This window comes from Kitasatospora sp. NPDC087271 (genome assembly GCF_044744605.1).
Lineage (GTDB): Bacteria > Actinomycetota > Actinomycetes > Streptomycetales > Streptomycetaceae > Kitasatospora.
The window spans coordinates 1-56,148 of the sequence record NZ_JBIUYQ010000025.1; the positions used below are offsets into that span (position 1 = coordinate 1).

Annotated in this window: 52 protein-coding genes and 1 pseudogene (1 of these 53 only partly in view); 29 read left to right on the forward strand and 24 right to left on the reverse strand. The window is 72.5% G+C overall.

From position 1 onward, the window contains the following. Together ACIO9K_RS30960 and ACIO9K_RS30965 are read left to right on the forward strand one after the other, a co-directional pair. A partial coding sequence (locus tag ACIO9K_RS30960) for a cytochrome b N-terminal domain-containing protein (RefSeq protein ID WP_400334862.1) occupies nt 1-903 on the forward strand: 903 nt, incomplete at its 5' end. A 36-nt stretch (nt 904-939) separates the two neighbouring features. Next, complete coding sequence (locus ACIO9K_RS30965; RefSeq protein WP_363585638.1) at nt 940-1,380, forward strand: PPOX class F420-dependent oxidoreductase; 441 nt, start codon at nt 940-942, stop codon at nt 1,378-1,380. Nucleotides 1,381-1,482: 102 nt separating this feature from the next. Here ACIO9K_RS30965 and ACIO9K_RS30970 read toward each other — a convergent pair whose 3' ends face one another. After that, on the reverse strand, nt 1,483-1,686 hold the full coding sequence (locus ACIO9K_RS30970) for a hypothetical protein (RefSeq protein ID WP_363626229.1): 204 nt from the start codon (nt 1,684-1,686) through the stop codon (nt 1,483-1,485). Next, nucleotides 1,683-1,952, reverse strand: a complete 270-nt coding sequence (locus ACIO9K_RS30975; RefSeq protein ID WP_063346968.1) for a DUF1876 domain-containing protein — start codon at nt 1,950-1,952, stop codon at nt 1,683-1,685. The genes ACIO9K_RS30970 and ACIO9K_RS30975 overlap by 4 nt, the downstream gene beginning before the upstream one ends. Nucleotides 1,953-2,107: 155 nt before the next feature. Between ACIO9K_RS30975 and ACIO9K_RS30980 the strand changes: the two genes are divergently transcribed. The 9 genes and pseudogenes from ACIO9K_RS30980 (at nt 2,108) to ACIO9K_RS31020 (ending at nt 9,603) form a co-directional block, all read left to right on the forward strand. Next, nucleotides 2,108-2,950 carry a YndJ family protein gene (locus ACIO9K_RS30980; RefSeq protein WP_363626227.1) on the forward strand — a complete coding sequence of 281 codons (843 nt, stop codon included), beginning with the start codon at nt 2,108-2,110 and terminating at the stop codon, nt 2,948-2,950. After that, the gene (locus ACIO9K_RS30985; protein ID WP_363626225.1) at nt 2,947-3,459 is read left to right on the forward strand and encodes a DUF1990 domain-containing protein; all 513 of its coding nucleotides are present in this window, start codon (nt 2,947-2,949) and stop codon (nt 3,457-3,459) included. Before ACIO9K_RS30980 ends, ACIO9K_RS30985 begins: the two co-directional genes overlap by 4 nt. Before the next feature lie 85 nt (nt 3,460-3,544). Next, the gene (locus tag ACIO9K_RS30990) at nt 3,545-4,267 is read left to right on the forward strand and encodes a hypothetical protein (protein WP_400334865.1); all 723 of its coding nucleotides are present in this window, start codon (nt 3,545-3,547) and stop codon (nt 4,265-4,267) included. A gap of 132 nt (nt 4,268-4,399) precedes the next feature. Next, nucleotides 4,400-4,801, forward strand: a pseudogene (locus ACIO9K_RS30995) (thioredoxin family protein); the annotation flags it as partial. A 146-nt stretch (nt 4,802-4,947) separates the two neighbouring features. Then, entirely contained in the window at nt 4,948-5,673 is a 726-nt protein-coding gene (locus ACIO9K_RS31000) for an alpha/beta fold hydrolase (protein WP_400334867.1), read from the forward strand. 157 nt (nt 5,674-5,830) lie between these two features. Next, nucleotides 5,831-6,061 carry a hypothetical protein gene (locus ACIO9K_RS31005; RefSeq protein WP_363626220.1) on the forward strand — a complete coding sequence of 77 codons (231 nt, stop codon included), beginning with the start codon at nt 5,831-5,833 and terminating at the stop codon, nt 6,059-6,061. Continuing rightward, nucleotides 6,058-7,500 (forward strand): dihydrolipoyl dehydrogenase family protein, encoded by a 1,443-nt coding sequence (locus ACIO9K_RS31010; RefSeq protein WP_400334869.1) that lies wholly within the window; start codon nt 6,058-6,060, stop codon nt 7,498-7,500. Before ACIO9K_RS31005 ends, ACIO9K_RS31010 begins: the two co-directional genes overlap by 4 nt. A gap of 173 nt (nt 7,501-7,673) precedes the next feature. After that, a complete protein-coding gene (locus ACIO9K_RS31015) occupies nt 7,674-8,768 on the forward strand; it encodes a WD40/YVTN/BNR-like repeat-containing protein (RefSeq protein ID WP_400334871.1) in 1,095 nt (364 codons plus the stop codon). Nucleotides 8,769-8,859: 91 nt separating this feature from the next. Further along, complete coding sequence (locus ACIO9K_RS31020) at nt 8,860-9,603, forward strand: GNAT family N-acetyltransferase (protein WP_400334873.1); 744 nt, start codon at nt 8,860-8,862, stop codon at nt 9,601-9,603. 61 nt (nt 9,604-9,664) lie between these two features. Here ACIO9K_RS31020 and ACIO9K_RS31025 read toward each other — a convergent pair whose 3' ends face one another. Further along, a complete protein-coding gene (locus tag ACIO9K_RS31025; RefSeq protein WP_363626212.1) occupies nt 9,665-10,522 on the reverse strand; it encodes a DMT family transporter in 858 nt (285 codons plus the stop codon). Nucleotides 10,523-10,596: 74 nt separating this feature from the next. Between ACIO9K_RS31025 and ACIO9K_RS31030 the strand changes: the two genes are divergently transcribed. Both ACIO9K_RS31030 and ACIO9K_RS31035 read left to right on the forward strand, forming a co-directional pair. Then, nucleotides 10,597-11,463, forward strand: coding sequence for a MurR/RpiR family transcriptional regulator (locus ACIO9K_RS31030; RefSeq protein WP_363626210.1), 867 nt, complete (start codon nt 10,597-10,599; stop codon nt 11,461-11,463). Nucleotides 11,464-11,529: 66 nt separating this feature from the next. Beyond that, nucleotides 11,530-12,576 carry a LacI family DNA-binding transcriptional regulator gene (locus tag ACIO9K_RS31035; RefSeq protein WP_063346980.1) on the forward strand — a complete coding sequence of 349 codons (1,047 nt, stop codon included), beginning with the start codon at nt 11,530-11,532 and terminating at the stop codon, nt 12,574-12,576. A 70-nt stretch (nt 12,577-12,646) separates the two neighbouring features. On the opposite strand, the gene ACIO9K_RS31040 is transcribed toward ACIO9K_RS31035, so the two are convergent. Next, nucleotides 12,647-13,159: a GNAT family protein gene (locus ACIO9K_RS31040; protein WP_363585651.1), complete on the reverse strand. Its 513-nt coding sequence runs from the start codon at nt 13,157-13,159 to the stop codon at nt 12,647-12,649. 158 nt (nt 13,160-13,317) lie between these two features. Then, complete coding sequence (locus tag ACIO9K_RS31045) at nt 13,318-13,770, reverse strand: molybdopterin-dependent oxidoreductase (protein ID WP_063346982.1); 453 nt, start codon at nt 13,768-13,770, stop codon at nt 13,318-13,320. 409 nt (nt 13,771-14,179) lie between these two features. Here ACIO9K_RS31045 and ACIO9K_RS31050 point away from each other — a divergent pair, with 409 nt between their 5' ends. Continuing rightward, nucleotides 14,180-14,467 carry a hypothetical protein gene (locus tag ACIO9K_RS31050; RefSeq protein WP_400334876.1) on the forward strand — a complete coding sequence of 96 codons (288 nt, stop codon included), beginning with the start codon at nt 14,180-14,182 and terminating at the stop codon, nt 14,465-14,467. 84 nt (nt 14,468-14,551) lie between these two features. Here the strand turns inward: ACIO9K_RS31050 and ACIO9K_RS31055 are convergent, their stop codons facing one another. After that, nucleotides 14,552-15,019 carry a MarR family winged helix-turn-helix transcriptional regulator gene (locus ACIO9K_RS31055; RefSeq protein ID WP_063350998.1) on the reverse strand — a complete coding sequence of 156 codons (468 nt, stop codon included), beginning with the start codon at nt 15,017-15,019 and terminating at the stop codon, nt 14,552-14,554. A 129-nt stretch (nt 15,020-15,148) separates the two neighbouring features. Here ACIO9K_RS31055 and ACIO9K_RS31060 point away from each other — a divergent pair, with 129 nt between their 5' ends. After that, the gene (locus ACIO9K_RS31060; protein WP_400334878.1) at nt 15,149-15,931 is read left to right on the forward strand and encodes a dioxygenase; all 783 of its coding nucleotides are present in this window, start codon (nt 15,149-15,151) and stop codon (nt 15,929-15,931) included. 22 nt (nt 15,932-15,953) lie between these two features. Here ACIO9K_RS31060 and ACIO9K_RS31065 read toward each other — a convergent pair whose 3' ends face one another. From ACIO9K_RS31065 to ACIO9K_RS31075, 3 genes are all read right to left on the reverse strand, one after another. After that, nucleotides 15,954-16,601, reverse strand: a complete 648-nt coding sequence (locus tag ACIO9K_RS31065; RefSeq protein ID WP_363626204.1) for an NAD(P)H-binding protein — start codon at nt 16,599-16,601, stop codon at nt 15,954-15,956. A gap of 233 nt (nt 16,602-16,834) precedes the next feature. After that, nucleotides 16,835-17,221 carry a VOC family protein gene (locus tag ACIO9K_RS31070; RefSeq protein ID WP_400334880.1) on the reverse strand — a complete coding sequence of 129 codons (387 nt, stop codon included), beginning with the start codon at nt 17,219-17,221 and terminating at the stop codon, nt 16,835-16,837. Nucleotides 17,222-17,225: 4 nt separating this feature from the next. Beyond that, complete coding sequence (locus ACIO9K_RS31075) at nt 17,226-17,840, reverse strand: GNAT family N-acetyltransferase (RefSeq protein WP_400334882.1); 615 nt, start codon at nt 17,838-17,840, stop codon at nt 17,226-17,228. A 234-nt stretch (nt 17,841-18,074) separates the two neighbouring features. On the opposite strand from ACIO9K_RS31075, the gene ACIO9K_RS31080 reads away from it, so the two are divergent. Beyond that, on the forward strand, nt 18,075-19,613 hold the full coding sequence (locus ACIO9K_RS31080) for an AMP-binding protein (RefSeq protein ID WP_363585658.1): 1,539 nt from the start codon (nt 18,075-18,077) through the stop codon (nt 19,611-19,613). Between the two features lie 48 nt (nt 19,614-19,661). Here ACIO9K_RS31080 and ACIO9K_RS31085 read toward each other — a convergent pair whose 3' ends face one another. Continuing rightward, complete coding sequence (locus tag ACIO9K_RS31085; protein ID WP_400334884.1) at nt 19,662-20,444, reverse strand: LuxR C-terminal-related transcriptional regulator; 783 nt, start codon at nt 20,442-20,444, stop codon at nt 19,662-19,664. A gap of 159 nt (nt 20,445-20,603) precedes the next feature. Here ACIO9K_RS31085 and ACIO9K_RS31090 point away from each other — a divergent pair, with 159 nt between their 5' ends. After that, nucleotides 20,604-21,431, forward strand: coding sequence for a TIGR03084 family metal-binding protein (locus tag ACIO9K_RS31090; RefSeq protein ID WP_400334886.1), 828 nt, complete (start codon nt 20,604-20,606; stop codon nt 21,429-21,431). A gap of 64 nt (nt 21,432-21,495) precedes the next feature. Here ACIO9K_RS31090 and ACIO9K_RS31095 read toward each other — a convergent pair whose 3' ends face one another. After that, nucleotides 21,496-23,499 (reverse strand): error-prone DNA polymerase, encoded by a 2,004-nt coding sequence (locus ACIO9K_RS31095; RefSeq protein WP_400334888.1) that lies wholly within the window; start codon nt 23,497-23,499, stop codon nt 21,496-21,498. Nucleotides 23,500-23,781: 282 nt separating this feature from the next. Here ACIO9K_RS31095 and ACIO9K_RS31100 point away from each other — a divergent pair, with 282 nt between their 5' ends. Then, a complete protein-coding gene (locus tag ACIO9K_RS31100; RefSeq protein WP_400334890.1) occupies nt 23,782-25,329 on the forward strand; it encodes a serine/threonine-protein kinase in 1,548 nt (515 codons plus the stop codon). A 22-nt stretch (nt 25,330-25,351) separates the two neighbouring features. Here the strand turns inward: ACIO9K_RS31100 and ACIO9K_RS31105 are convergent, their stop codons facing one another. Then, nucleotides 25,352-26,464: a DNA polymerase thumb domain-containing protein gene (locus tag ACIO9K_RS31105; RefSeq protein ID WP_400334892.1), complete on the reverse strand. Its 1,113-nt coding sequence runs from the start codon at nt 26,462-26,464 to the stop codon at nt 25,352-25,354. After that, on the reverse strand, nt 26,461-29,889 hold the full coding sequence (locus ACIO9K_RS31110) for a DNA polymerase III subunit alpha (protein ID WP_400334894.1): 3,429 nt from the start codon (nt 29,887-29,889) through the stop codon (nt 26,461-26,463). The genes ACIO9K_RS31105 and ACIO9K_RS31110 overlap by 4 nt, the downstream gene beginning before the upstream one ends. A gap of 380 nt (nt 29,890-30,269) precedes the next feature. Here ACIO9K_RS31110 and ACIO9K_RS31115 point away from each other — a divergent pair, with 380 nt between their 5' ends. The 4 genes from ACIO9K_RS31115 (at nt 30,270) to ACIO9K_RS31130 (ending at nt 34,125) form a co-directional block, all read left to right on the forward strand. After that, the gene (locus ACIO9K_RS31115) at nt 30,270-31,082 is read left to right on the forward strand and encodes a DUF1963 domain-containing protein (protein ID WP_400334896.1); all 813 of its coding nucleotides are present in this window, start codon (nt 30,270-30,272) and stop codon (nt 31,080-31,082) included. Nucleotides 31,083-31,373: 291 nt separating this feature from the next. After that, on the forward strand, nt 31,374-32,540 hold the full coding sequence (locus ACIO9K_RS31120) for an ATP-binding protein (RefSeq protein ID WP_400334898.1): 1,167 nt from the start codon (nt 31,374-31,376) through the stop codon (nt 32,538-32,540). Nucleotides 32,541-32,681: 141 nt separating this feature from the next. After that, complete coding sequence (locus ACIO9K_RS31125; protein ID WP_400334900.1) at nt 32,682-33,461, forward strand: hypothetical protein; 780 nt, start codon at nt 32,682-32,684, stop codon at nt 33,459-33,461. Nucleotides 33,462-33,516: 55 nt separating this feature from the next. Then, nucleotides 33,517-34,125 carry an SMI1/KNR4 family protein gene (locus tag ACIO9K_RS31130; protein ID WP_400334902.1) on the forward strand — a complete coding sequence of 203 codons (609 nt, stop codon included), beginning with the start codon at nt 33,517-33,519 and terminating at the stop codon, nt 34,123-34,125. A gap of 6 nt (nt 34,126-34,131) precedes the next feature. On the opposite strand, the gene ACIO9K_RS31135 is transcribed toward ACIO9K_RS31130, so the two are convergent. Both ACIO9K_RS31135 and ACIO9K_RS31140 read right to left on the reverse strand, forming a co-directional pair. After that, on the reverse strand, nt 34,132-34,596 hold the full coding sequence (locus tag ACIO9K_RS31135) for a hypothetical protein (protein WP_400334904.1): 465 nt from the start codon (nt 34,594-34,596) through the stop codon (nt 34,132-34,134). A gap of 68 nt (nt 34,597-34,664) precedes the next feature. Further along, entirely contained in the window at nt 34,665-35,270 is a 606-nt protein-coding gene (locus ACIO9K_RS31140; protein WP_400334905.1) for a phosphohydrolase, read from the reverse strand. A gap of 368 nt (nt 35,271-35,638) precedes the next feature. Here ACIO9K_RS31140 and ACIO9K_RS31145 point away from each other — a divergent pair, with 368 nt between their 5' ends. Next, the gene (locus ACIO9K_RS31145; RefSeq protein WP_400334907.1) at nt 35,639-37,402 is read left to right on the forward strand and encodes an AAA family ATPase; all 1,764 of its coding nucleotides are present in this window, start codon (nt 35,639-35,641) and stop codon (nt 37,400-37,402) included. Between the two features lie 153 nt (nt 37,403-37,555). On the opposite strand, the gene ACIO9K_RS31150 is transcribed toward ACIO9K_RS31145, so the two are convergent. The 6 genes from ACIO9K_RS31150 to ACIO9K_RS31175 all read right to left on the reverse strand — a co-directional run bounded on the left by ACIO9K_RS31150 (nt 37,556) and on the right by ACIO9K_RS31175 (nt 45,980). Continuing rightward, complete coding sequence (locus tag ACIO9K_RS31150; RefSeq protein ID WP_400334909.1) at nt 37,556-38,233, reverse strand: hypothetical protein; 678 nt, start codon at nt 38,231-38,233, stop codon at nt 37,556-37,558. Continuing rightward, nucleotides 38,230-40,782 (reverse strand): tyrosine-type recombinase/integrase, encoded by a 2,553-nt coding sequence (locus ACIO9K_RS31155; RefSeq protein ID WP_400334911.1) that lies wholly within the window; start codon nt 40,780-40,782, stop codon nt 38,230-38,232. The genes ACIO9K_RS31150 and ACIO9K_RS31155 overlap by 4 nt, the downstream gene beginning before the upstream one ends. Before the next feature lie 77 nt (nt 40,783-40,859). Beyond that, nucleotides 40,860-42,059: a tyrosine-type recombinase/integrase gene (locus ACIO9K_RS31160; protein WP_400334913.1), complete on the reverse strand. Its 1,200-nt coding sequence runs from the start codon at nt 42,057-42,059 to the stop codon at nt 40,860-40,862. Between the two features lie 38 nt (nt 42,060-42,097). Next, nucleotides 42,098-43,456 (reverse strand): PHP domain-containing protein, encoded by a 1,359-nt coding sequence (locus tag ACIO9K_RS31165; protein ID WP_400334915.1) that lies wholly within the window; start codon nt 43,454-43,456, stop codon nt 42,098-42,100. A gap of 82 nt (nt 43,457-43,538) precedes the next feature. Beyond that, nucleotides 43,539-45,242: a DNA polymerase Y family protein gene (locus ACIO9K_RS31170; RefSeq protein ID WP_400334917.1), complete on the reverse strand. Its 1,704-nt coding sequence runs from the start codon at nt 45,240-45,242 to the stop codon at nt 43,539-43,541. Between the two features lie 3 nt (nt 45,243-45,245). Then, nucleotides 45,246-45,980: a hypothetical protein gene (locus tag ACIO9K_RS31175; RefSeq protein ID WP_400334919.1), complete on the reverse strand. Its 735-nt coding sequence runs from the start codon at nt 45,978-45,980 to the stop codon at nt 45,246-45,248. Between the two features lie 200 nt (nt 45,981-46,180). Between ACIO9K_RS31175 and ACIO9K_RS31180 the strand changes: the two genes are divergently transcribed. From ACIO9K_RS31180 to ACIO9K_RS31190, 3 genes are all read left to right on the forward strand, one after another. Continuing rightward, nucleotides 46,181-46,783, forward strand: coding sequence for a DinB family protein (locus tag ACIO9K_RS31180; RefSeq protein WP_400334921.1), 603 nt, complete (start codon nt 46,181-46,183; stop codon nt 46,781-46,783). 195 nt (nt 46,784-46,978) lie between these two features. Next, entirely contained in the window at nt 46,979-48,142 is a 1,164-nt protein-coding gene (locus tag ACIO9K_RS31185; protein ID WP_400334922.1) for an SUKH-4 family immunity protein, read from the forward strand. Between the two features lie 40 nt (nt 48,143-48,182). Next, nucleotides 48,183-48,557, forward strand: a complete 375-nt coding sequence (locus ACIO9K_RS31190; RefSeq protein ID WP_159398386.1) for a hypothetical protein — start codon at nt 48,183-48,185, stop codon at nt 48,555-48,557. Between the two features lie 3 nt (nt 48,558-48,560). Here the strand turns inward: ACIO9K_RS31190 and ACIO9K_RS31195 are convergent, their stop codons facing one another. Continuing rightward, complete coding sequence (locus ACIO9K_RS31195) at nt 48,561-50,033, reverse strand: MFS transporter (protein WP_400334924.1); 1,473 nt, start codon at nt 50,031-50,033, stop codon at nt 48,561-48,563. Between the two features lie 7 nt (nt 50,034-50,040). Then, complete coding sequence (locus ACIO9K_RS31200) at nt 50,041-50,940, reverse strand: DMT family transporter (protein ID WP_363625304.1); 900 nt, start codon at nt 50,938-50,940, stop codon at nt 50,041-50,043. A gap of 222 nt (nt 50,941-51,162) precedes the next feature. On the opposite strand from ACIO9K_RS31200, the gene ACIO9K_RS31205 reads away from it, so the two are divergent. The 3 genes from ACIO9K_RS31205 to ACIO9K_RS31215 all read left to right on the forward strand — a co-directional run bounded on the left by ACIO9K_RS31205 (nt 51,163) and on the right by ACIO9K_RS31215 (nt 54,042). Continuing rightward, the gene (locus ACIO9K_RS31205) at nt 51,163-52,035 is read left to right on the forward strand and encodes a LysR family transcriptional regulator (protein ID WP_400334991.1); all 873 of its coding nucleotides are present in this window, start codon (nt 51,163-51,165) and stop codon (nt 52,033-52,035) included. Between the two features lie 101 nt (nt 52,036-52,136). Continuing rightward, nucleotides 52,137-53,186 carry a DUF2332 domain-containing protein gene (locus tag ACIO9K_RS31210; protein WP_400334926.1) on the forward strand — a complete coding sequence of 350 codons (1,050 nt, stop codon included), beginning with the start codon at nt 52,137-52,139 and terminating at the stop codon, nt 53,184-53,186. An 88-nt stretch (nt 53,187-53,274) separates the two neighbouring features. Then, entirely contained in the window at nt 53,275-54,042 is a 768-nt protein-coding gene (locus ACIO9K_RS31215) for a MerR family transcriptional regulator (protein ID WP_400334928.1), read from the forward strand. A gap of 42 nt (nt 54,043-54,084) precedes the next feature. On the opposite strand, the gene ACIO9K_RS31220 is transcribed toward ACIO9K_RS31215, so the two are convergent. Next, nucleotides 54,085-56,148 carry the 3' portion of an FtsX-like permease family protein gene (locus ACIO9K_RS31220; protein WP_400334930.1) on the reverse strand. Its footprint extends 330 nt past the window's final position, so 2,064 of the gene's 2,394 nt are visible here — the last part of the coding sequence; its start codon lies beyond the right edge, outside the window; the stop codon is at nt 54,085-54,087.

Sequence of the window (56,148 nt, forward strand, 5' to 3'; positions counted from 1 at the left end):
CAGTGGGCGGGCCCGGGCAAGACCGAGAAGAACGTCGTCGGCATGCCGCTGATGCCGGTCTACATGGCCAAGGCCGGTGGCTTCTTCTTCCTGGTATTCGGTCTGATCGCCGCCATCTCGGCGATCGCCACCATCAACCCGATCTGGGCGTACGGCCCCTACCGCCCCGACCAGGTATCCACCGACGCCCAGCCCGACTGGTACATGGGCTTCTCCGAAGGCCTGATCCGGGTGATGCCCGGCTGGGAGGTCGGGCTCTGGGGGCACACCCTCAACCTCGGCGTGCTGATCCCGTTCACGCTGTTCCCGGTGATCCTCGGCGCGATCGCGATCCACCCGTTCATCGAGAGCTGGGTGACCGACGGCAAGCGCGAACACCACCTGCTGGACCGGCCGCGCAACGCGCCCGTCCGCACCGCGCTCGGCGCCGCCTGGATCAGCCTCTACCTGGTGATGCTGGCCGGCGGCGGCAACGACCTCATCGCCACCCATCTGCACCTGTCGCTCGACACCATCACCTACGCGGTGCGGATCGGCTTCTTCGCCGTCCCGGTGGCCGTCTTCGTCATCACCAAGCGCTGGTGCCTCGGCCTCCAGCGCCGCGACCGCGACAAGGTGCTGCACGGACGCGAGACCGGCGTCGTCGAGCGCCTGCCGCACGGCGAGTTCACCGAGGTGCACGCCGGGCTCGCGCCCGCCGAACTGCACCGGCTCACGGCACACGGGCAGCCCCGCCCCCTCGAACTGCCGGCCCCCTTCGACGAGAATGGAGTCGCCCGGAGCGCGGGCGTGCTCACCCGCACCCGCGCCCGGCTGTCCCGCGGATTCCACGGCGAACACGCCCGGATCGCCAAGCCCACCGCCGAGGAGTACCGCGAGATCACCGAGGGCCACGGGCGCTGACCCACGACCCCGGTCCCCACGCCAGAGGGAGGACAGATGCACGACCGATCCGACCAGCTCGCCGACAACAGATACCTCCTGCTCACCACCTTCGGCGAGGACGGCACCCGCCAGGACTCGCAGATCTGGGTGGTGCCCGACGGCACGGCGCTCGGCGTCTGGACCCCGGCCCACTCCGGCGAGGCCGAACGGATCCGGCGCCACCCCCGGGTACTGGTCGGCCCGTGCGACTCCCACGGGCGCCCGACCGGGCGGCCGGTGCCGGCCCGCGCACGGCTCTGCGACCCGGACGACACCGCCCGCTACCGCACCTCGCTGATCAACAAGTACGGCCTGACGGCGCTGATCGCGCTGGCCCGCAGCCGGTTCCGGGTCGGGCTGGCCGGGACGGTCGGCATCCGGATCACGCTCAACGAGCTGGAGCAGCGGCTGGTCGGGCCCGAGTGGCAGCTGCCGACGACGTACTGCGTCAACTGACCCCGTCGGGCGGCCCGGTGGCGCCGGGGGCCGGGCACGGACGTGCCCGGCCCCCGGCGCCGTTCGCGTGGTGAAGCGTTCGCGTGTTGCCGGGGAGCGCTGTCAGGGCCCGTCGTCCGGCGCCTTCGCCAGGTCCCCGGGTTCGCACGCCTCCCGGCCCGTCGCCAGGTGCACGACCCTGACCGCCCGGTCGGGGCCGCCGGGCACGACCCGCTGTTCGTGCCCGCAGCGCGGGCAGATCAGCGGGATGCGCGGACGGTGCTCCCGGCCGCCGGCGTGGCCGCCGTCCGGGTGCGGGGCGCTCACGTCAACGGGTGGGTCGGGACCGGGCTGACCTCCTGGATCTCGCCGTGGGCCTTGGTGAGCAGCTGCGAGGCCAGGTCGTTGAGGGCTCTGGCCCCCGCGATCTCCTCGCCGACCCGAAGCTGTTCCGGGTCCGAGGGGTGGCGGCTGCTGTAGCCGTGGGCCCGTAGTTCCCTGCCGTCGCGCAGCCGCAGCATGGCCGCGGCGGTCGTGCGCGGGCCGTCCTCGCGGAACTCCATCTCGATGTGCCAACCGACCAGAGTCTGCATGGCGGATCACCTCCATCGGTTACTCCTCCAGAGTGCGCCGCACCCACCGTGAACACCAGGGCAGGCGGACCGGGGGCAAGTTGAACGCGTTCAACTCTGCGGCGTAGAGTCGTCGACGACCAAGATTTGAACGCGTTCAAGGAGGTGCTTCCGGCATGGGCAAGGGCACGACGGAGCTGGTGAACCTGCTGGTCCTGCTCGGTATGGGCGCCGTCGTCCCGCTCGGCCTCGCCCTGATCGGCGAACCCGGCCTCGCCCGCGTCCGCCGGCTCTGGCCGCTCGCCGCCGTCCCCGGCGCGCTCTCGCTCTGGCTCCCGCGCGGCGGCCTCGCCACCGGCAGCGCCGCCCTCTACGCGCTCGGCACCCTGGCCGTCGCCCTCCACGCGCCGCTGCGGCTGCGCCGGACCCGCTCGCTCGCGCCCGCCGAACTCGCCGTCCTCACCGCGCTCGCCGCCCCGGCGGTGGCCGGCACCGCCCTGGTCGCCGAGCGCTCCGGCTACCCGCTGTTCGGCTTCGAACCGCACGTCCTGGCGCTGACCGTCCCGCACTTCCACTACGCCGGCTTCACCGCCGCCCTCGTCGCCGGGCTGGTCTGCCGCAGCGCCCGGACGGGTTCCGGCGCCGCCCGCTGCGCCGCGCTCAGCGTGCCGGCCGGGACGCTGCTGGTGCTCGCCGGGTACTTCCTCGGCACCTGGGTCCAGTTCGCCGGGGCCTGCGTGCTCACCACCGGGATGTGGCTGGTCGGCCTGGTCACCTGGCGCGACCTGCGGCCGCGCGCCGCCGACCCGGTCACCGCCCGGCTGCTCACCGCCTCCTCGGCCGTCCTCGCCCTCACCATGCTGCTCGCCCTGTGGTGGGCCCTCGGACAGGCGTCCGGGCTCCCCCACCCCACCCTGGCCTGGATGGCCGCCACCCACGGCGTCGGCAACGCGCTCGGCTTCGCGCTCTGCTCGCTGCTCGCCTGGCGCCGGATCACCACCACGGAGGACCACCGATGACCGACCTCAGCTACCCGGAGCAGGGCGCCAGCGCCACCGGCCACCTGCCCGGCGGGTACCGCCACCTGCGCCACCGGGCGCTCGTCGGCCGGGGCCGCCCCGCCCTGGAGGTGGCCGGGGCCGCCCTGCTCGGCTGGCGGATGCACCGGCTGGCCGGCGTGCGGATCGACGCCGACGCGGACCGGGCCGCCCCCGGCGTCGCGGTGCACTGCGCGATCGGCGTCGGCCCGCTCCGGGCCGGCGCCCCCAACCGGGTGCTGGCCACCGTCGACGGCCCGGACCGGTACGGCTTCACCTACGGCACCCGGGCCGGCCATCTGGCCCGCGGCGAGGAGACGTTCCTGGTCGAGCTGGAGGCGGACGGGGCGGTCTGGTTCAGCGTGACCGCCTTCAGCCGCCCGGTCGCCTGGTACGCCCGGCTGGCGGGGCCGCTGCTGCCGCTCGCGCAGCGGGCCTTCGCCCGGCGCTGCGGCCGGGTCCTGGCCCGGATCGCGGCGGACGCGGGGTAATGCCTTGGCCCGCCGGGCGGGCCGTCCGGCATGATCACCCGGTGATGCGCACCCAGCCGGCCCCCGACGTCACCGCGGGGCAGCCGTGACCAGCTTCCTGACCCACCGGGCCCGGGTGCACGACGAGCGGCTGCCGGCGCGCCGGCGGTTCAACGCCCTGCGGACCTGCCTGACCTGCTTCGCGCCGTACGGCTTCCGGGCCACCTACCACCACCTCACGCTCAGCGCCCGGATGCCCCGGCTGCTGGAGGCCGACCCGGACTCGCTGGTGCGGGCCGTGGAGGAACTGCACGAGGCACGGGTCCTGTGGCTGGCCGGGGCGCAGGAGTACGCGGCGCGGCGCCGGGCGGAGAAGCGGGCCGGGCGGCGGCAACCGCCCGAGCCGGTGTGGTGGAACCGCCCCTGGTGGGGCGCACCGGACGCGGCCTGGCGGGCGGACCCCTTCCTCCACCCGCCGCTGCGGCTGCCCGACTACGTCCGGCGGCAGAACGCGCTGCTGGACGGCGCCGAACTGCCCGGCTGCCCGGCCTGCGGGGACGAGGAGCCGGTGCTGTCGCGCTCGACCGGCCACGGCCTGGCCGAACTCTGCCGGACCTGCGCCTGGGTGCGGCAGCCGTGCCCGTGCGGGCGGTGGCACAGCTTCGAGCCCGCCCTGCGGGTCGGCTGGAACGGCATCTGGCGACGGGAGCACCTGATCGGCGACGGCACGCCGAACCCGCGCTGGCCCGGCGTGCAGGGGCCGGCCCGGATCGAGCGGCTGGCGGCGTACGAGGTCTCCCACCCGTGGGGTTTCCGCTCCACGCCGTGAGCGGCGCCCGGGCGCTGAACCGGCGCGGGCAGCTGCCGGCAGAGGCGGCCACCGGCGCGCGGCTCCGGAATACCCCGTCGGGGCGCACGGTTGTCGCGAGCACGTGATCGGTAGCGCCGCCTCCGGAAGGGAAGGAATCGCGAGATGAGCAACACGGTCGAGCTGACCAAGGAGAACTTCGACGACATCGTCCCGGGTCCGGACGGCCAGGACTTCGTCTTCATCGACTTCTGGGCCGGGTGGTGCGGGCCGTGCCGCCAGTTCGCCCCGGTGTACGAGAAGGCGGCCGAGCGCCACACGGACCTCGTCTTCGCCAAGGTGGACACCGAGGCGCAGCAGGAGCTGGCCGCCGCGTTCGGGATCCAGTCGATCCCCACACTGGCGATCATCCGTGAGGGCGTGCTCGTCTTCTCGCAGGCCGGTGCGCTGCCGGAGTCGGTGTTCGAGGACCTGATCGGCCAGGCCAGGGACCTGGACATGGCCGAGGTGAAGCGCAAGGTGGCGCAGGAGCAGGCGGCCGGGGGCCAGGCCTGACGCGTCCGGGCGTCCGTTCGTCCGAGGGCCCGGGGAGTCGCGCTCCCCGGGCCCGGTCGCTCGGAAAACCGGGCGAAGTCCGGCCGGGGTCGGTCCTGGAGTCGTCCGCGACGGAGATCCCGCCCGACCGCGAGGAGCGACCCACCATGAGCACGTTCGTACTGGTCCCCGGTTTCTGGCTCGGCGCCTGGGCCTGGGACGAGGTCGCCGCGCCGCTGCGTGCCGCCGGGCACCCCGTGACCCTGCCCGGGCTGGCGGAGCGCGCGGGCGAGGCCGAGCCGATCGGGCTGGCGGAGCACATCGCCGCGCTGGCCGACCTGCTGGTCCGCGAGGACCTGTGGGAGGTGGTGCTGGTCGCGCACAGCGGTGCCTGCGCCCCGGCCGGCGGTATCGCGGACCGGATGCCGGAGCGGATCCGCCGGGTGGTCTACCTGGACAGCGGCCCGATGACCGACGGCGGTTCGCTGTACGACCTCTGGCAGCCCGACCACCGCACGGCGGCTGATGCCTCGGTGGTCGACGGCCGTCTCCCGATGCCCTCCTGGGCCGACCTCGCCGCCGACGGCGCCGACGTGGAGGGCCTGGACGAGGCCGCGCTCGCCCGGATCCGCGAGCGGGCCACCCCGCACCCGGCCGGGGCGTACCGGGACCGGCTGCGGCTGACGGGCGCCTCGGCGGCGCTGCCGCAGGCGCTGGTGACCTGTTCCTTCCCGCTCGCCCAGGTGCAGGCGATGATCACGGCCGGGCACCCGTGGTTCGCCGGGCTCGCCGGGCCGAACCGGGAGCTGCGCGAACTGCCCACCGGGCACTGGCCGATGTTCTCCCGCCCGGCCGACACGGCGGCGGTGCTGGCCGAGCTCGCGGCGCTCTGAACCGCCCTCGGCTCCCACCCGCCCTCGGCTCGGGCCCGTCGGCGGGTTCGACTGCGCGAAGCCCCGCCGGCGTCGCAGGATGGGCACGGCGCCGGGCACGCGGCCCGGCGCCCGTCCGGCCGGGAGCCGGATCCCACGGGAAGGCGGGCCCCTGCGGATGCACGCGGAGCGCGAGAAGTGGCCGCCGGAGGCCGTTCGGGTCAGGCTCGGGTACGAGACGAACGGCAGCCGCGGGCCGACCTCCCGGAAGGTCGCCCTCACCGGCGCCCTCACCGCCGCGCCGGCCGACGCCCGGCGCGCCCGGCTGCTCGACGTCCGCGACCACACGCCCGTCACCCTCGCCCTGCGGGCCGGGGTGGCCATCGACACCACGGAGGACCGGGTATGACCAGCAGCGCCGAGGAGTACGACGTCATCGTCCTGGGGGGCGGCCCGACCGGCGAGAACGTCGCCGACCGGACGGCCTCCGCCGGGCTGCGCACGGTGGTCGTGGAGGCCGAACTGGTCGGCGGCGAGTGCTCGTACTGGGCCTGCATGCCGAGCAAGGCGCTGCTGCGCCCGGTGGCCGCGCTGGCCGACGCCCGCGCGGTGGCCGGCTCCCGGGAGGCGGTCGGCGGCCGGCGGCTGGACCCGGCCGCGGTGCTGGCCCGGCGGGACTCCTTCACCTCGCACTGGAACGACGACGGCCAGGTGCAGTGGCTGCGGGACAACGGCATCGAGCTGGTGCGCGGCCACGGCCGGCTGGCGGGCGTACGGACCGTCACCGTGGAGGCCGAGGACGGCACCGAACGGGTGCTCACCGCCCGGCACGCCGTCGCCGTGTGCACCGGCAGCCGTCCGGTGCTGCCCACGGGCGTGCCGGGGCTGGCGGAGGCCCACCCGTGGACCAACCGGGAGGCGACCGCCGCTCCGGCCGTGCCCGGGCGGCTGGCGGTGGTCGGCGGCGGCGTGGTCGGGGTGGAGCTCGCGACCGCCTGGCAGGCGCTCGGCACCGAGGTGGTGCTGCTGGTGCGCGGCGACCACCTGCTGCCGCGGATGGAACCGTTCGCGGGCGAGCTGGTCGCGGAGGGCCTGCGCGAGGCCGGGGTGGACCTCCGGTTCGGGACGGAGGCCACCGCGCTGGAGCGGGCGGACGGCGCCGGGCCGGCGGTCCTGACGCTCGGTGGCGGCGAGCGGCTGACCGTGGACGAGGTGCTGTACGCGACCGGACGGGCCCCGCGCACCGCCGACGTCGGGCTGGAGCAGGTCGGGCTGAAGCCGGGCGGCTGGCTGGAGGTGGACGACAGCTGCACCGTGCTCGGCGTCGACGGCGAGTGGCTGTACGCCGCCGGGGACGTCAACCACCGGGCGCTGCTCACCCACCAGGGCAAGTACCAGGCCCGGATCACGGGCGCGGCGATCGTGGCCCGCGCCCAGGGGCGTGCGCTGGACACCTCCCGCTGGGGCGCGCACGCCGCGTCGGCCGACAGCGCGGGCGCGCCGCAGGTCGTGTTCACCCATCCGGAGGTCGCCGCCGTCGGGCTGACCCTGGCGGCGGCCGAGGGGGCCGGTCTGCGGGTCAAGGCCGTCGACCACGACTTCGGCGCCGTCGCCGGGGCCTCGCTGTACGGCGACCACTACCGCGGCCGGGCCCGGGTGGTCTTCGACCTGGACCGCGAGGTGCTGGTCGGCGCCTGCCTGGTCGGCCCCGGGGTCGCCGAACTGCTGCACTCGGCGACCGTCGCCGTGGTCGGCGAGGTGCCGATCGACCGGCTCTGGCACGCCGTGCCCTCCTACCCGACGATCAGCGAGGTGTGGCTGCGGCTGCTGGAGGGCTGCCGGGGGTGAGCCGGACGGACGGGTGAGCCGGACGGACGGGCCTTCCGGGTGAGCGGGCCTTCCGGGTGAGCGGGCCTTTCGGGTGATCGGGCGCGGCGAGATGTGGCCGCCGGTGGACGGCGGGACACTGGGCGCCGGGGGCCGTCCCGGGGGGCCGTACTCGTCACCAGGTGGTGTGGGGCATGACCGAAGTGCTGTTGGCCGTCGGAACCGAGAAGGGCCTCTTTCTCGGCCGCAGCCGCGACCGGCTGGACTGGGAGTTCAGCGGGCCGCACTTCCGGATGAACGCGGTCTACTCCGTCTCCATCGACCGCCGCGACGGCCGCACCCGGCTGCTGGTCGGCGCCGACAGCAGCCACTGGGGGCCTTCCGTCTGGCGCTCCGACGACCTCGGCGCCACCTGGTACGAGCCGCCGCAGCCGGCGATCCGCTTCCCCGAAGCCACCGGCGCCTCACTCACCCGGGTCTGGCAGCTCCAGCCGGCCGGCCCGGAGGCCCCCGGCGTCGTCTACGCGGGCACCGAGCCCGCAGCGCTGTTCCGCTCCGAGGACGGCGGCGAGACCTTCCGCCTGGTCGAGTCGCTCTGGAACCACCCGCACCGGACCGACTGGGGCGCCGGCTACGGCGGCCAGGGCCTGCACACCGTCGTCACCGACCCCCGCGACCCGCAGCGGCTGCTGGTCGCCGTCTCCACCGGCGGCGTCTACCGCAGCAAGGACGGCGGCGACAGCTGGGAGCCCGCCAACACCGGCCTGCGCGCCGAGTTCCTCCCGGAGGAGGGCCAGTACCCCGAGTTCGGCCAGTGCGTGCACAAGATCGCCCCCGACCCCGTCGACCCCGACCGGCTGTACCTGCAGAACCACGGCGGTGTCTACCGCAGCGACGACTGGGGCGCGAGCTGGCACTCCGTCGCCGACGGGCTGCCCGCCGCGTTCGGCTTCGCCGTCGCCGCCCACCCGCGCCGGGGCGACACCGCCTACCTGTTCCCGCTCGGCGGCGGGGACGACCGCATCCCGCCCGACCGCCGTTGCCGGGTCTTCCGCACCACCGACGGCGGCACCAGCTGGCAGCCGCTCGCCGACGGCCTGCCCGGCGAGGACCACTACGGCATCGTGCTGCGCGACGCGCTGCGCACCGACGACGCCGAACCGGCCGGGATCTACTTCGGCAACCGGACCGGCGACGTCTACGGCAGCCACGACGAGGGCGAGAGCTGGTCGTTGCTGACTTCCCACCTGCCGGACGTGCTCTGTGTCCGGGCCGCGGTGGTGGCCTGACAATTCAGTTGCCTCCGGGAGCGCTCTCGTCGACCATGACGGCGGACGAACGACCGTACGAATGGGGCTTGGTGTGACCGAGGCGGATTTGATGATCGGGCGTAACGGCGAGGGCGTACCGGTGGTGCGCTACCTCCCGGGCGAGCGGGAGGGTCGGCCCTGGGCCGACCTGCTGGAGGTGGTGGACGAGACCGGCGGCATCGACCCGGTGGAGTTCGTGCGCACCGAGATGGCCGGGTGGGTGGTCTCCGGGACGCCCGAGTTCGGCCTCGCCCTGCTGGAGCACGGCGCCACCGTGCTCCGGCACGCCCACGCCATGCGGCGCGACCTGGTCGCCGACCCGCCGCCCGCCGACTGGGCCGGGGCCCCGCTGCGCGGCGGCCTGCGGGCCGTGCCCTGCGACCGCGCACCCGAGGACCTGTTCGAGGCCTGGCGGGCCGCGTTCGCCCCGGGGCACCCGGACCACTTCGCGGGCGACGACCGGCAGGCGCTGGCGGAGCGGATCGCCCCGCTGCTCGCCGGCGAGGTCATCGGGCCGGTGCTGCCGTCCAGCCTGCTCGCCGTGGACGCGCAGGACCGGGTGGTGGCCGGGATCGTCCTCACCGACCGCGGCGGCCTGCCGTGGATCGCCGACGTCTTCCGGCACCCGGAGCTCGGCTACCGGGGCCTCGGCGCGGACCTGCTGCGCCGCGCCCTCGCCGACGCCACCGAACGCGGGCTCGTCGAGGTGCAGTTGGCCGTCACCGACGGCAACCCGGCCCGCCGGCTCTACGAGTCCCTGGGCTTCGAGCTGCTGAGCACCGCGCTGACCGTGATCGTGCCGGAGAAGGGCTGACGGCCACCGCGCCCTGTCCGGCCGGTCTCGGGGGATCGGCCCGCGATCGGCCGGACAGGGCCTACGGCCGGGCCAGCTCCAGGACGGCTATCCCGGCCAACACGGTGAGGCTGGCGCTCAGCCGCAGACGGCCGAGCCGCTCGCGGAACACCACGGTGGCGATCAGGGCGGCGATCACGATGCTCGTCTCGCGCAGCGCCGCGATCGTCGCCAAGTCCCCCCTGGACTGCGCCCACACCACCAGGCCGTAGGCCGTCAGCGAGAGCACGCCTCCCGCGATCCCCACCGGCACCACCTTGCCGACCCCGGTCAGCAGCGAACGGCCGCGCCGGGCCCAGGCGATCAGCGCGAGCGTCGGCCCCTGCAACAGGAACAGCCAGGCCACATAGCCGCCGACCGTCCCGGCGTGCCGGACGCCGCTGCCGTCCAGCACCGTGTAGACGGCGATCATCACGCCCGTCCCGGCGGCGGCCCCGAGCGCGGGCAGTTGCGCCCGCCCCGGGACGCCCTTGGCGAAGGCCAGCCCGATCAGGCCGCAGGAGATCACCACCACGCCCAGCAGCTCGCCCGCGCCCGGGTGCTGACCGAGCACGGTGGCCGACAGCAGGGCCACCAGCAACGGCGCCGAGCCGCGCGCGATCGGGTACATCTGCCCGAAGTCGCCCAGCTGGTAGGCGCGTAGCAGCAGGACCGTCGACGTCGTCTGGACGGCGACCGAGGCCAGCAGGTACGGCCAGGACGAGGCCGCCGGCAGCGGGTTGAGCAGCACCAGGACGAGCGCGCACGCGGTGTAGGTCAGGTTGATCAGCGCGAAGCCGACCAGCTTGTCCGCGATCCGGTGGGCCAGGCCGTTCCAGACGGCGTGCAGCACGGCCGCGGCGAGCACGGCCACCGGCACGGCCGGCACGATCTCGGGCATGGCGAAGCTCCCCTCCGACGGCCTTCCGGCGACCCGGCACGGCCTGGAACCGAATTCCACGCTACCCTAGCGCCATGGAAGGACATTCCGACATGACGCCCCTGGAGTCCCAGCTCGCCGCGCGGATCCGGGCCCGGCTCGGCGACCTGCGCGGCGCCGAGGCGCGGGTGGCCGAGGTGGTGCTCGACCGGGGCGCCGGCCTGGTGCACCTGAGCGTCAGCGACGTCGCCGCGCTGGCCGGCACCGCCCCCTCCTCCGTGGTCCGGGCCTGCCAGCGGCTCGGCTTCCGCGGCTACCAGGAGCTGAAGATCGCCGCCGCCCGGCACTCCCCCGCCACGGCCCCGGCCCCCGCCGACGACACGCGCGACCCGGCCGCCCGGGCCCTCGCCGACACCCTGCGGGCCGCCCGCGCGGCCCTGGACGGGATCACCGCCACGCTCAGCGCCGACGACCTGCGGGCGGCCGCCGAGGTGCTGGCCGGCGCCGGCCAGGTGGTACTGGTCGGCTCCGGACTGTCCGGCGCGGTGGTGCTCGACCTCGCCTACCGGCTGCGCGCGCTCGGCCTGCGCGTCGACGCCCCCGCCGACCCGCTCACCGCCCAGCTGGCCGCCGCCCAGCTCCCGCCCGGCGGCGTCTGCTTCGCGGTCAGCCACGGCGGCGCCACCCCGCTGGTGATCGACGCCGCGCGCCGGGCCAGGGCGGCCGGGGCGGCCGTGGTCGCGCTCACCAGCTACGCCCGCTCACCGCTCACCGAGACGGCCACCCACACCCTGGTCGCGGGCGGGCAGGACCTGGTCTTCGGCCTGGAGACCACGGCCAGCCGGCTCGCCCACCTGGCCGCCGTCGACGCGCTGGCCCAGACCCTGCTGGCGCTGCGCGGGCGACCCGCCGAACAGGCCCTCGGCCTCTCGGCGGACATCACCGCGGACCACACGTACTGACCGCGGCGGGCGTCCGGCGGCGACGGCAGCCCGGAGCCGTCGGAGGCGCTGTGTAGGCTCGCGGGCATGGCGAGGGTGACACGGGACGATGTGGCGCGGGTGGCGGGGACGTCCACGGCGGTCGTGAGTTATGTGATCAACGACGGGCCGCGGCCGGTGGCGCCCGCGACCCGGGCGCGGGTGCTCGCGGCGGTCGAGGAGCTCGGCTACCGCCCCAACCGGGTCGCCCAGGCGATGGCACGGCGGCGGACCAACCTGCTCGGCATGGTCGTGCCGGACGCCCGCCAGCCGTTCTTCGCCGGGCTCGCGCACGCCGTCGAGCAGGCCGCCGCCGACCACGGCCGGCTCCTGCTGATCGGCAACTCCGACTACGTGGACGAGCGCGAGGCGCACTACATCCGCGCGTTCCTCGGCATGCAGGTCGACGGGCTGATCCTGGTCACCCAGGACCCGGCCACCCCCGGGCTCACCGGCTTCGACGTGGGCGACGGCACCTCGGTCGTGCTGCTGCACCACCGGGCGGAGACCGCCGACGGCGTCGCGGTGGTGGCGGACGACGAGGGCGGCGCCCGCGAGGTGGTCCGGCACCTGCTCGGGCACGGCCACGCCGAGGTGCACTGCTTCGGCGGCACCCTCGCGCTCAGCCCGCACGACCCGGTCACCGGGCGGACGGCCGGCTGGGCCGCCGCGCTGGCCGAGGCCGGGCTGGCGACCGAGGGGCGGCTGGTGCCGGCGCCGTTCGACCGCGTCCGGGCGCACGCCGAGGCGCTCGCCCTGCTGGCCCGGCCCGACCGGCCGTCCGCCGTGTTCTGCACGACCGACGACCAGGCGATCGGCCTGCTGCGGGCCGCCGACGACCTGGGCATCCGGGTGCCGGAGCAGCTCGCGGTGGCCGGTTTCGACGACATCGCCGAGGCGGTGATCGCCGGCCCGGCGCTGACCACCGTCGCGACCGCGCAGGACGAGATGGCCCGCGCCGCGGTGGACCTGGTCCTCGGCGGGGCCGAGCGGCGCTCCACCGGCGCGCGGACCTTCCCGGCCCGGCTGGTGCTGCGACGCACCTGCGGGTGCCCGGCGCCGGAGCGGGCGACCGCGGGCGCAGCCGCGATCTGACTCCGCGTCACGCGCGCTCCGGTTCGGTCGAGCCGCTGCCGGGCCGCCCACCACCGCGCGGGCGCACCGGTCAGCGGAGTTCGTCCGCGAGGAGGTCCATCAGCAGGTTGTCGTGCCAGGTGCCGTCCGGGCCGCGCTCGTACTGGCGCATGGTGCCGACGGAGCGGAAGCCGACCTTCGCGTAGCAGCGGATCGCGGCCGTGTTGTCGGCCGCCGGGTCGATGATCAGCCGGTGGTAGTGGTGGTGGTCGACGAGGTGGCGGGCCAGCGTGCGGACGGCGTCGGTGCCGAGGCCGACGCCGTGGACCTCCGGGTCGAGGTAGATGTCGATGCCGGCGTGCCGGTACTCGTCGTCGTTGTTGGCGTACCACTGGATGGCGCCGACGATCTTCCCGCCCACCTCGACGGCGAGGGTCTCGGTGTCGGGCTCCTCCAGGTCGCTGGCGACGGCGTCGGCGAGGTCGTCACCGCCCCGCCAGCGGGCGAACACCTCGGGCGTGCCGCGGATGGCCGCGAGCGCCGGGATGTCGTCGGTGTCGGCGGTGCGGAGGGTCACCAGGGTGCCGTGCAGAATCGTCCCCATATGGGGCATGTTGGCACGGAAACAGGCATCCGGCGAGCTGTTTTCCGGCATTCCCCGCGATCGCCCGCACCCCCTCCGAGCAGCGACGATGCTCCACCGCGGAGCACTCGGCGGCAGCGGGCCCCGGGGCGGGGACAAGGCCCGCCCGCGGCCGGGGCTCAGGCCGCCGGTTCACCCAGCGGGCCGAGCCACACGGCCGTGACCCCGCTGACGTAGCGGGCGCCGCAGTGGTCGTCGGGGACGACGAGCTGCGGGCCGGCGGCGTCCAGCGGGGCGCCGTCCATGCTGGTGGCCAGCAGGATCCGCTGGCCGCCGAAGTCGGGGTCGATCTCGGCCCAGGAGACGACGGCCCGGTGGCCGTCCGCGCCGCTGACCGACAGCAGGAAGCGCAGCCGCTGCTTGCGGCCGGAGAAGTCGATCCGGGGCCGGGCCGCGCACAGCACGTCCCAGAGCGCGGGCCCCTCGTAGTCGTGCCGCTGCTCGCCCTCGGCCAGGCAGTCGAAGCTGACCTCGACGCGGTGCGCGGGGAGGGCGCGCAGTTGGTCGACCGACAGCTCGGCGGGCCGGTCGAAGTGGCCGTGCAACCGGACGGTGGGGCTCGACGGGGTCATGGTGCTCCCTCCTCCCGGGCCGCGCCGCCGCGACCCGGGAGGGGGTTACCCGAGGGAGGGCCCGGGCATTCGCAGCTGCGGCACCGAAAGGATGATTTCAGCGGTATCTGCGATGCATGGAGCTGCTTTCCGCCAGCAGCTGCGAGGTCATGGGCGGGCATGCCCTCGACGTGCCCCGCACCGGCGGAGGCCGATCGAAGCCGGCGGAAACCGATGGAAGCAGCACCGCAATCGGGCGGACGACTGGTTCCGCACACCCGCCGAGGGGCCCGCGCCGGATGATCCGACAAGAAGAATCACTGCCGCATGACTTGCATTTACGATGCCCATGAGCACCTGGGCCTTGCACTTACGATGCACGGCCGGGCGCGGCGCACACGAGCGAGAGCGAGAGCGAGATGAGCGAGAGATGATCGTCGGCGACCTGCTGCACCTCGACGACCTGGACATCCGCCTGGCCTGGGGCACCCCGGACCTGCTCGACCGCCCGGTCACCGGGCTCAGCTCCACCGACCTCCAGGACCCGGCCCGCTACCTCCAGCCCGGCGCACTCGCCCTCACCGGCCTGGCCTGGTGGCAGCCCGCCGACGCCTCCGGCGCGCTGCGCTTCGCCACCGCCCTGCTCTGCGCCCCGCAGCCGGCCCGGGCCCGGGCCCGGGCCCGGGCTCAGGCTCCGGCTCCGGCTCCGGCTCGGTAGATCGCCGAACGGGAGCGGCAGTTGCTGTTGCGGGGAGCGGCGCGGGGGGACTGACCGAGGGGCTCGGGGCCGGGATTCAGGGCTTCAGGGTGTGTCGTCGAGGCGCAGCCGGGCACTGACCTCGCCGAGGCTTTCGGCGAGCACGGCCAACTGCTCGCGGGTGAGCACGTCGATCAGCAGCTCGCGGACCAGGGCGACGTGCCCGGGTGCGGCCTGCCGCAGCGACTCCCGCCCCTGGTCGGTGAGTTCGGCGATGACGCCGCGCACGTCGCTGGGACAGGAGCGGCGGGCGACCAGGCCCATCCGCTCCAGCTGGGTGACCTGGTAGGTGAGGCCGCTCTTGGAGGTGACCAGCTTGTCGGCGAGCTCGGTCATCCGCAGCGCGTGGGCCGGGGCGGCGGACAGGTGCACCAGGATCTCGTACTGCTGGTGCGAGAGGCCGGAGTCCTCCTTGAGCTGGCGCTCCAGTCGGCGGTTGAGCAGGTTGCTCGCGACGACGAAGCCCCGCCAGGCAGCCATCTCGTCCTGGTCCAGCCAGCGGGGTTCGTTCAGTGTGGACATGTGGTGAAGCCTACTCCTGTTGTTCAAATTCGAACGAAGGTGTACGGTCGGCGAGTAGAGGTTCAAATTTGAACTACTCTTCTGAGCCACCCGTTCCGTTCGACCCAGGAGGAGGACGCCATGAGCACCGCGGCCCCCGAGCGTATGCCCGCCCTGTACCTCTCGCACGGCGCGCCGCCGCTCGCCGACGACCCGGTCTGGCCCGGCGAACTGGCCGCCTGGTCCGCCGACCTGCCCCGCCCCAAGGCCGTCCTGATGGTCTCCGCCCACTGGGAGGAGGCACCGCTCGCCCTCGGCGCCGTCACCACCGTGCCGCTGGTGTACGACTTCTGGGGCTTCCCCGAGCACTACTACCAGGTCCAGTACGCCGCTCCCGGCGCACCGGCGCTCGCCGACCGCGTCCGCAAGCTGCTGCGCGCCCCCGGCACGCCCGTCCAGGACATCCCCGACCGCGGCCTCGACCACGGCGCGTACGTCCCGCTGGTGGAGATGTTCCCGGAGGCCGACGTCCCCGTCCTCCAGATCTCCATGCCCACGCTCGACCCGCAGCGACTGCTGGAGATCGGCCGCCGGCTCGCCCCGCTGCGCGACGAGGGCGTGCTGATCGTCGGCAGCGGCTTCTTCACCCACAACCTGCGGGCGCTCAGCAACGACGGCCGGATCAGCTCGGTGATGGCCGAGTTCGACGACTGGGGCCGGCGCGCCCTGGACGCCCACGACCTGGACGCGCTGCTCGACTTCGAGCGCAAGGCCCCCGCCGGGCGGCTCGCCCACCCGCGCACCGAGCACTTCGCCCCGCTCTTCGTCACCCTCGGCGCCGGCGAGGCCGACCTCGGCAGCCAGCGCAGCGTCATCGACGGGTTCTGGATGGGGCTCGCCAAGCGGTCGATCCAGCTGGGCTGACCGGGCTCGCCGTAACCGAGAGTCACAGCGCGCAGCAGGTGAAGCGCTCGCCGATGTGCTCGGGCTGCTCGGCCTCGTCGACCAGGGCGACCGCGTAGTCCGGCACCGAGATCCGGCTGCGCCCGGCAGCATCCGTGAGCAGCTGCTCCAGGCCCGTCCGGTAGCGGCCGGTCCGCTCCCCCGGGCCGATCTCGGCGGCCGGGCTGAGCACCGTCCAGCGGACGTCGGAGACCGCCCGGTAGTAGTCCAGCGCCGCGCCGTGCGCGTGCATGATCTCCAGCACCGGCTCCGGCAGTCCCGGCGCGTCCCAGACCCGCACCCCTGGCGCGGTCTCCAGGCTGCCCGCGCCACCGACCGCGATCAGCCGGGGTGCGGCGTCGCCGAGCGAGCGCAGGCCCTCCACCAGCGACCGGGCGGCCGGCTCGATCAGCGCCAGGTGGCCCGGGCCGTCGCCGCCGCCGACCGCGCTCACCAGGACGTCCTGGCCGGCCGCCACCCGGGCCACCTGGGCCCGATCCAGGACGTCCGCGCGTTCGACGAAGGCCGCCTCACCCCGGTAGCGGTCCGGGTCGCGGACCACCGCGGTGACTTCGTGCCCGCGCGCGGCCGCCTCCGCGACGACGGCGCTGCCGATGGTGCCGTTGGCGCCGATCACGGCGATCCTGGCCATGGGGTACCTGCCTGTCTCTCGGGTGGCGGGGTCGGGGAAAATCGCCGCGACGTGGCATCAGCCAGGTTCGATTATCGGACGGTTCTACTGCGACGGCCCGAGACATCGGCCTGTCGTGTGACGGGTGCACCTGGCGGGGCGAACCGAACGGCCACCGGGTCCTCGTGGACTCGGCGGCCGGTCGTTCAGGCGTTGGCCCAGGCGTTGGCCCAAACGTTGGCTCAGGCGTTGGCTCAGGCGTTGCTGGTGGCGATGCGCTCGGCCTGGCTGCGCTCGACGCACAGCTCGTTGCCCTCGGGGTCGCCCAGGGTGACCCAGCCGTTGCCGTCCGGGGTGCGGTGGTCGCCGAGCACCGTCGCGCCCAGCGCGACCAGGCGCTCCACCTCTTCGTCCCGGCTGCGGTCCTGCGGCTGGAGGTCGAGGTGGACCCGGTTCTTCACCGACTTGCCGTCGGGCACCCGGATGAACAGCAGCGAGGCACCGGCGGACTGCACCACCGCCTCCTCGTCGCCCGGGTTGTCGTCCTCGGCCAGGGTGCCGTCCAGCGCCTGGGCCCAGAACTGCGCGAGGCCGTACGGGTCGGCGCAGTCGATCGTCACGTGTCGTACCAGAGATCCCATCCGACTACTCTGACCTGCCGTGTTCGGTTCCGTCCAGCCTTTTCCTGGAGTGCCGGTGACCGTCCGACGGGAACTCCGGCGGCAAGGCCGTCAGCACCTCCTGGAAGACGTAGCCGCTCTTCTCCGCGACCCGGCAGGAGGCCGGGTTGTCCACCTGGTGCAGCAGGTCGATCCGGACCAGGCCGTCGTCGGCGAGCACGTCGAAGGCCCAGGCGGTGAGCGCCACCACCGCGCGCGGGGCTACCCCCCGGCCGCGGGCGGCGGCCGCCGTCCAGTAGCCCACCTCGGCCGCCTCCCCGCCCGGGGTGCCCCGCTTGAGCGCGACGTTGCCGAGCAGTTCGCCCGTGCCGGGCTCCAGCACCGCGAAGCTGTACCGGCGGCCCTCCGCCCGGCCCCGGTACTGCAGCCCGAGCCAGTGCGCGGCCTCCTCGGCGTTCCCCACCGGGACGCGGGTGAAGCGGCGCAGCGTCTCGTCCCGGTACGCCGCTATCAGGGCCGGTGCGTCCGCGTCCTCGAAGGGGCGCAGCAGCAGGCCCTCGGCCCGCGGGTGCGCGGTGGCGGGGGTGGTCACCGCAGTCCCCCGGCCTCGTGGAGGGTGCCCGGCTCGTCGGTCGCTCATGGTGCTTCTCCCCGTGGGTGTGTGGCCGTTCGCTGCGATCTTCCCAGCAGGAGGCCGGCCAGCCCACCACATCGGCCACCCGTCTGTTCGCGACGGGCTCAGCAGACGGAATCCGCCCCTTCCGCCCGACTTTCGCTCTCCTTCCGCCCGACTTTCACTCTCCTTCCGCCCTTCCGCAGGTGACACCCCCGATCGGGGGTGTCCGGCGGGCGGCCGGGAGAGGACAGTGGGCGCATGCAGATTCCACTCTCCGTGATGGACTTCCTCGACCGGGCCGAGCTGGTCTACGGCGACCGGGTCGGCATCGTCGACGAGCCGGTGCAGCCGGCCGAATCCTGGGGCGAGCTGAGCTACCGCCGGGTCGCCGAACTGGCCCGGGCGCAGGCGGCCGGGCTGGACCGGCTGGGTGTCGGGCCGGGCGAGCGGGTCGCCGTCGTGTCGCACAACTCGGCCCGGCTGCTGACCTCCCTGTTCGGGGTGAGCGGGCACGGGCGGGTGCTGGTCCCGGTGAACTTCCGGCTGAAGGCCGAGGAGGTGGCGTACATCGTCGAGCAGAGCGGCGCGTCCGTCCTGCTGGTCGACCCCGAACTCGCCGACGCGCTGGACGGGGTGGCGGCCAAGCACAAGTTCGTGCTCGGCGCGGACAGCGACGCGCTGCTGCACGACTTCGACAACTCCCCCCGGCGGTACGAGATCGCCGAGAACGACACCGCCACGATCAACTACACCAGCGGAACCACCGCCCGCCCCAAGGGCGTTCAGCTCACCCACCGCAACATCTGGCTGAACGCGGTACTGATGGGCCTGCACTACGGCGTCGGCGACCGGGACGTCTACCTGCACACCCTGCCGATGTTCCACGCCAACGGCTGGGGCCTGCCGTTCGCCCTCACCGGGCTCGGCGCCCGGCACATCGTGCTGCGCAAGGTGGACGGCGCGGAGATCCTGCGCCGGGTCGAGCGGCACGGGGTGACCTTCCTCAGCGGGGCGCCCGCCGTGGTCCAGATGGTGCTGGACGCGGCCGCCGAGTGGGACGGCCCGGTGCCGGGCCGGGACCGGGTGCGGATCGTGGTGGCCGGCGCGCCGCCGCCGACCTCGGTGGTGCAGCAGGTCGAGTCCGAGCTGGGCTGGGAGTTCATGCAGCTCTACGGCCTGACCGAGACCTCCCCGGCGGTCACGGTCAACCGCTCGCGCGCCGAGTGGGACGCCCTGCCCGCCGCCGAACGGGCCGAGAAGCTGGTGCAGGCGGGCGCCCCGGCGCTCGGCACCCGACTGCGGGTCGACGCCTCCGGCGAGGTCCTGGTGCGCTCCAACACCGTGCTGGACGGCTACTGGCAGCAGCCCGCGGCCACCGCCGACGCCCTGCGGGACGGCTGGTTCCACACCGGCGACGGCGGCGTCCTCGGCCAGGACGGCCAACTGACCATCTCGGACCGGAAGAAGGACGTCATCATCAGCGGCGGGGAGAACGTCTCCTCGATCGAGGTGGAGGACTGCCTGTACGGCCACCCGGCGGTCGCCGAGGCCGCGGTGATCGGAGTGCCGCACGAGAAGTGGGGCGAGACCGTCAAGGCGCTGGTGGTCCTCCGAGAGGGCCAGGAGGCCGTCACCGAGGCCGAGTTGATCGCGCACTGCAAGCAGCGGCTGGCCGGCTACAAGTCGCCCACCTCGGTGGAGTTCCGGGCGGCCCTGCCGCGGACCGCCACCGGGAAGCTACAGAAGTTCCGGCTGCGCGAGCCGTACTGGACGGGGCGGGATCGGCAGGTCGGCTGAGGCCCGCCACCGGCCGACCGGGCGCGCCCACCGGCCGACCGGGCGCGCTCACCGGTCGACCAGGCCGGACTCGCGCGCCGCCAGGGCGAGTTCGGTGCGGTTGCGAACACCGAGCTTGTGCATCGCGGACTTCAGGTAGCCCGTCACGGTGTTGCAGGTGAGGCCCAGCCGGGCGGCGATCTCCGGGTTGGTCCGGCCGGTCGCCGCCCAGCGCAGCACCTCGTGCTCGCGCGGGGTCAACGGCCTTACGGGGGCGGCCCGTCGGGGCGGCGCGGACCGCCAGGCGGCCGCCCCCGCGAGGGCCCGGGTCGCGGTCGCGGCCAGTTCGCCGACGGCGGCGATCCGCACGTCCCCGAACGGGACGACGGCGCGCAGCGACGCGTACACCACGCCGTACACGGTGTCGCCGTGCAGCAGCGGCACGGTGAGCATCGCGTACAGGTCCTCGGCGCTGACGGCGGCGTCGTGGTCGTGCGAGATCGTGGTGGCGGCACGGTAGTCGGGCACCCAGCTGGGCGCCCGCTCGGCCAGTGCCCGCCCGCCCAGGCCGGTGCCGGTCGGGACGGCCCGGTCGTGCAGCAGGTCGGCCCGGGTGCCGGCCCAGTGGCGCAGCACCATGCCCGCATCGCTCTCCCGGGGCCCGGACGACGGCTGCGGCACGCCGACCAGTCCGACGTCGGCCCCGCACTCGGCCACCACCCGCCGCGCGAGGTCGCCGAGCACGGCGTCCCGCACCAACTCGGCGGCGCGGGCGGCGAGCCCGGGATCGTCCGGGTGCGCCGGGGTGGTGAGGGTGTCCGCGGCCCCGGGGCCCGTCTTCGCCCTTGTCATCGCGAGATTGTCACACGCGGCACGGCCGCTGGCGAGAGTGCTGACGTGGGTGTTCCCCGCGTCTTCGACGGAGTGGCGGGCGCGGCGGCCGGTCCGGGCGTAGGGTGCGGCCGTGGCTTACCGGCGGGTAACGCGCCGGACCCGGAAGGAGGGAAACCGATGACGGACCCGAACGCCCCGACGACGCCCGCGGCGGACGTCCTGACCGCGCTGCTGGACGACCTGCGGGCCGAGAGCGCGGCGCTGGACGCCCTGGTGGCCGGGCTGGACCCGACCGGCTGGGCGCGCCCGACGCCCGCCGAGGGCTGGACGATCGCGCACCAGATCGCCCACCTCGCCTGGACCGACGACTGGACGGCGCTGGCCGCGCGCGACGCGGACGGCTTCGCCGCCGCGCGCGACGAGCGTTTCGGCACGCTGCCGGCCGCCGGCGTCGACCCGGTGGACGAGGGCGCGGCCGGCGGCGCGGCCGGCGCACCCGCGGACCTGCTCGCCCGCTGGCGCGCCGGCCGGGAGGAGGTGTCGGCCGCACTGGCCGCCACCCCGGCCGGCACCCGGCTGCCGTGGTTCGGCCCGCCGATGAAGCCCGCCTCGATGGCCACCGCCCGGCTGATGGAGACCTGGGCGCACGGCCAGGACGTCGCCGACGCGCTCGGCGCCGCCCGCGAGCCCACCGCCCGGCTGCGGCACATCGCCCACCTGGGGCTGCGCACCCTCGGCTTCGCGTTCACCCTGCACGGGCTGCCCGCCCCCGAGTCGCCCGTCCGGCTCGAACTGACCGCGCCCGACGGCGGCCTGTGGACCTTCGGGCCGGACGGCGCCACGGACCGGGTGACGGGCCCGGCCCTGGACTTCTGCCTCCTGGTGACCCAGCGCCGCCACCGCGACGACCTCGCCCTCACCGCCACCGGCCCCACCGCGACCGCCTGGCTCCCCATCGCCCAGGTCTTCGCCGGCGCCCCGGGCAAGGGGCGGACGCCCGCCTGAGCTGACCGGGTCGCCATCTGCGGCGGTGCGGACGGCAGGCCTGGAGGCCACCCCCCTGCCCCGCTCAGAGTCCGATCCGCAGCGGGGTGAGCCGGGTGGCGATCAGGTTGGTGGCGCCGCGGTCGCGCTCGATGCGGCCGTGGACCAGCAGGCCGGCCCGGTCGAGGGCCGTGCGGCGCTGGGACTCCCAGACCGGGCGGTTGCAGACCACGTTGATCAGGCCGGTCTCGTCCTCCAGGCTGAGGAAGAGCACCCCGCCGGCCGTCGGCGGCCGCTGCCGGTGGGTGACCAGGCCGCCGACCACCACCTCCGATCCCGGTGCCGCGTCCGGGAGTTCGGCGGCGGACAGGGCGCCGCCGCGCTCCAGGCGGGCGCGCAGGTGCTGGAGCGGGTGGCTGGTGGCGGAGGTTCCGGTGGCCCACAGGTCGGCGATGGTCTCCTCGACCGGGCTCATGCCGGGCAGCGGCGGCGCCTCCGTCCCGGGGGTGGTCCCCGGGATCAGTGCGGCCGAGATACCGGCGAACGCACCGGCGGTCCACAGTGCCTGACGCCTCGTCAGTCCGAAGCAGCCGAAGGCGCCCGCCGTCGCCAGCGCCTCCAGCGCCGGCGCGGGCAGACCGGTACGGCGCGCGAAGTCCTCCAGGTCGGCGTACGGTTGACCGGCCGCGATCGCCGCGGCCTGCGGGGCGCCGATGCCGCGCACCGTCTCCAGGCCCAGCCGGATCGCCGGCTGCGGGCGGCCCGCGGTCAGCGGCGGCTCCGGCGTCGGCCCCCGGTACGGCTCCAGGGTGGGGCGCGGCGCGCTGGCGTTGACGTCCACCCCGCGCACCCGCACGCCGTGCCGCCGGGCGTCCGCGACCAGGCTCAGCGGCGAGTAGAAGCCCATCGGCTGGTTGGCCAGCAGGGCGCAGGTGAAGGCCGCCGGGAAGTGGTACTTGAGCCAGGCGCTGGCGTACACCAGGTAGGCGAAGCTGATCGCGTGGCTCTCCGGGAAGCCGTAGTTGGAGAACGCCTCGATCTTGCCGTAGACGTCCTCGGCGACCTCCTCGGGGATGCCGCGCTCGGCCATCCCGCCGAGCAGCCGCTCGCGCAGCCGGGCGACCCGCTCGTGCGAGCGCTTGGCGCCCATCGCCTGCCGCAGCCGGTCCGCCTCGGCGGGCGTGAACCCGGCGCAGTCGATGGCGAGTTGCATCATCTGCTCCTGGAACAGCGGCACCCCGAGGGTCTTGCCGAGCGCGTTCTCCATCAACGGGTGCGGGCAGCCGGCCGGTTCGGCGCCCGCCCGGCGGCGCAGGTACGGGTGGACGGAGCCGCCCTGGATCGGGCCGGGCCGGATCAGCGCGACCTCGACCACCAGGTCGTAGAAGTGGTCCGGCTTGAGCCGGGGCAGCGTCGCCATCTGGGCCCGCGACTCGACCTGGAACACGCCGACGGTGTCCGCCCGGCGCAGCATCGCGTACACGCCCGCGTCGCCGTCCGGGATGGTGGCCAGGTCGTAGCGCAGGCCGTGGTGCTCGGCGACCAGGTCGCAGGCGTCGTGCAGCGCGGCGAGCATGCCGAGGCCGAGCAGGTCGATCTTCACCAGCCCGGCGCCGGCCGTGGACTCCTTGTCCCACTGCAGCACCGAGCGCCCGGGCATCCGGGCCCACTCGGTCGGGCAGATCTCGCCGATCGGCTCCCTGGTGAGCACCATGCCGCCCGAGTGGATGCCCAGGTGGCGCGGCAGGCCGTGGAGTTGGCCGGCGAGCGAGAGCACGTCGGCGGGGATCACGGCGTCCGCGCCGGGCGCGGAGCGGAAGTCGGTCTGCCGGCTGAACGCGTCCACCTGGCCCTGCGGGTAGCCGAGCACCCTGGCCGCGTCGCGGATCGCCAGCCGGGGCCGGTAGGTGATCACGTTGGCGACCTGCGCGGCGTGCTCGCGGCCGTAGCAGCGGTAGACGTACTGGATGACCTCCTCGCGGCGGCGGTTCTCGATGTCCAGGTCGATGTCGGGCGGCCCGTCCCGGGCGGTGGACAGGAAGCGCTGTTTACCGAGTGCGGGATTGTCCGTATCGGCTCTGAACTGCACTGATGCGTCGCGTAGGTGTCCGCAACGCAGCGGTCGTGGCGCCGAGGGGGTGCAGTCGGGCCCGCGGCAGTGCATGGGTTCACGCCGAGCCGCCCGAGTTCAGCAGAACGGAGCGGCAGGGGTCGGTGGCCGTCCGCGGCAGTGGCGCCCGGAGCGAAGGTCCACTCAAGCGCCGCAGGGCACCCGAGGAGTATTTGTTGCGCCGACGACAACCAATAGTGCTATTGTTGCCAGTGTGACAACCATTTATCGGAGGTGCCTGTTATGACTCGTCTGGGTGGAGTGAGTGAGGTTGCGGATCTGCTGGGTGTCAGTCGGCAGCGGCTGGCGGCCCTGCGCAACGGCGGGAGCTTCCCCGACCCGGTAGCAGAGATCGCAGTCGGTCCGATCTGGGATCTCGATGAGATTCAGGACTGGCTCGGCTCCGGGCTGCGGAGGTCATCGGCGGGCCGGCCGACCGCGGCGGAGGCCCGGCGCATCCTGGGTGACCGGTTCATCTTGGAGGAGCCGAAGCTCGACAGCGGCGGGTTCGCCGACGTTTATCGGGCGGCTGACCGCAAGACGGGCAAACTTGTCGCGGTCAAGGTGCTCCGGGATGTGACCAACATCGAGCAAGAGGCGGCTGTCCGGTTCCGCCGCGAACTGACATTCCTTACCGAGAAGCTGACCCACCCCAACGTCATCCCGGTCATCGCGCATGGCGATGGGAGCGACTCGGATGAGATTTGGTACGCCATGCCGCTGGCCCGAGGAAACCTCCACGATGTCGCCGGGCAGTTCACGGGCAACCTTCCGGCGATCGCCGACGTGATGCGCCAGATCAGCGCCGGTCTGCAGTACGTTCACGAAGCCGGGGTTCTCCATCGCGATCTTAAGCCCGCCAACATCCTTCGGACCGCCGAAGGCGGTTGGGCGATCAGTGACTTCGGCCTCGCCCGGGAGACCGAGCGCAAGAGCGAAGCACTCACCTCGACGCTCGCCCAGGGGCTCGGCACCTACGTGTACGCCGCGCCCGAGCAGTGGATCAAACCGAAGGATGCCGACGAGCGGGCCGACGTCTTCTCGCTCGGCAAGATCCTCCAGCACCTTGTCACCGGCGAACTTCCTCTGTCCGACGACAGTATCCCCAACGGTCCGCTCCGGCCGGTGATCCTGCGAGCAACTGCGAAGCATGCGAACCGCTACCGCACCGCAGCCGAACTCATGAACGCCATCGAGACGGCGTTGGAGGCCGACAAGATCACATGGAAGGCGCCGAGCGACATCGCCGACATCCTCGCCCCTCGATTGAAGGCGAAGGATGCCGACCCGATCGCCATCGAGGAGTTCCTGAGTTGGGCTCAGCGCATCGACCGTGATGACGTCCTGGCCCAGCAGCAGGTGGAGCGGGTCCTCACGAGCATGTCCACGGAGGGCATCGAGCTGTGCTGGCAGACGGACAGCGCAGCATTCGTGACGATCTACGAGAACTTCTGCTTCTGTGTGAGCGTCTCCTCGTTCCCCTTCTCACACTGTGACGTGATCGCCGACTTCGCCAAGCGCGCGGTCCAGGTCACCAACGAGATCGAGATCCTTCGGCTGACCGTCAACACCCTCCCCGAGCTCGGCCGGTCTCACAACCGCTGGCACGTCCGGGATGTTCTGACTGACCTCCTGCAACCCATCCGGGACGCCGCAACCGCGTTGGTGGCGCTGGAAGCACTCCAGGCGGCTGACCCCAACGACGTCGCCTGGTCGATCAACGACTTCGTCCAGCGATCCCTCCACCCTCTCCTCCGGGACGGAATCAAGGAGATCAAGAAAGCCGACCCTCTGACCGCCGCATCCTGAAACGTCTGAGCGCCGAGCTCCCTCAGAGCCTGGCGCGCGGACGTTCAGGGGGGTCTGTGCAGTGAGCGAGGGACGCAGGACTGTCCCCTGATCCGCGGAACAGCGGACGACCTGAAACGGCGTCTGAAGGACTCGGACGCCGTCTCGGTGCCAGGAGTGCGGCTGGGCGTACGGCGCCGGTGCCGAAGCGTCGGCTGGTCCGGTCGATGACAGGTTCCAGGGTGCGGGCGTCTTCGATGGACCGGTCGAAGGTCAGCTGCTCGGCGGTCCCGGCCCCGTCGGTCAGCTCGCCGACCCGGGCGATCACCACCCGTACGCGCGCCCGCTGCAAGCCGAGTGCGGAGAACAGTCCGTACAGCGTCTGTTGGAGGGCAGGGGTGTGGGCGGTGGGCTCGCGCAGGGTGCGCGAGCGGGTGGTGGCCGAGCGGTCGGCGTAGGTGACCTGCAGCTCGACCGTGCGGGCGACCTGTCCGGCAACCCGCAGCCGGGCCCCGAGGTCGGCTGCGGCGGCGAGCAGGGCGCGGCGCACTTCGGCGGGGTCGAGGACGTCGCGGTCGAAGCGCTGAGCACTGGTGATGGTGGCGGGCGGTCCGGCTGGGCTGACGGTACGCCGGTCGGTGCCGTGGGCGCGCTCGTGCAGGAGACGGCCGGTGGAGGCACCAGCGATACGTTGCACGGTGGCCAGCGGGAGATCGGCCAGGCCACCGATCGTCTCGATCCCGTACCGGACCAGGGAGCGCTCCAGGGCAGGCCCGACCCCGGGCAGTGCCCGCACCTGACGGCTCCTCAGGAAGTGCTCCAGCTCAGCCGGGTCGTCAGGCAGCATCCGGACGGTACCGGGTGCGGCGGTGTCGACGGCCAGGGTGGCCAGCATGCGGCTCGGCCCGACCCCGCCCGTGCTGATCAGCCCGTATCGGGCGGCGAGCCGGGTCTGGAGCCGGTCCGCAAGCTCCGCCGGGGACTGCCCGAAGTACCGCGTGGCACCAGCCAGGTTTAGGAGCGCGCCGTCCGGAGGGAGTGCCTGGACGATGGGGGTGATGTCGCCGAGCACCGTGAACAGTTCGCGGTAGGTCTCAAAGCTGGCGCAGTGGAAGCGCAGGTGAAGAATCGTCACCGTGCTGTTGGTATTGGTCATCCGGCGCTCCCCTGACTGGCGTGCCACAGCCTCCCGGCGCCACCACCGGCTCGCCCACCAGGGTCCGGCCGGGCTGCCGGGACCGCATCGTCGCCGCTGTCGGCGGCGGAGTGTGGCGTGGGTTCGGTGGCGAGCAGGGCCCGGACGGCGGCGGTACCGCCGGCGCGATGGGTGTCGGCTACCTCCTGCAGGTTCCAGGCCCGGGCGCCGACGACGGTGACCGACTTGCCGCGGCGCGAGACGGTGCCGCGCGCCAGCAGCAGGAAGTGGTGGAAGAGCGGGTAGGCGGCCTGTTCGTGGGAGTCGTCGAAGAACGCGAGGTCGACCTGGCCACCTTGGCCGCCGTCGTCCAGTGACACGAAGATGGTGCGGCGGCCGGAGCGCATCGGCGGGGTTTGGATAGCGACTTTCGCGCCGGCCACCAGCACGGTCTCGCCGGTTGGCTGGTCCTTCAGCCGGTGGGAGGGGGTGACGCCGAGCTCGTCCAGCAGCGGGTGGAGCGGCTCCATGAGGTGCCGGGAGGCGTCCATGCCGATGACCTCCAGCTCGGCCTGCAGCTCCTCGCCGACCGTCATCGCGGGCAGACCGCTGCCTCCGGCTGTCGGTGCGGTGGCAGGGGTGAGGACGAGCTGGTCCGGGATGGCGTTGGTGCGGTGCTGGCGGTGGAGTTCGTCGATCTGCAGGAGTAGGTCGCGGCGGCCCGCGCCCGGGGCGAGGGTGGCAAACGCGCCGATCCGGGCCAGGCGGTCGGCGATCGGCTGAGAGGGCCGGGCGCGGGCCCAGAAGTCGGCGAGGTCGTGGAAGAGCTGACCCTCTTGGATGCGCGCGGCCTGTTCGGCGGTAATGCCGCGGACGTCGGCCAGCGACATCCGCAGGCCCAGGCGGCCGTCCGGTAGTTGCTCGGTTCGGTAGTGGGCGGCGGAGTGCTGGACGTCGAGCGGGAGGATGGGCACGCCGCGGCGGCGGGCGTCGGCCAGGACGAGCCGCTTGGGGTACATGCCGGGGTCGTGTTCGAGCAGCCCGGCGTAGAACGGCGCCGCGTAGTGCGCCTTGAGCCAGGCGGACTGCAGGGTGGGTAGGGCGAACGCCACACCGTGAGAGCGGGCGAAGCCGTAGCTGCCCATGTTCTCCAGCATCCGCCAGACCTCATCAATCACCTTCTGCTCGTAGCCGGCCTCGGCGGCCCGCTGCCGGTACCAGGCCTGAAGCTTGGGCAGGCGCTCGGGCTTGGCGAGGGCGCGCCGGGCCTCCTCGCCCATCGCCAGGTCAGTGCGGGTCATCACCGAGAACAAGCCGATGACCTGCTCGTTGAAGATGACCACGCCGTAGGTGGAGCGCAGCCATGGCTCCAGGTCGGGGTGGGGGTAGATGGCGGACTTCTTGCCGTGCCGGCCGAGAAGGAACGGGCGGATCATGTCGGCCTGGACAGGACCCGGGCGGAACAGCGAGATCTCGGCGACCAGGTCGGCGAAGGTCTCCGGCTGGAGCCGGCCGAGCAGGTCCTTCTGCCCGGGGGACTCCAGCTGGAAGACGCCCAGCGACTCGCCCTCGCGCAGCAGCTCGTAGGCGGCCGGGTCGGTCAGCGGCACCTGGGTGGGGTCGTCCAGGTCGATCCGCTTGCCGGTGGTGCGCTCGATCTCACGCACCGCGTACGCCATCGAGCTCTGCATACGCACTCCCAGGACATCGAGTTTCAGGAGCCCGAGGCCGTCGCCTTCGACATCCTCCTTGTCGAAGACCGTGGCAGGGAAGCCCTCGGTGGCGGTGGGGACGACGGGCGTGCGCTGCAGCAGAGTGGCGTCGGAGAGAATGACGCCGCATGGGTGCATGGCGGTACCTCGAGGCAGCGCGTCCAGTCCCTCCACCAGGTCCCACAGTCGCCCGTACCGGTCAGCGTGGGCGGCGACCTGCCGCAGCTCCGGCAGCTCGCGCATCGCCGTGCGGGCCGAGCGGGCAGTGATGTGTGGGAAGGCCTTGGCAAGGCGTCCGACCTCGTCCGGGGGCAGGCCGAGGGCGAGGCCGGCGTCGCGAATCGCCCACCGCACCCGGTAGGTCTCCGGCATCGACAGGGTGCAGACCCGGTCAGTGCCGAACCGGTCCATGATGCGGCGGTAGACCTCCAGGCGGCGAGCGGACTCCACATCGATGTCGATATCCGGCAGGGACCGGCGGCGTAGGTTCACGAACCTTTCCATGATCAGCTCATGGTCGAGCGGGTTGGCGAAGGAAATGCCGAGCAGGTGCACAACCAGGCTGCCCGCACCGGATCCTCTCGCTTGCACCCGGATCCCGAGTTCCTTTACATCGTCGACGACCTGAGCGACCGTCAGGAAGTACGTCGGCCAGCCCAGGGTTTGGATGACCCGCAGCTCCTCTTCCAGGCGGGCGCGCATCGTGGCGGAAAGGTCGTAGCCGTGGCGGACCATCGCGGCCTCGCATCGCTGGCGCAGGGTCCGGGCCGAGGTGCCGGGGGCCGCGCCGATGACGTGCTCCTCGGGGAAGTGCACGCGGCCGATCCCCAAGTCGGCCTGCGGGTCGAGGCGGCAGTCCGAGGCTGTGCGGGCGGTGGTTGCCAGCAGGTACGCGGCCCCGCCATGCTCCTGGCCTGCCGCGTGGACCACCTCCTCAGCAAGCTCGGCCATCTCGGCGGCGCCCTTCAGCCACCGCTCCCCGTTGCAGGTCCGGCCAGACTGGATCGGGGTGAGCAGGCGCGCGGAGTCGAGGACGTCGGCGATCGGCGCCTGCCCGGGGTCCGCGTAGCGGACTGCGTTGGTGATGACGGCGAGCATGTCCAGCTCAGCCGCGAGGCCAACGGTGCGGGCGGCCAGGCGAAGGGAACCGGGCCCGGTGCCGGTACGACGATGGTGCACGGCTTCCAACCGGAGATGTTGCCCGTAGACCTCGCGCCAGGGGGCCAGCAGTCGGGCGGCCTGGTCCTGGCGGCCAGCGGCGAGGGCCAGCATCGGTTCGGACGCCGGGCCGAGCAGCGCGGTCAGGCCCTCAGCGTGCTGCTGGATCGCGGCCCAGGGGGTGATCGGCTGACCGCCGCCAGCCTGCTCGCGGGCGGCCCAGGCGGCGGTGATCAGCGCGCACAGGTTGGCCCAGCCAGTACGGTCCTGGGCCAGCAGTGTGATCCGGGGCGCGGTGTCGGCGACGAAGACGCCGCCCCGGGCGGGTGTCCGCCCTTTCTGCAGAGCGGGCTCGGCTGGACGCAGGAACGGGACCGCGAGGTCGGCGCCGAACACCGGCCGGACTCCAGCCCTGGCGCAGGCCTGCGCGAACCGGACCGCTCCGGCCACGGTGTCGCGATCGGTGAGAGCCAGCGCCGTAAGGCCCCGCTCAGCCGCCCGTTCGACCAGCCGACCGGGCAGCGAGGCGCCGTAGCTCACCGAGTAGCCGGAGGCGACATGCAGGTGCGCGAACACACGGCACCACCTCCAGCTCCTGCGGTCAGCCCCCTTCGTTGTCGTCCGGCTCCCCTCCGGCCCTTCTAGCGTAGACCGTATTCGATAACTTGTTCGAATCACGAGTCAAGGCATTACCCCAGGTAGAGCAGCCACATGCAACCGGTCGAGACGGATGCCACTTGATCAACGGCAGTTGTCACCCTGGCCGACGTGCAAGTGGAGCACGCCACCACCATCGCCCTCCGGCCAGGTCAGCCTCGGCACAGGCGCCGGGGCAGTGCCGGCGGGGCGGATCCGGCGACGCACGAAAGTGCAGCAGATTAGTTCTTAGCGGACGTTGTTCGATCACCGGCGGATCTCTGGTGCGTCCGTGCCGCAGTCGCATGTACGGTCCGCAGGTGACCCGTCGAACTCCACCGCGCCCCTTGAACGTCGAGGAGCTGTTCCCCGAGATCGCCCCGCTCGGCAGGGAGGCTGTGCGGCTGCACCCGCGTGCGGGTGAGCCGACGTGCCGCGACAGCTCGGTGGGCGGCCCGCTGCGGTGGCCGGCGCGGGAGCCCTGGCCGGAGTGCCCAGAGCACCCGGGATCGCCGATGATCCCGGTCGTCCAGATCTACCGCTCTGACCTGCCGGGCCTCGTGCCCTTCCCGGACGGGTGCGACCTGCTCCAGTTGCCCTGGTGCCCGCGACGCCATGACGGCCAGTGGGTCGTGCCGCTGGTCCGCTGGCGGTCTGCGGCGGCGGTCGGGCAGGTCCGGCAGCCTCCGCCCGTCCCGGCGGAGGCCGGATACGGAAAGGTGCCGCGGCCGTGCGTCGTGTACCCGGAGCTGGTGACGGAGTACCCGAGCTGGGACCTGCCGCAAGAGCTCTGGGACGCGCTGGAGGCCCGCTTCGAACAGGTGGAGCAGGAGACGGGCTGGGACTACCAGTACCACCTCTCCACCGCGCCGGGCATCAAGCTCGGCGGCTACCCCGGCTGGTGCCAGGACCCGCGGTGGCCCGCCTGCCCGGACTGCGGGGCACTGATGGACCACCTGCTGACCGTGGAAAGCACCGAGGAGTCCGACTCGCGGCAGGCGTGGACCCCGGTCGAGGACCGCGACGGCCGGATCGAAGGGCCGGGCCTGCGCCTGGGCGACCTGGGTGGGGTCTACCTCTTCGAGTGCCGCGCATGCCCTGGGCGCCCGTTCACCCATCGCTTCGACTCGTGAGTGTCCCGTCGACACCGCGGCGCTGGAAATCTCCGTTGCCCTGGAGGCGTTCCGAGACAGCGTGCGAAGCACCGAAATTGGGGACCTCGGGGCCGTCGGGAATGGCATCGTACGCGGCTTGGGCGAGCCCGCAGCCGTACTCCCGCGGCAGTTCGTGACCCCATTGCCGACCACCTCCGGACAGGCACTCACACGCCCGCCCACGCCTTCGGCAAACGTGTCCTGACCTGGTGTTTTCCCGGGATTCGCCTAGGCTAGGGAGTTCTGCCGGGCACCTTCGGAGGGGACATCGTGAGTGAGGAAGCCATCAGGTACGACGCCAGCCACATCCAGGTACTGGAGGGGTGGGAGGCCGTTCGAAAGCGGCCCGGGATGTACGTCGGCTCGACCGGTGAACGCGGCCTGCGGCAGCTGGTGTTCGAGGTCGCCGACCGGGCGGTGAACGAGGTCTTGGCCGACCGCGCCAGCCGCGTCGACGTCACTCTCACGCCCGACGGCGGCGTGTGTGTCGCCGACGACGGGCCGGGCGTTCCCATTGACGAGGCAGAGGGCACCGGCGGTCCCAACCTCGAAGCCCTGCTGACCCGCATGCAGGCCGCAGTGAGGCCCGGTGACCGTCACGAGGTGACGCTCGGCCTCTGCGGCATCGGGCCCTCCGTCACCAACGCCCTGTCGCGCCGGATGACGTCCGAGGTGCGGCGCGAGGGAGTCCGCTGGATCCAGGAGTACGCGCGCGGCATTGCGGTCGCCCCGCCCACTCAGGCGGGTCCGGCGACCGGAAGCGGGATCACCATCGTGTTCTGGCCCGACGCCGACATCTTCGGAACCGCGGAGTGCTCCTTCGACGGGCTGGCGGATCGCTTCAGGGAACTTGCCTTCCTGAACCGGGACCTGGACATCTCGCTCACCGACGAGCGCTGCCCGGTCGAGCCCCGGTCGGTGCGATTCCGGTTCCCAGGCGGGGCGAGGGACTTCGTCGCCTTCCTCGACGAGCAGGAGGGGGCACCCGTTCACCCGGACATCATCGACTTCGAGCGGGAAGACCTGCGGATGGCGGGGACAGTGGAGGTTGCCCTCCGCTGGTCCGGCTCTCGCGAGGAGCAGGTCCGCAGTTTCGCCAACAGTCGGCCCACCACCGGTGGCGGCTCGCACGTAGTGGGCTTCCGCGACGGGGTGGCGGCCGCGCTCAACGCGTACGCGCGGGAGCGGTTGCTGCTGACCGCGACGGACCCCGATCTCAGCGCCGACCAGATCGGTGAGGGCCTGACGGCGGTCGTGTCGGTGAAGCTGGACGATCCCGAGTTCCAGGGCGCCATCCGCGACGTGCTGGGCAACACCGCAGTGCGAGCCTGCGTCGGACAGGCCGTCCAGGAACACCTGGGCAGGTGGCTGGAGGAGCACCCGGAGCGGGCCGCAGCCGTCCTCGACCGGATCGTCGAGGCTGCCCGCCGGGACTGACCGGCAACGGACCGCCCTGCCGGTTCCCGGAAACGGGACCAGCGGGGCGGTCGACAGCTTTGGCCGCCCGCCCGCACCTCCTCGGCCAGCCGATCCTGGCGAAAATGACGCCGCTGATGCGCTTCTGGCTAGGCTGCGGGCATGACGGAGCACCTTGGATTCGGCGCGATGCTGGCGTGGTTGCTGGACCACAGAGAGCTCAGCGTAGAGGCGCTGGCCGACCGAGTTGGGTTGGCTGCGGACGACATCCGCGCGGTGCTCGTGGGGGAGGCCCCCAGCGAGGGGCTGCTCCGGCGGCTCGCGCCTGCGTTGGGTTTCCACGCCCTCGATCTGTTCATCCTCGCAGAGCTGGAAGTCCCGGACGACTTGGCACCGTTGGACGCTGCGGCCGAGCGATGGGTGCGGTACGTCGTGGCGGATGCGGTGCACCTGCCAGTGGCGGGACGGCATGACGTGCTGCAGCTCATCCGCTCGCTGCCGCAGGAGGAACGGCCTTCCGGCTTCGCCCCGAAGCGGCTTGAACACCTCGCCAATGATCCGGGCGCTTGGATCATCCGCATGCTCCGGTACCGCAACTTGAGCTGGACGGGCATGGCACACACCATGGCGGTCGTGACGCCCACATATCTGTCGGCGGCCACCTACGGCGTGATCGGCACCGGTCGCAAGAACCTGACACCCCGCTTGGTGACGGACTTCGCCGCCCTACTGGGCATCAACGCCCACGAACTGGCTGCGCTGACGGGCGTCGTTCTGCCTGAGATGCCACGGCCTCCGGTCCCTGAGGCTGTGGACGCCGCGGCACTGCTGTGGGAGGCACGCCGCCTGTCTGCCGCCCAGGTACGACACGTCTCTGAGCTGGCGCGCTCTATGCGCGGGGACTCCCCTGACGGCAACCGCATCAACCTGCGTGGCTCATGACAGCTGCTGAACCGGCTGCAGGGGACTGTCGCTGTCTGAGGGCAGACTGTCGGCCATGAAATCGATTGATCACCGTGTACAGGAATCTTGGGACCGGATCGCCACCTGGCTCGGGGCGCACGTCCGGAAGGCTCCGGTCCGGCTGGCGGCGGACGAGGCCCGCCTCGACGCGGTGGAGAGGGAGCTAGGTCTGATGCTGCCGGAGGACGTAAGGGAATGGTGGGCTCTGGCGGACGTCAGTGCCGACTACTGGGCCCCTGGATCGTTCGCTCCCGAGCACTTGGATGAAGCACTGGAGACCCGGCAGACTTGGCTCCTGGTCGCCGAGCAGGAGGGCCCATCGCTCACCGAGAGTCGGGAGCTCGAACCGAGGTTTCTGCCGGAGTTCATGCCGATCGCGATGAGCCCCGGCGGCGACGGCCTGATCGTCGACCTGCGTCCCGGCGAGTCTCACGGCGCTGTCTTCCTGTGGGACCACGAGAACTGGGGTCTCGGAGTGCCGCTGTGGAGTTCGGTGGGCGCCATGCTCGAGGACACCGCCGCCGCTCTCGAATCGCGGACGCCTGCCCTACTTTGGCACGCTGCTCTTGGCGGGGCCGAAGAGCCCTGCGTCGCCATGATCGACGAATCGGGCGACCTGGTCTGGGAAGCAACAGCGGGTTGAGGTCCGTCAATCGCGATCCGTAGAGGCAACCGGGCTTGTCACCTCCAGATCCCCCTCCCAGGTGTCCGACAGCCGGCTCGCCGTCACGACGAGGTCATCGGCAAGCGCCAGGATCCGGACATCTCCGGTGGCGAAGCCCGCCACGATGCCGACAGACGTATCGAGGGACAACTGCCGCACGTGACGGACCGTGAGGATCTCGTGCCCGACGAAGGGGGCGAGGGGGAAGTCATCGGGGGCATCGCCCACCGTGACGTGCCCATACTCACCCATGTCGTAAGAGCCATGGGGCTCATCGATCCGCAAGTCGAGGATGTGGTCGATCGTGTGGAACAAGACCGGCCCGAGGCCGTCCAGCAGCAGCCACATGTGCACCAGTTCGGGTTCGGGCTCGTCACCATCCGTGGAGTGGAACCACGAGCAGACCACACGCAGTGCTCGTCGGCCGCAAAGATCGTCAGCACAGATCACCAAGCGATGCTGTCACTCGCGCCGTCCAGCCTCAACAGACTTCAGCGGGCCCCCGCCCTGCACGAAACTCACGAAGGCCAGCCGTGCACCGGATATGACGACTGGAAGGCCAGCCGCTGGTCGGCACCATCGCCGATGCGCCCGAGCAGGTCATCAAGCGCCATGAACTCCTCCCAAGCAGATCGGCCGCTCGCTACAGCCAGCTGCGTCACCACGAGATCTTCCAGGTCCGGAACGCGCTTGTTCTTCCAGATCTTGTCGGCCAGGCTCACCAAGAGGTCTTCGATGGCGATGCCCGGTGCGCTCCACGACCCGTGGGTGCCGGCAAAGCGGGCCAACTGGGGGCTGACCCCGTGGGCCAGCAGCAGTGCACGTCCAGCTTCCTCATGTGCCGAGCCGGCCTCGGACAGTTCGGCGATGTGCACCGTCTTACCCACATCGTGCGTGGCCGCTCCGAAGAGCACAGCCCTGCGCTCGAAATCCAGCGCTGGGTGGTACTGCCCTGTCCAGTCGACGAGTTGGTGCGCGACGTCATGCACGGCTCGCAGGTGGGCCGCGAGGCGCGGCGGAGAGTCCAGGCTCTCCAGAAGCTCCGCTACTTGGACCGGTAGCGGGCAGAGAGGTGGGTCCCCGATGTCGTGGAGAGCTTGCAGTAGAGGAGAGGAGGTCGTCACGACGCCAGGGTACTGAGCGTGAACCGGCCGACTGACTCCAGCTGTCCAAAGTTGTGGAGCGATCAGCGTAAGCGCCAAGGCTATGTCTTATGAGATATATGACTCACGGAGAAGACTGCCATGCGGTGGTGTTCACCATGCCCACCCTGCGGCGTGGGCCAGTGCCCGCGATCGTCGACTCGCAGGACTGACAGCTTGCCATCGTTCGAGGCCTGGTCTGCTCCACATGGGCTGTCTAAAAATGGTCGGAACCCATGCCAAAACATCAGCTGAGCACTACCGTGGCTCCTGAGACTCGACTACAGCTGCCCGCCGAGCACAGCACACTTGGCACCCAAGAGGGAGAGCGAATGCCTAGAGTAAAATCAATGACGGTTCGAGACTTTCGCGGAATCGCCAGAGAAGTAACACTCGACCTGATGTCAAGTGACAACAAGCCGGGCTCTGCCCTAATTCTTGGAGACAATGGGACGGGAAAGTCTTCACTTGCCGATGCGTTCGAGTTCTGCCTTCGGGGAAAGGTGAGTCGACGGGGCAATGCGGGAGCTAAAACTCGCCGCGAGGCGCAAAACCTACTAACCCGAAAAGCGCCGTTTGTCCAGGTGGAACTAGAAGATAGTCAACAGTACATCCGCGGCGGCCCAGAGCATGGGGCATTTGGCGTGCGACTTGGAGGGGACGATTTCGCCCCAGGATTCTCCTTGTGCCCAACAGTGCTGAGTCGGTCAGATATTGAAGTCTTCTGGAAAATCGACCCTGCCGAGCGGATGAGATTCTTCTTTGACTACCTGCGGGAAACGGTTAAACATACCGGATATGCTGCACTAGAGATCGAACGTAGAAAAGTTGAGCTTCAAGGAGCTCGCACCGCTCTCCTTGAAGCTCAGATCCACATCTCAGGCCTAACTGGACTTCCCGTTGCATCTATCCCAATTACCAGCAGGGAGGAGTTTGCAAAATGGCGGAATAAGAAGTTTCCGGCTGCAGGCGGCGTCAGGAATGGAACGCAAGGAAGGAAGCGCTATCCATCGGGCGGGAAGCGCTTCATTTCGCCTGAAGTCAGGGCGGCCATCTTGAATTTGGAGAACCGAATTGAGGAAAGCCTCAAGGCTGCTCGACATATTGCATCCCAGAAAAAGCTGGCAGGATTTCAGACTGACACGCCTCCAGTCCTCTCCGCTGACCTGCCGAGAATTCTACAAGGGATCGCCGAGCAGGTTTCTACCGACTTTGCCGCGATCGCAAGGCTCGATCATATCCGAGAGATCAGAATCAAGCCATCCGAAGGAGGTGCTGGTCTTGAGATCGACAGCATCCTCTCTTCTGGACATAGGGTCGACCCCACACAAGTTCTGAGCGAAAGTTCCCTTGACTTGCTGGCCCTTCTGGTCATGCTCGGGGTGGCAGCTGCCTGCTCCGATCGAGGGCAGAATAGGTTCCTCATTCTCGATGATGTCTGGCAAAGCGTCGACGCCGTCCATCGCAATTCGATCCTGGACTATCTCTTCGGCCAGCGTTTCAAGAAGTGGCAGCTGCTGATTACAGTGCACGATCGTCTCTGGGCTCGCCTAATTGAGGAGAAGGCTCGGAAGAATAATTTCCCGCTCAAAATTCTGGAGGTGACTCGTTGGTCGGCAGAGAGTGGGCCTAGCTTGACCCGGACGAAACTTGCCACGGTTGAGCAACTGTCCGAACTGATGGCAAATGCCGCCCCTGAGCCTCTCTGCGCATATTCAGGAAGAGCGCTTGAGGAACTAGCCGATAGATTGTCGATGACCATGCGAGTCTCGGTCGGGCGGGCGCCAGGAGACCGATACACGCTGGAGGACTTGTGGCCTGGGGTGTTTAAGGCAATCAATAAGGCGAGCGTGTCAAGCTCGCTCAAAGACACGGCGAAAGAGGTGAACGAAATCTATGCGCTCCGGAATATCTATGGCGCCCACTATTCAACGTGGGCGGAATCCATGTCGCGCTCCGAGATCGGTCATTTCGCTATGCTCGTTGTCGCCATGTGGGAAAAGACCCATTGCACGACCTGCGGAGCTCCGCTTTCACTCGTCAATATCAAGAAAGAGAGAATTGTTGATTTTCCCTGTACTCACCAGCAGTTGGAAGATGCGAGCGAGGTGTAGTGGAATCAAGCCCGCCCTGATTCCGGACCGCCTGGCTGCTTCTCATTCACGTCGGCCGCGTGCAAGTGGTGGAGATGATTGAGGAGAGCAAGCGCTGAACGGACAGGGATTCGTTCAGAGGGTGGCGGTTGGTGGGATGAATTGGCTCGCATGTCACGATGTTTCCTTGTCGTTGCTCGGAGCACTGGTGGCTGGAGCGCTCGCCTTGCGGGCAGGAAAGACTGCGGGAGTGACCAGAAGTGTCTGGCGAGAGCTGGCGTCGGCCGAGCCCAGGGCCAGCCGTAGGTCCAAGACCTCGGCTTCGAGGTCGGCAACGCGTTTATCGGCGAAGCGCAGGTTGGAGCGGGATCCCTCAAGGCGCTCCTGCAACAGGCGGTGCTCCCGGCTGAGTTGCTGGACCCTGTGTTTGAGGGTGGTGTTCTCGGAGGCGAGGGCCTGGACCGACTCGCCGGGAACCATCTGGTCGAAGTCGCGTAGCTGCCCCATGAGTTCACCGATCCGCTGCCTCTGGGTGAAGATCTCCTTCTGGCTCCGGGCGAGTTCGGCCTCAGCATTGAGTGCCCGCTCGCGCCAAGTTGCCTCGATCTGCTCATGCGCCTGAGTGGTGATCTGATCGTGGCGGCTCTTGCTAGTGGCGATGGTGGCTTGGACGCGAGCCCGAGCGTCTGGATTCTCGTATAGGAAGGTAACGGAGACGGCGGCCCGCGCTGCGATTGCCCGCACCGTCGGACGTCCGCGTTCGCGGCGGAGTTGGGCCAGGGCCACGTCGAGCCGAGCCAGCTTCTCTGAGGTCTGCTGCCGGCGGGCGGCCAGGGCCGCGTCGGTGCTCACGGTTCCTCCCGCTCTTCCTCGCTCCGGGCGAGTTCCTGGGCCCGGAAGGCGGTGCTCCAGACGCGGCCGAAGTAGTCCTGCGGTCGGCGCAGGTCCACCGCGAGGGCCTCGTCGAGCAGGTCGACAGCGGCCAACGCATTCTCCAGGCCGTCAATGGCGCGGGCGGTCGGCTCGAACACCTGGTGCAGGTAGTCGGCTGTGGCGCTGTCCGGGGCGCGTTCGGCGAGCATCCGCCACTGCTCGCGCTTGCGGTGCCAGTAGACCAGGTCGGCGCCGGACAGCACGAAGTCACCGCAGGAGTGGCAGTTCAGCTTCCACGGGCAGGCACCACCGTCCACGACGGGCTGAAAGGTGCAGAACCCTCCCTCGGCCGGGGTGGACCTGCGGGTCAGATCCAGGGCCAGGGCCTCGGCCTCCTCCCTGGTCATCGGCTCCCCGCCGGAGAGCACGACACCCGGCTCGGCGGAGCCGGGGCCGGCCACCCAGACGGCATTCAACGCCTCCTGCAGCCTGGGGTCGTCGTGCGCCAGGTGCACGTAGTGCTCGGCCATCTCCTTCGAGATCTGACCCAGGTACCTCTTGACGTGGACCAGGTCGGCGCCGTTCTTCAGCAGGTTCGTCGCCAGGGAGTGACGCGCCTGGTGCAACACGCCGTGGCCGACCTCCAAGGTGGCCAGCCACTTTTGGAACAGGTCCTGGAACCAGGTGTAGCTGACGCCGTTGACCAGGGCAGGGTTGCGGATCTTGCTCGGGAACAGTGCCAGGTCCTTGCGCTCCGCCGCCGTCGGGGGTCGTCCGTAGCGCTCCCGGAACCGGGCGACGGTCGCGGCCTGGCGCTGTTCGAGGCGCGCGAAGAGCCGTTCCGGGATGCGGATGGCCTGGTCGTAGTTGCCGACCTTGGTCTGGTCGTGCCAGAAGAGGGCGAGTCCGTTGAGCCGGGTGATGCACTCGAACCGGACCTGAAGGACCTCGTTCGCGCGCCGTCCGGTCAGGACCAGGGCTTCCCAGGCGTCGCGCAGGCCGAGGTTACTGGGGTCATAGTCCTCCATCCGGCGCAGATTGCCCGGATCGGCCAGCGCGCGGGCGAGGTCGTCCGGGAACGGGGACCGGCGCCTGAGTGGGGGACGGTAGGACGGGATAGCCACGATGAAGCCGCGGTCCAGGCCGATCCGGTCGGTGACCCCCTCGTGCAGGGCATCGCGCAGGATGCGCCGGCAGCCGCCCAGGACGTGCCCCAGGATGATCGGTGTGACGGTCGCGGGCTGGCCGGTTCGCCGGTCCCCCCGCCCGCGGCGCTGCAGGCCAAGGGACGGCAGGCGGTGCTCGGCCCGGTGGCGCTGGTCAGCGGCGAAGTCGACGGCCAGCGACCTGGTCAGCACACGCGGGTCATGACCGCCGCCAGGGGCGCGCGCCTCGAGAAAGGCACTCAGCTCCACACAGGCACGGCGGTTCTGGTCCAGTGTGGCCCCCGAGCGGGGAGGCTTCGTCTCCAGCCGGTGAGCCATCGAATCCCACAGCAGGTCACGCAGCCAGCGCTGCGACACACCGGTCAGGTCCCAGTGCGACATCCGGTGCGGGAAGCGGACGCCGAAGTGCTCCGTCTCGATGAACCCCGCGTCCCTGCTGTCCTCCCGGGTGAAGTAGACCAGCCGCAGGTACCGCAGCATGACCCTGCCGATGGAGTAGTGGTCAGGAACGTTCCCCTTCGCGCTCGACGGCATGTCGAGGTCGACCAGCGAGCCCACCCCCGACCGTCGGCATTCCTCGACGAGGGTCTGCACCCTGGCCATCTGCCAGACCGGGCCGCCCGGGTGAGGAACCTGGGTGTGATGGAACATCGCCCACTGGATCTCCGCCTTCACCAGCGGCCGCAGCCCCAGCAAGGACACTTTCGCGTACGCGTGGTGCACAGTCCCGGTCCCCCGACACCACTGCCGAAACGCCGCCTCGTCCTCATAGGTGACGACCGGCGTGCGGTTCCATTCCGTGAGCATCCGGCCCCAGTTCTTCGGGGCGGTGGCGCCGCCGGGCCGCTCCTCCTTCTGGTAGAGCAGGAAGTGCCGTCGGCACAGCCCCAGCAGATGCACCGCCTCCTCCGGGCACACGAACACGCGGCACGGCCCGAAGGACGGGAGGGGCTTCATCTCTCCCAGCCACTCCTGGAAGTCCAGCTCCCGCTTCCGCCCATGACGCCATTCCCAGCGATCGTGGGTCAGGCGGTAGTTGTGCAGGTAGCAGAGCTGGTTCGCACTCCACGCCGGCACGTCGACGCAGATCAGGCACGGGGGCGGACTGGGAACCGAGCGCGCCTTCAGCGGCCGGGCGCTCTCCAGGAAGGCCGTCAACGTCGCATCATCGCCGCCGTCCCGGCGCAGGCTCCGCCACTCGCTGTAGTGCTCGGTGCAGAACTCGGCGCCGTCGACCTTCACCCGCTCGCACTCCGCCACACCGCACTGCCAGGCGAACGTGGGATGGTCCGGAGGCACCACGATCACGTCGGCTCGGAACAAGGGGTCGAAGGACGGCGCGGCGATCAGGGCGTTGAGCACCTCCAGCCGGTCCGCGGCCGTGCGGCTCGGGGCGACGCTTACGTCCGTGATCGGCAGCAGCCGACGGACCTGCTCGCTCACTCTGCCTCACCCCACACCGTTTGCAGGGCCGCCTGGAACTTCGGGTCGTGCAGGTCGGGGTGCCCGTACACGTCCTCGACCATCCGTGCCGAAGCCCAGTTGCCTGCGACTTTGGCGACCATCGGGTCGTTCCCCGACGCGTCCAGGATCTGCGAGGTCGTCGTGTGCCGGAACGCATGGGGTTTGATCCGCCCCGGAAGGCCGGCCCGCCGCCCCGCCCGCCGCAGCATGCCCCGGGCTCCGTCCGTGCTCCACGCCTCCCCGCGGCGGGAGCCCTCGAGCTGGATCAGCAGCATGCCGTGCCCGGCGGCGTGCTGGGCGTACTCCGTCGTCATGTACGCGAAGTAGGAGCTGATCATCGCGGGGCTGGCCAGGAAGATCTCGCCGCCCGTGATCGTCCCGTCGGCCGACCGCCAGTCCGGCTTCGTCTTCGCCGCCGCGCGGTTCGGGTTGCCCCAGCGGTGACACACGTGGACGTGGGCCGGCCTGCACTCGCCGCACGCCGCGTCCTGCCGCAGATGCAGATCGACCAGGTGCAGGCCGCACAAGGCGCCGATGCGCATGCTCGTGTCCGCCAGCCAGGTCACCACCATCGCGTCCCTCGCGGTGTTCAGCACCCGCAGCAACTCCGGCCGGGCGCCGTCCGGCAGCATCTTCGGATGCCGCCGACGGGTGCCTCCCCGCGGTGCCAGCGGGTTCGCCGCCATCGAGGACTTCACGTGCCCGAGCAGGGCCCGGTCACGGTCCGCCCGGGTGGGAAGCCGCTGCGCCTCCAACGCGGCGCGCACCTCGTCGTTCACCCCACGCTCGGCACACTGGTGCAGGTAGAAGCCCTTCAGACAGGCCGCGGCGACCTGCAGTGCGGACGTCCCGTACGGACGCTTCGGGGGCACCCGCCACGGCTGTCCGTACGGCATCGGGACCTTCGCCCCCACCGCGCCCATGTACCGGTGCAGGTCACGCATCGTCACGGACTCCGTCGTGAGCCCCTCCCGGATCCGCCACCTCAGGTGATCCACGAGGTAGTACGCGTAAGTCTTCTGCGTCCCCTTGCCCTCGAAGAGCTGCAGGAAGCCCTCGGACTCCTGCTCCACCGACCCGTCGGGCCACAGCACCGCGTACGACCTGCCGCCACCGGCCCGCGGCATCTCCTGCACCCGCAGGTCCCCCAGCACCATCCCGCTCCGCACTTCCACCGCTCCCCTCAGTTCCCTCCCGTACAGAGCGCACTCAACTACCGCGCTAGGTAAAGGCGTACGGGAAGGCCCACGGAGTCACCCGAACGAGTGTCACGAAGGCGAAGAAGGCGGTCGGTAAAGCGTTCGAACAGCAGCTTGTAGTGGACCGGGTCGACGGCGGTGATCCCCAGGGCGTAGCAGACCGCCGAGTTGGCGGCCGAGCCGCGGCCCTGGCACCAGATGTCCTGGCTCCGGCAGAAGTCGACGATGTCGTGCACGATCAGGAAGTAGCCGGCCAGGTCGAGGTCCTCGATGACGTCCAGCTCCAGGGCCAGCTGGCGTCGGGCGGCGGCGTTGCCGGGCCCGAAGCGGGCCGGGCCGTCGGCGGCGACCAGGGCGCGCAGGTGGCTGATCTCGCTCTCGCCCTCCGGGACGGGGAAGCCCGGGAGCTCCGGGTCCAGCCTGGTGAAGTCGAAGGCGCAGGAACAGCCGAGTTCGGCGGTGGCCCGCCGCACCCCCGGGAAGCGGGCCAGCCGGGCGGCCATCTCCCGGCCGGAGCGCAGGTGCGCGGTGCCCGCGGCCCGCGTCCAGCCGACCGCGTCCTGGAGGGTGCGGCGCCCGCGCAGCGCGGCCAGGCTCTGTGCCAGCCGGCCCTGGGCCGGGCCGGCGTGGTGGGCGTTGGTGGAGGCGACCACCGGGAGGCCCTGCTCGGCGGCGAGCGCGGCGAGGGCGTCATTGCGCCGGTCGTCGCCGGGAAGCCACTGGTCGATCAGCTCCACGTGGACGTTGTCGCGGCCGAACGCCTCGGTCAGGGTGCGGAGTTGGTGCCCGGCCGTGCCGTCATCGAGTTTTGCCGGGACGCGGCCGAGGCGGCAGCCGGTGAGCACCGCCCAGTGCCCGTCGTGCGCCCCGGCCAGTGCCGCGAGGTCGTACGCCGGGCGGCCCTTCGCGCCGCCGGCCAGCTGGGCGGCGGCGATCGCGGCGGACAGCCGGCGGTAGCCGGCCGGGTCGCGGGCCAGCACCAGCAAGTGTTCCACCTCTGCACTGCTGTGACGGATCGTCAGTTCAGCTCCGAACGCGGTGGCCACGCCCGTCCCCCGGGCCGCCTCGGCCAGCCGGACCGCGCCGTACAGGCCGTCGTGGTCGGTGATCGCCAGCGTCTCCACGCCCAGCCGGGCCGCCTCGGCGACCAGGTCCTCCGGGTCGCTGGCGCCGTCCAGGAAGCTGAAGGCGGAGTGGACGTGCAGTTCGGCCCAGGGCTCGCCGCCGTCGCCGGGGGCGGGGGCGGGGGCTCCGGGGGCGGGCTCCTCCTGGGCGGGGCGGCGCAGGGGGACGACCGTACGGTCCGGCGCGGCGCCGGTCAGGCGGCGGTGCAGCTCGCTCCAGGGGAGGGTGGGGTGGCTGGTGAAGCCCATCGGGGGTCGCCTTCGTTCTCGCGGTTCGTCACCTCTCCCCCCTCGGATCCCCCCCTCGGATCCCCCCTCGGGCCGGCGGCCGTCAGTCGTAGCCGGCCTCCAGGTACCACGCGCCCCCCTCCACCGTGAGCAGCAGCGCCCGGCCACCGCCCAGCACGACCTGGAACCGGGCCCGGCGGCGGGCGAGCGACTGGTCCCACCAGTACTCGACCGCCGGCCAGGGGCCGGTCCAGCCGTCCACCCGCTCCTGTCGCCCCTGCTGCCCCTGCCCCTCCCGGCCCGACGGACCCTCCTGGAACACCACCAGGGCCGGCCGGGCCGACACCCCCGCCCGGCCGTCCACCGTGACCGGCAGCCCGGCCTCGTCCAGCACCCGCACCGGCACCGGTTCCCGCAGCACCACCGCCGGCCACACGTCCGGCAGCCGCCCGGGCCAGGGCGCGCCGGCCGGCCCCGCCGCCTCGTACGGCTCGCCCCACGGCACCTTGACCGCCTGCTCACCCGGACCGCGCCCGCCGGCCGGCTCGATCCGGCGCAGCCCGGCGTGTCCGAGCACCGCCTGCACCCGGGCCACCGCCCGCTCCACCCGGTCGTCCGCGACCGCCTGGCCCCACAGCGCCAACTGACGGCCCTGGTCCGGGGAGAGGCCGTCGGGGGCCAGCCTGAGCAGGGCGAACCCGGCGTCGGGCGCCTCCCCGGACGCGGCGAACGTGCCCGCGCCCTGCCAGGCCTGAAGCTGCCAGCGGACCCGCTCGGCCAGCGCCGTCGCCGACAGCCCGCCCTCGTGCCGCCACAGCCGCGAGGCCGTCCGCCCGTCCGCGCAGGCCACCTCGACGGCCACCCGGCGGCAGGTCAGCCCGGCCCCGGCCAGCCGCTGGTGCAGCTGCTCGGCCAGTGTGCGGGCGACGAACACCAGCGGCTCCGCCAGCGGCTCGGGCGGGTCGAAGCGCTGCTCGACGGCGAGGTCCGGCTCCTGGTCGCGCGGCACCAGCGGACGCGGCTGCAAGCCCCGGGCCAGCCGGTGCGCCACCGCCCCGGCCGGGCCGAAGCGGTCCACGACCGCCTCGGGCGGCAGCGCGGCGAACGCCCCGACGGTCGGCAGGCCGAGCCGCCCCAGCACCTCCGCCAGCGTCTCGTCGCCGAGCACGCCCACCGGGTACGGCGCGAGGAACTCCGCCGTCCGCCCGGCCGGCACCAGCACTCCGGCGCGGGCGGCGAGCACGGCGGCGAACAGGCCGTCGGCGACCCCGACCTGGGCGGGCGGGGGCGGGGGGTGCTCGGTCGCGGTGAGGGCGGGGGGCGTGGCGGCAGGGGTCGCGGGGGGTGTGGTGGCGGGGGTGGCGTCCGTGCCGGGCACGGAGACCGCGCCGGGGGCGGCGTCCGGGACCGGCTCCCGCGCCAGCGCGTCCGCCACCGCCGTCCGGACCTTGGCCGCCAGCGCCTCCTCACCGCCGAAGTAGCGGCCCGGCCCCTTCACCGGGATCGCGCACAGGCCCGGGCGGACCACCTCCACCCGGGGCGTGAACGCCTCCACCGCCGCGACCACCGGCTCGAAGCGGCCGGTCTCCGCCTCCGGGTCGCGGTCGCGCAGCTCCAGCGCCGGGCAGAGTCGCTGGGCCAGCTTGAGCCGCTGCCCCTGCCGCACCCCGGCCGCCCGGGCACCCGCCGAGCAGGCGAGGATCCGCCCGCCCTCGGTCACCGCCACCGGGTCGTCGCCGGTGACGGCCGCCACCGGCCAGTCCGGGCACCAGACCACCAGCACCCGCGGTGTCCTGTCGTCCGCCATCGCTCACACCACCGCTACCCGTTCGAGCGGCTGCCCGACGACCCCGGGCCGCCCCGGAACGGGGCGCTCCAGGACGGGACGCTCCAGGACGGGGCGCTCCAGGGTCGGCCGGTCCAGGACCGGTCTGTCCGGGACCGCCCGTACCGCGCCGTGCTCGTCCGGCAGCCAGAGCCGGGCGGTCCGCCCGCGCACCGCCGAACCGCGCCCCTCGGCCACCACCTCCACCTGCCGCCGGGCGAGCTGCCCGTAACCGTCCCCCAGCCCGAACCAGCGCCCGGACCGGACCCCGAGCCGCAGGGCCGCCCCCGGCCACGGCCCGGCCACCAGCAGCACGCAGCCGCTGCGCCGCAACACCGCCGCCAGCCGGGTGGCCAGCTTCGGCGGCACCGGGCCGTCCGGGCGCAGCATGACCAGTTCGACCGCGCCGGTCAGCACCGACACCACCTCGGCCCAGTGCGGCCCCGGGTCGTCCGCGACCAGCAGCCGCCGCAGGTCCAGCCCGTATCCCTCGGCCGCGGCCAGCCCCAGGTCCGGCAACCCGACGGCCGCCGCCCAGCCGCCCTCGGTCTCCTTCACCCCGGCTGCCAGCGCCAGCAGCAGCCCGGTGTCCCCGCCCGCCACCGACACCGCCGTCCCCCGCCGCAGCCCGCCGTCCGGCAGCACCTCCCGCAGCGCCGGCACCACCGGCACCACACCCCGCCCGGCCCGCCCTTCCGCCGGCACGGCGGCCGACGCCACCGGCCGGAGCGTCGGTCGCTCGGCGATGGAATCGAAAGCAGGTTCGAAAACGGACACAACCCCAGGATCGAACATTCGTTCGTAAAGATTCAAGTCCACACCCTCCCCGCCCCACCCGTCACACTCCGTAGTTCCCCTTGCCGGCCCCTGGGTGCGCGGAATTCGGTGGACAGGTCCGACGCGATCAACAGACTGATGCCATGACGGCAACCGATCCCAGGACCGATCCCAGGACCGACCTCCGGATCTATCTCCAGGACGCCCGCGACGTCCTGCTGTGGAAGCTCGACGGCCTCTCCGAATACGACCTCCGGCGCCCGCTGACCCCGACCGGGACCAATCTGCTGGGGCTGGTCAAACACGTCACCGGGGCCGAGGCGATGTACTTCGGCGACACCTTCGGGCGGCCGTTCCCCGAACCGACGCCGCTGTGGTTCACCGGCGACGCCGAGCCGAACGCCGACCTGTGGGCGCGGGCGGACGAGACCACGGAGGAGATCACCGGACGCTACCGCCGGGTCTGGGCGCACACCGACGCCACCATCGAGGCGCTGCCGCTGGACGCGATCGGCCGGATACCGTTCGGCCGGCGGGCCGAGCAGACCTTGCACCGGGTCCTCGTCCACATGATCGCCGAGACCCACCGCCACGCCGGCCACGCCGACCTCCTCCGCGAACTCGTCGACGGCACCACCGGCCAGCGCCCGGACGGGATCAACACCGCCCCCGGCGACGCGGCCTGGTGGCAGGCCCACCACGCCCGCGTGGAGCGGGCCGCCCGGGAGGCCGGCGGGCTCGTCTGACCCGCCCCGTACGGCGCCCGGGTGGGGTGGGGGCGGATCCGGGAAACCGGCTCGCCCTGGTCCGCCCTGGTCCGCCCTGGTACGGCTGGAGCCCTGTGGCGGCTTGCGGCGGCTTGCCGGCTCTGGTGTCGGACGGGGCGGCTAGGGTCTGGGGGTCAAGGGTCGGGGCGGTGGAGGGCGGGGGACGTGGGGGGCATGGGGGACGCGGGGTGTGCGCGGGTGGCGGCGGACGGGTTGCCGAGTGGGGTGGTGCATCCGGGGAGCCGGGAGTTCCTGATCCGGGAGGGGCTGCCGCTCTCGGGGGCGTTCCTGGACTTCGGGGTGCTCGGCGACGGGCCGCCTCCGGCGCTGCCGGAGGCGGAGCGGCTGTTCGTCCTGGGCGAGACGGAGTACTGCGCGCCGTTCGCCGCGGCCGGCGGCCTGGTGCTGCTCGACGGAACGACCGGCGAGGTGTTCCTCGGCGAACCCGGCCCGCGGCGGGACCTGCTGGCCTCCGGTCTGCCCGCGCTGGCCGGGCTGGTGCGGGAGGTGGAGACGGTCGCCGAGTCGGCCCGGCGGGCGGACGCGCTGGACGGGCGGCGCGGCCCCGCGGTGGTCGCCGAGGTGACGGCCGGGGCCGAACGGCGGATGCGGGAGATCGACCCCGGGCTGTTCGGGCGGTCCGCGACGCCGCCCGCGCACTGGGGCACGGCGCTGCTCGTGCGAGCACTGGGCTGGGGCGCGCTGCCGGGCGGTCCGGGCGGTCCGGCGTACGAGGTCGGCCCGGAGCTGGTGGCGGAGCTCGCCGCGCTGACGGGCCAGGAGGGCGGCGCGGGCCTGGTGCACCGCTACCGGGCGCAGGAGCTCCCCGCCGGGCTGGTGCACGAGCCGACCCGACGGCTGCTGACCGAGATCGGACTGCCGCTGGGCGGGGCGATGTTCGGGGTCTGCGAGGAACCGCTGGTCACGATGGCGGAGGCGTACCCGGAGTACTTCGACGGCGAGGAGGAGCGCCCGTACCAGCGGGAGTTCCTGGCCCTCGGGGACTGGCCGACGGATCTGACGATCGCCCTGGACGGTGTCACCGGCCGCCTGGAGCTGCCGGACTGGTACGACGACGGCCAGCCGGAGGCCTACCTCAACCGCGACCTGTCCGCCCTGCTGTACGCGCTGTGGACGTACGAGCGGCTGCGCGCCGAGTGGGAGCGCTGGGACTGCGGGCGGGGCCGGGACACCTGGGCGGTGTTCGACCCGCAGTCGCTGCTGAGCACCGTGGTGGACCGGCTCGTCGAGGCCGTCGACCCGGAGGCGTTCGCCTCGCCCGGGTGCTCGTGGCGGCTGCTCGCCGAGGACGCGCACATGGGCGGCCTACTCGGGTGATCACGGGGCGCCCCGGCTGGGGCGCCGGTACGCTGCCCCGGTGACGAACATCCGTACGGCGACCGGGCGACGGCGGGCGGTGCTGCTCACCTTCGGCGCCGTCCTGTCCCTCGCGGCGGCGGGCTCGCTGTACGGGCTGCTGTACGTGCGGTCACTGGACTTCGGCGAGCGCTGCGAGCAGGGCCTGGTACCCGGCGGCGGACGGCTGCTGGAGACGGGCGCGTCCTGGCTGCCGCCTGACGCGTGGTGCCGGTTCGAGGACGGGAGCATGTCCACCACGCCGTTCTGGGCGCTGCTGCTGTTCTACGCCCTGCTGACCCTGGTCGTCTGGTCGGTGACCGCGCTGCTGCGGATCCACCGCCCGCGCCCGCACCTGGGGCTGGACTGGCAGCCGGGGCACGGGCCGGGCTGGTAGGTCTCAGGCCTGTCGGGGCTGCGCGGGGAGCTGCGCGGGGAGCTGGGTGGGGAGCTGGGTGGGGAGCTGGGTGGGAGTCTGCGCGGGGACGGGGCCTTCGGAGGCTTCGGCTTCGGCTTCGGCTTCGGGGAGCCGGCGGCGGGTGCGGATCGGGGAGAGGAAGACCGGCAGGAAGGCCACCGCGAGGACGGCTCCGCCGCACCAGAGGGTGGCCCGCAGGCCGACGAGTTCGCCGAGCAGCCCGGACAGCGCGGAGCCGATCGCGAGCGCTCCGGTGAGCAGGAAGCGGAAGGTGGCGTTCATCCGGCCGAGGAGCGCGTCCGGGGTCATCCGCTGGCGCAGGCTCACCCCGAGGACGTTGTCCATCCCGGTCTTGAGCGAGACCAGCAGCCAGCCCGCCCCCGCCGCGAACAGCCAGGGGCCGTGCCCGATCAGCGGCACCAGCAGCCCGGCGGGCGCCACGCAGACGCCGGCCAGGCCGAGCGTGCGTCCGTAGCCGAGTCGGGCGGCGATCGGGCGGGCGCAGCGCGAGCCGAGCAGGATGCCGACCCCGCCGACCGCCCAGAACAGGCCCAACGCCCCGGCGGAAAGGCCCAGTTCCCGCACGAACAGCACCGGGAGCAGCGTGTTGACGAGTTGGAAGCCCAGGTTGGTGAGGGCCGCGGTGAGGGCGAGCGCGCGCAGTTCCCGGTTGCCGAGGACGTGCCGCAGCCCCTCGGCGATCTGCGCTCCGAGCCCGCCGCCACTGCCCCTGCCCCTGCCCCTGCCCCTGCCCCTGCCCCTGCCCTTGCCCCTGTCGGCGTCCCCGCCCTTGCCCCTGCCCTTGCCCCTGTCGGCGTCCCCGCCCTCGCCCCTGCCCCTATGCCTGTCTCTGTCGGCGATCGGTTCGGGGGCGGGGGTGCGGCGCAGCCCGATCAGGCGAAGCGCCGAGCCGAGGTGGCTGAGCGCGGTCGCGACGATCGCGAACGGCGCGGTGAGCAGTTGGACCAGCAGGCCGCCCGCGCCGCGCCCGGCGACGTTGCCGACCGCCATCAGGCCGACGACGGCGGCGTTCGCCTGCACCAGGTGCCCGCGGCCGACCAACCGGGGCAGCACGCTCTGCGAGCCGACGTCGAAGAAGACCGTCGCGCAGCCGGTGAGCAGCGCGACCGTGTACAGCTGCCAGAGGGTGAGCCCGCCCAGCCACCAGGCGAGCGGGATGGAGGCGTACAGCGCGGCCTTCACCAGGTCGGCGACGATCAGCACGCGGCGGTGGCGCATCCGGTCCACCCAGGCGCCGGCGGGCAGGCCGATGAGCAGGAAGGCGAGGGTGCTCAGGGTGGCGAGGACGCCGACCTGCCCCGGGCTCGCGTCGAGCGCCTCGACGGCGATCAGCGGGACGGCGACGTAGCCGACGTTGGTGCCGAGTTGGGCGAGGGCGGTCGCGGTGAAGAGGGTGCGGAAGTCGGCGGTTCGCCAGAGGGAGTGGGGGTGCATGGTCCGTTCAGTCGCGTGAAGCGGTGGGGGTCGGCATGAGGGCGGGGGCCTGGGCCCTGTGATGTTTCGTCAGGAAAACACCGGCGAGTACGACGATCATTCCGGCGACGGTCCGGATCGTCAGTTCCTCGCCGAGGACGAGCGCGCCGAGCGCGGTGGAGACCACCGGCAGCAGATAGCCGACGGTGGCCGCACTGGTGGGGCCCTCCGTGGCGATGAGGCGGTAGTTGAGGTGGAACGTGAGCCCGGTGCAGGCGACGCCGAGGACGGCGACGGCGACGAGTCCGAGCGGATCGGCACCCGCTACCGGATCGAGCGAGCCGCCGACCGGCAGCGCGAGCGTGCTCAGCCCGGCCGCGGCGGTGAGCTGGGCGGCGGAGAGGGCCAACGGGGCCGCCCCCGTGCCGGTGAGGGCACGGGCCATGTAGGCGAAGGCGATGGCGTAGCTGGCCGCCGCACCGAGCAGGGCGAGTGCGGGCAGGGCGGGGAGGCCACCGCCGTCCCGCCACGGGGAGAAGATCAGCAGCACGCCCGCGAAGCCGAGCACCAGACCACCCGACCGCAGCGGGCCGCGGGCACGTTCGGCACCGAGGGCGAGACCGACCAGCAGGGACCAGAGCGGGGTGGTCGCGTGCAGCACCCCGGCCAGGCCGGAACCTACGCCGCGCTCGCCGTACGCGGTCAGGAGGAACGGCAGCGCGTTGCATAGCAGCGCCGCCAGCGTGAGCCGGCGCCAGACGGCGGCACCGCGCGGCAGGCGCTGCCGGGCGGAACGGGCGAGCAGCAGCAGGACGGTGGCGCCGAGGACCGAGCGGAGCACGGTGATCTGCACGGGGGTGAGCCCGTGCTGGAGCGCGAGCCGGATCCAGAGGAAGCCCGAGCCCCAGAACAGGGCGAGAACGGCCATCCGCAGCACGGGCGGTGCTCCTTCTGTCGAGGTGACGGTTTCGGGGGGGGCGGGGAGCCGTGTCGGGGGGTGTCGGGGGCGGTGTCGGGGCGGTGTCGGGGGGCGGTGTCGGGTGTCGGGGTGTTCGACGACGGTCCCGCGACGGGATCCGGTAGCACAAGCGAAATGTTCTTCACCACCTTTAAGCTGAGCTACATGACTGAGGTGCTCGACGTCCGACGGATGCAGGTCCTGCGGGCCGTGGTCGACCACGGCTCGGTGAGCGCGGCGGCCGGTGCGCTCGGCTACACCCCGTCCGCCGTCAGCCAGCAGGTGGCGGCGCTGGAGCGGGAGACCGGGACGGCCCTGCTGGAACGCGTCGGGCGCGGCGTTCGGCCGACCGCCGCCGGACTGCTGCTCGCCGGGCACGCCGCCGTCATCGAGCGGCAGGTCGCGGAGGCCGGCGCGGCGCTGGCCGACCTGCGGGCCGGGCGCAGCGGCAGCCTGACCGTGCGCTACTTCGCCACGGCCGGCGCCGCGTTGGTGGCCCCGGCGGTGGCCGCGTTCCGCCGGACGCACCCGGGCGTACGGCTCGACCTCGGCATGACCGACCCGGAGGACCCGCTCACCGAGGTGCTGGACGGCCGGGCCGACCTCGCGGTGGTGGTCCGGTCCGACGGCGCCGCGCACCCGGGCCTGCGGCTGGTCCACCTGCGCGACGACCCGTACCGGGCGGTGCTGCCCAAGGGCCACCGGCTCGCCGCGAAGCGCGTCCTGGACCTCGCCGAGCTCGCGGACGAGCCCTGGGTGGGGGCCGAGCCGCCCGGCCCGTGCCGGGAGGTCGTCCGGGGGGCCTGCGACGCGGCCGGGTTCGGGCCGTCCGTCGCGGTGGACAGCGCCGACTACGCGACGGCGCAGGGCTTCGTCGCGGCCGGACTGGGCGTCGCCCTGGTCCCCGCCCTCGGGCTCGCCCAGCGCCACCCGGGCGTCACCGTGCGCCGGCTCCGCGGCCCGGAGCCGGTCCGTGCGCTGCACGCCGCAGTGCGCGAGGGCGCCTGGGAACAGCCGGTGCTCGGCGCGCTGGTGTCCGCGCTACGGGCGGCGGCGCAACCGTAGGACCACCGGCCTGACCGGAAAGGCACGGACAGGGCTGCGCCAATTCGTTGAAGAGAGCTGAAGAGAGCTGAAGAGAGTCGAAGAGAAAGGAAGTACGGAACGTGGACAGTGCTATCGGGGACCTCTACCGGGCCTTCGCGGAGCGGGAGGCGCGCGGCAACTCGGCGAGCTACCAGGGCCTCGCCGAACGCGCCGCCGGGGACGACGAGTTGTGGGCCCTGCTGGACGGTCTGCCGGCCCCGAAGCGGCAGCCGAACCTGCTGTTCGGCTCGGTCCGCCACCTCGGTGGGCCGGTGACGGCCGGCTATCCGGCCTTCCGCACCTGGGTGTCGGCGCACTGGGACGAGGTTGCGGCGACGATGCTGCGACGGCGGACGCAGACCAACGAGGCCGGCCGGTGCGCCACCCTGCTGCCGCTGCTGGCGGCGCTGCCGCAGCCGCTCGCGCTGATCGAGGTGGGGGCCTCGGCGGGGCTCTGCCTCTACCCCGACCGGTATCGGTACCGATACACGGTTGAGGTGGGCGAAGCAGGCGAAGCGAGTGAAGCGGGTGAAGCGGGCGGCCCGGCGATCGAGTTCGGCGCCCAGGAGAGCCCGGTGACGCTGGAGTGCGCGGTGCGCGGGCCGGTACCGCTGTCGGCGTCGTTGCGGGAGCGGCTGCCCGAGGTGGTGTGGCGCGCCGGGATCGACCTCAACCCGCTGGACGTCCGGGACGAGGAGGACATGCGCTGGCTGGAGTCGCTGGTCTGGCCCGAGCAGGCCCACCGGCTGGAGCGGCTGCGCGGCGCCGTCCAGGTCGCCCGGGCCGAGCCGCCGCACCTGGTGCGCGGCGACCTCAACGCGACGGTGAGGGAGTTGGTGGCACAGGTGCCCGCCGGTGCCACGCCGGTGGTGTTCCACAGCGCGGTGCTCGCCTACCTACCCCCGGAGGCGCGGGAGGAGTTCGCGGTGACCATGCGCGGTCTGCCCGGGCACTGGATCTCCAACGAGGCCGTCTCGGTGCTGCCGACCGTCGAGCGACGTCTCCCCCACCCCGCGCCCGTCGGATCCGGGCTGTTCGCGCTCGCCCTGGACGAGCGGCCGGTGGCCTTCACCGGACCGCACGGGCAGTCCCTCGACTGGTTCCAGCCCCGGGACGGTCTCGGGGCTTGAAGCTGCCGCAGCGTCAGCTTCTACCGTCGTGACCAGGGCCGGAGGAACCGGCCCTGGTCCAAACGAACGTGAACGAGGGAGACGGCGCATGGCAGCGGCCTGGCCGATCGCGGAAGTCGTCCGGATGTCGGGCGTGACCGCCCGGACCCTGCGGCACTACGACGAGATCGGGCTGCTGTCCCCGGCCTGGATCGGCTCCAACGGCCACCGCTACTACGAGGAAAGGCAGTTGCTCCAGCTGCAACAGATCCTCGTACTGCGGGCGCTGGGGGTCGGGCTGACCGAGATCGCCCGGATCCTGGGCGACCAGGTGGACGAGCTGGAGGCCCTGCGGGACCACCGGCACCGGCTGCTCGCCGAGCGCGACCGGCTGGACACCCTGGCCGCCACCGTCTCCCGCACGATCGCCGACCTGGAACGTTCCCGAGAGGACGGCACACCCATGACCAGCATCAACCGACCGGAGAACCTGTTCGAGGGCATCCAGCCCGGCGACGTCGAGGAGAGCCTGCGGGACTTCCCCGAGCACGCCGAGGCGGCGCGGCGCGCCACCGCCGCGATGGGCCAGGCCGACGTCGAGGCCGGACAGCGCGAGCGGACGGCGCGGATGATCCGCCTGGCGGAGCTTCTGGCGGCCGGCCACCCGGCGGACGCCGAGCCCGTGCAGAACCACATCGACGCCGAGTACCGGGCGCTCAGCGCGCTCCGGACGGTCTCCGTCGAGGAGTTCCGCGCGATCGCGCGCTCCTGCACGGAGAACGCCCAGTGGAGCGCCGCGTACGAGGCCATCGCCCCGGGCCTGGCCGCGTACCAGCGGGCCGCCTTGGAGGCGTACGCGGCAGCACGGCTGGTCTGAGTCACCGGCGGGGCGGGCCTTCCCTACCGCCCCGCCCCGCCGTCACTCGGTGCGCAGCGCCGTGACCGTCCGGGTGCGGGCGGTCCAGGCGGCGGGGAGGAGGGCGCCGAGCAGCGCCAGCACCAGGCCGCCGAGTATCAGCGGCCCCACCACCGAGGGGTGGAACACGGTGAGGTCCGGCTCCGGCACCCCGACCCCGGCGGCGCGGGCCATCGCCGGCATCACCTGGTGGTGCAGCAGGATCCCGATCGGTACCCCGATCAGCCCGGCCGTCAGCCCGCTGCCGCAGACCGAGGTGAGCACCATGCCGACCGTCTGCCGGGGCGACATCCCCAGCGCCTTGAGCACCCCGAGGTCGTGCACCCGCTCCCGGGTGTCCAGCAGCACCGTGTTGAGCACGCCCAGGCCGGCCACCACGGCCAGCAGCAGGGTGAGCGTCCCGGCGAGGGTGTTCATGGCCAGCATCACGATGCTGATCTGCTGCCCGCCCGCTTCTGCGCTCAGGCCCAGCGGCCGGACGGCGTCGTCGAGCCCGTCCGCGTACGCCTGCGCGTCCGTGCCCGGGGTGAGGTCGATCTGGAAGGCGACCGCGTCGGCCTGGACGGCGGTGCCGAGCGGGGCCAGTGCGGCCCGGTCGACGAACACCTGGTCGCTGGTGGTCAGGACCTCACCGCTGATCCGCACCGGGGTGCTGCGCCCGTGGTCGGTGAGGGTGACGGTGTCGCCGACGCGCACCTGGTTGGCGCGCAGGAAGGCGGTGGCGACGACCACTTCGCCGGGGCCCTGGAACCACCGTCCGGAGATCAGCTGGTAGCCGCCCCAGGAGGCGTCCCCGGTGAAGGCGATCACCGCGGTGCGCCCGGTGTTCCCGGCCACGGCGACCGGCGTCGGAGCGGTGCTGTACCAGGCCCGGGTACCGGGGCGGTCGGTGATCGCCCTGGTCGCGGCGCCCTCGTCCACGTGGTCGGAGGCCTTCGTCGAGCTCTCGATCGGGGTCTGGACCACGACCTCGCCGGAGCGCCCGGCCTGGAGGCCGTCCTGGAAGGAGCCGAGCGAGAGCGTCAGGCCGACGCACAGGGTGACTCCGGCCGTGCCGAGCACCACCGCGGCGGCCGTGGTCGCCGAGCGGCCCGGCCGGGTGAGCGGGGTCGCCAGCCCGAGGCTCAGGGCGCGCGGCACCGGTAGGCGGCCGATGAGCTGCTGGATCCTGGCGACCGGACCCGACGCCCCGGCCGGACCCGGGCCGCCGCGGGAGGCTGCCCGCCGGGCGCCCGGCGCCGTCCGGCCGACCGCGAGCGCCTCCACCGTGCGCAGCCGGCCGGCCCGCAGCGCGGGCACCAGGGCGGTGCCCGCCACGGCCGCCAGGGCCACCGCCGAGACGGCGACGTCCACCCAGAGCGGGATGCCGAGCAGGCCGCCGCGCAGGGCCTTGTGCGCCATCCCGAGGACGGGCACGGACAACAGGTTTCCGCCGAGCACGCCGAGCACCGTGCCGGCCCCGGCCGGGATCAGTGCCTGGCCGACGTAGGCGCGCGCCACCTGGGACGGGGTGAAGCCGAGGGATTTGAGGATGCCGATCCGCCGGGTGGCGGCGCTGACGGCGCCGCTGACCACGACGCCGATGATCAGCACCGACATGGCCAGGCCGAGCACCCCGAAGGCCGTCACGAACGGGACGAAGGTCGCGGCCGTCCGGTTGGCCTCCGCCTGGGCCGGCCGGTACGAGGTGGCCCTGGCGAGGGCGCCGCCCGGCACCGCGGCGGCGAGCGCGGCGCGGTCCGCCTCCACCTCGGCGTCGGTGCCGGCGTGGGCGAAGCGGTAGAGGTACTGGGCGGCGGGCGCCGCACCGGGCGCGGTGAGCCCGGCGACCTGTTCGGGGGCGATCCAGCCGTCCGCGCTCCAGGAGGGGGAGGCGGCCAGGCCGACGACCTTGAGGACCGGGTGCCCGGGGAGGTCGGGGAACTGCATGCTGTCGCCGACGCCCAGCGGCGAGTGGCCGTCCAGGAACACCACCTCGCCGGGGCCGGCGAGCCAGCGGCCCATGGTGATCCGCAGGCCGTCCAGCGGGCCGTCCTTCGCCCGGCCGACCAGTGTCACCGGCGGGAG

Coding starts and splice junctions, on each gene's coding strand:
- ACIO9K_RS31010 (WP_400334869.1), top strand. CDS start 6,058: ATGACCAGCAGCGCCGAGGAGTACGACGTCATCGTCCTGGGGGGCGGC.
- ACIO9K_RS31085 (WP_400334884.1), bottom strand. CDS start 20,444: ATGACAAGGGCGAAGACGGGCCCCGGGGCCGCGGACACCCTCACCACC.
- ACIO9K_RS31035 (WP_063346980.1), top strand. CDS start 11,530: ATGGCGAGGGTGACACGGGACGATGTGGCGCGGGTGGCGGGGACGTCC.
- ACIO9K_RS31045 (WP_063346982.1), bottom strand. CDS start 13,770: ATGACCCCGTCGAGCCCCACCGTCCGGTTGCACGGCCACTTCGACCGG.
- ACIO9K_RS31125 (WP_400334900.1), top strand. CDS start 32,682: ATGACGGAGCACCTTGGATTCGGCGCGATGCTGGCGTGGTTGCTGGAC.
- ACIO9K_RS31180 (WP_400334921.1), top strand. CDS start 46,181: ATGACGGCAACCGATCCCAGGACCGATCCCAGGACCGACCTCCGGATC.
- ACIO9K_RS31040 (WP_363585651.1), bottom strand. CDS start 13,159: ATGGGGACGATTCTGCACGGCACCCTGGTGACCCTCCGCACCGCCGAC.
- ACIO9K_RS31030 (WP_363626210.1), top strand. CDS start 10,597: ATGGAAGGACATTCCGACATGACGCCCCTGGAGTCCCAGCTCGCCGCG.
- ACIO9K_RS30965 (WP_363585638.1), top strand. CDS start 940: ATGCACGACCGATCCGACCAGCTCGCCGACAACAGATACCTCCTGCTC.
- ACIO9K_RS31205 (WP_400334991.1), top strand. CDS start 51,163: ATGCAGGTCCTGCGGGCCGTGGTCGACCACGGCTCGGTGAGCGCGGCG.
- ACIO9K_RS31215 (WP_400334928.1), top strand. CDS start 53,275: ATGGCAGCGGCCTGGCCGATCGCGGAAGTCGTCCGGATGTCGGGCGTG.
- ACIO9K_RS31020 (WP_400334873.1), top strand. CDS start 8,860: ATGATCGGGCGTAACGGCGAGGGCGTACCGGTGGTGCGCTACCTCCCG.
- ACIO9K_RS31185 (WP_400334922.1), top strand. CDS start 46,979: ATGGGGGACGCGGGGTGTGCGCGGGTGGCGGCGGACGGGTTGCCGAGT.
- ACIO9K_RS31090 (WP_400334886.1), top strand. CDS start 20,604: ATGACGGACCCGAACGCCCCGACGACGCCCGCGGCGGACGTCCTGACC.
- ACIO9K_RS31170 (WP_400334917.1), bottom strand. CDS start 45,242: ATGGCGGACGACAGGACACCGCGGGTGCTGGTGGTCTGGTGCCCGGAC.
- ACIO9K_RS30985 (WP_363626225.1), top strand. CDS start 2,947: ATGACCGACCTCAGCTACCCGGAGCAGGGCGCCAGCGCCACCGGCCAC.
- ACIO9K_RS31065 (WP_363626204.1), bottom strand. CDS start 16,601: ATGGCCAGGATCGCCGTGATCGGCGCCAACGGCACCATCGGCAGCGCC.
- ACIO9K_RS31050 (WP_400334876.1), top strand. CDS start 14,180: ATGATCGTCGGCGACCTGCTGCACCTCGACGACCTGGACATCCGCCTG.
- ACIO9K_RS31200 (WP_363625304.1), bottom strand. CDS start 50,940: ATGGCCGTTCTCGCCCTGTTCTGGGGCTCGGGCTTCCTCTGGATCCGG.
- ACIO9K_RS31195 (WP_400334924.1), bottom strand. CDS start 50,033: ATGCACCCCCACTCCCTCTGGCGAACCGCCGACTTCCGCACCCTCTTC.
- ACIO9K_RS31075 (WP_400334882.1), bottom strand. CDS start 17,840: ATGAGCGACCGACGAGCCGGGCACCCTCCACGAGGCCGGGGGACTGCG.
- ACIO9K_RS31105 (WP_400334892.1), bottom strand. CDS start 26,464: ATGACCAATACCAACAGCACGGTGACGATTCTTCACCTGCGCTTCCAC.
- ACIO9K_RS31060 (WP_400334878.1), top strand. CDS start 15,149: ATGAGCACCGCGGCCCCCGAGCGTATGCCCGCCCTGTACCTCTCGCAC.
- ACIO9K_RS30975 (WP_063346968.1), bottom strand. CDS start 1,952: ATGCAGACTCTGGTCGGTTGGCACATCGAGATGGAGTTCCGCGAGGAC.
- ACIO9K_RS31005 (WP_363626220.1), top strand. CDS start 5,831: ATGCACGCGGAGCGCGAGAAGTGGCCGCCGGAGGCCGTTCGGGTCAGG.
- ACIO9K_RS31145 (WP_400334907.1), top strand. CDS start 35,639: ATGACGGTTCGAGACTTTCGCGGAATCGCCAGAGAAGTAACACTCGAC.
- ACIO9K_RS31080 (WP_363585658.1), top strand. CDS start 18,075: ATGCAGATTCCACTCTCCGTGATGGACTTCCTCGACCGGGCCGAGCTG.
- ACIO9K_RS30980 (WP_363626227.1), top strand. CDS start 2,108: ATGGGCAAGGGCACGACGGAGCTGGTGAACCTGCTGGTCCTGCTCGGT.
- ACIO9K_RS31130 (WP_400334902.1), top strand. CDS start 33,517: ATGAAATCGATTGATCACCGTGTACAGGAATCTTGGGACCGGATCGCC.
- ACIO9K_RS31165 (WP_400334915.1), bottom strand. CDS start 43,456: ATGGGCTTCACCAGCCACCCCACCCTCCCCTGGAGCGAGCTGCACCGC.
- ACIO9K_RS31015 (WP_400334871.1), top strand. CDS start 7,674: ATGACCGAAGTGCTGTTGGCCGTCGGAACCGAGAAGGGCCTCTTTCTC.
- ACIO9K_RS31070 (WP_400334880.1), bottom strand. CDS start 17,221: ATGGGATCTCTGGTACGACACGTGACGATCGACTGCGCCGACCCGTAC.
- ACIO9K_RS31025 (WP_363626212.1), bottom strand. CDS start 10,522: ATGCCCGAGATCGTGCCGGCCGTGCCGGTGGCCGTGCTCGCCGCGGCC.
- ACIO9K_RS31000 (WP_400334867.1), top strand. CDS start 4,948: ATGAGCACGTTCGTACTGGTCCCCGGTTTCTGGCTCGGCGCCTGGGCC.